We start from the raw sequence: 43,596 nt of genomic DNA, 5'->3' as shown, positions 1-43,596 counted from the left end.
AGTGAGGTGTCCATATCCTCACTTTACAACGGGTTATATGCGGATTCCAGCGCGTTCCGTTCGTTTCGGGTGCTTCCAGTCGATGCCTTCGAGAAGCATGGACAACTGAGCCGGAGTAAGGTGAACCTTTCCATCGCGGGTGACCGGCCAGACGAAGCGGCCCCGCTCCAGGCGTTTGGTGAAGAGGCACAGTCCGTCACTGTCAGCCCACAGCACTTTTATCTGGTCACTCCGGCGTCCGCGGAAGATGAACAGATGCCCGGAGAACGGGTCATCCTTCAGGACGTTCTGAACTTTTGAGGCCAGGCCGTTAAAGCCATTTCGCATATCGGTGATACCGGCAACCAGCCAGATACGCGAACCGGCAGGGAGAGATATCATCAGTGGCTGCTCCCTTTCATTTCGCGGATAAGTGTCTGTAATAACGCCGGTGTCAGTTCACCTTTCAGCCTGAGAGTTCCGGCCGGCAGAACCAGCTCGCAGCACAGACTGTCTGGCAGTGTATTTATCTGTTCAGGTATCTGCACTGGTGCCGGGATTTTATTATCCGGCTCCGGAGTTAACGTCACGGGAAGTAGCGATGTTTCATGTTCGCCGGGCGGTTGCAGGCCACCGTTACGCCAGAGATGCCGCCAGTTAAAGAGCAGGTTATCGTTAATTCCATTCTCTCGAGCTATTTGTGCGACACAGGCACCGGGTAAAAGAGTTTGCTGAACCAGTCTCCATTTAAACTCCGGTGAAAATCGGTTCCGGCGGGGTTTCTCTGCTTTCACAGGCTGAGTCACGGTCGGGGCTGAAGGGTATCGCCCCGGGAAAAGAGCCCGGGCCAGTTGCCCGCAGGAATATTCACCGGAAAGAGGCCAGTCAGTGAATACCTGGTGAAATCGCCTCACCAGAGAAAAAATGGCGGTTTTGCTGACACCAGTCTGCGCAGAAATGCGCGGGTACGACAGTGACTCGTCAAATCTCAGCTGTAGCACACGCAGGATCAATTCTGGATTATCTGCCAGTACCGCTTTTCGTGCATTCATCTTAAATGTCCTTTTACTGCGAAAATGGACATTAGTATCGGAAACAGGAAAGGGAGGCGAAAGACGGTTTAAATGATGCGCTTACTTTTGAACTGCTTTGCGGCGACACGATTTGTGATCACCGAGTGAGTGGGGGGCCAGTGCCGGATGGCGGCTGCGCCTTATCCGGCCTACAGAAGAAGGTTTGTAGGCCCGGTAAGCGCAGCGCGCGGGGATTATCCCTGTCTGCGTGTCTTGGCTGAAATTACGTCGATAAACTCCTGCACCTGCTGTTGCTTACGCGCGGACAGCTTGCACACCCGACGCAGCGACTGCAATAACGCCGGTTCTTCCGGCTCCGGCAGTTTTGCCGTCAGCACGATGCAGCCTGGCATCACTCTGACATCGAATGGGGTTCCGGTGGTAAAACCGGCGACAGCCAGCCACTGGCCTTTCATAATAATTGCCGGCACATGCGTGTAATCCGGATAACGACTCGCATAGCTGACGGTACCGAGACGATTATTTGCCGGGGAGACTTCTGGATCGCACGGATCTGCAATAGAATGGACGATAGTCATAATGGCTATTCCTTGAAAATAGTGATTGTGATTAGCGAGGCGCTCGTGTTCCCGCACGGGCGCCTTGCGATAAAAAACACCTGTAAATCTACCCAGTAAATAAAAATAAAGCCAGCTAAAAATAGACAATAATAAAGACGTAACTGGAAATATAAATGCGGGAATTAAATTGAAGGGAAATATAAATCAGGCCGGATAAGCAAAACGCCATCCGGCCATAAAACTAATACACTGTATTAATGTGGTGCTGCTTAAAATTCTCCGCCTGCGCCAGCACGCCCATATACACATCATCATTCGCCACCGGCGGGAACTTATGTTTATGCAGTAGCAGAATGAGCTCCACCTTCAGTTTCGCTTTAATATCATCGCGCTTGCTCCAGTCGGGGTATTTCGAGGTGTTATCGACCACTGCCTTCATCTCTTTCGCCAGCGCCAGCATCTTGTCTTCTTCGTAGGTGAACTGATATTTATCGCGCATATGCGCCAGAATGTCGTAAAAGGCTTTCTCTTCGATATCAATCCCCATCTCGGCATAGGTGCCCATTTCGGTTTTAATATCGTAGATAATATCGGTCATCTCCTGGCTGAAGGTATCAAACTCTTCGCCGTTGAGGACGTCATCTTCCCGGCGCTCGTTATATTTATCCATAATCGACTGAAAACGACGGGTGAAATTGATCCCCTGAAGCTGGTTGATCTGTTTAAAGTCGCTGATGGCTTTTTCCAGCAGCTTTTGCAGCAGCTGGATTTTGGTAGCTGGCAGCTTGATCTTATTAATACGCGCCAGATAATCGTCGTCGAAAATATCGATCGACTCCGCTTTTTTGTCGCCAAGGAAAAACAGCTCTTCCACGCCGTCGGCTTTCAGCGCCTCGGCGATCATCTCGCGCACGCGGGCATTCATCTGCGTGACGTCCGGCGCGTCGCCTTTGGTCAGTTTGAAGACGATAGAGCGCACGGCAATATAGAAATGGATATGGTCACGCTCGGCCTGCGACAGCGCCTCGCTGCCGCAGCAAACGTCATACGCCGCTTTCAGACGCTTCACCAGCCCCATAAAGCGGCGTTCCAGCTTCTGGGTGCGCATCACAAATTCTGCCGCGTTGTTCAGGCAGGCTAACTGCGCCTGCGGTTCTCCTGTGAAGTAAGCTCGGCTGTCGAAATCGTGGAACACTTGTGTGAGCAGATCGAGATGGTTTTTCACCTCAATCACCGATTGCTGAATATCTTCAAAGTTGGTGGCATCGATGCGGGAATACATCGCCAGCGCCTGGTTCATCTGGCGCTTAATGCCGATATAGTCGACGACCAGCCCTTTGCTTTTGCCTTCCAGCTTGCGGTTAACGCGGGAGATGGTCTGGATCAGGTTATGTTTTTGCAGCGGCTTATCGATATAAATGGTGTCCAGCTCCGGTACGTCAAAACCGGTCAGCCACATGTCCACCACGATGGCGATTTTGAAGTTCGACTTCGCGTTTTTGAACTGTTTATCCAGCTCTTTGCGGTACTCTTTACTGCCCAGCAGGTCGTACAGTTTGCCGTCGTCATCTTTGCCGCGCGTCATCACCATCTTGACCATTTCGGACGGCGGCAGCTCTTTTTGCTCTTGCTCCGTCAGCTCAACCCCATCCGGGGCCTGTTTCACCTCAAACCATGCCGGACGAAAGTCTTGCAACTGACGATAGAAATCCCAGGCAATCTCACGGCTGGCGCAGACAAACATCGCTTTGCCTTTCACCGTTGAGCCTTCGGCGACACGTTTTTCATAGTGTTTCGCAAAGTCTTCCGCCAGTGCTTTCAGGCGGTCTTCATCGCCAAGAATAGCGTTCATGGTGGCGCTGGCTTTTTTACTCTCGTCGATTTGCCACTCGTTGGTGCCAGCGTCAGCGCACTCTGCGTAGTACTTTTCCACCTCTTCCAGCTTGCGGGCATCGAGGATGACCTTTGCCGCGCGGCCTTCGTAGACAATGCGCACGGTGATCTCATCCTGCACGGATTCGGTCATGGTGTAGCTGTCGACGATATTGCCAAAGACCTCCATCGTGGCGTCGATAGGGGTGCCGGTAAAACCAACGTAAGTGGCCTGCGGAAGCGAGTCGTGCAGATATTTGGCGAAGCCGAAGGTTTTGCGCACCTTGCCGCTCTCTTTATCGACGATCACTTTCTGATCGAGGTTGACCTGGCTGCGGTGCGCTTCGTCGGAAATACAGATGATATTGCTGCGCCCGGAGAGCAGTTCGGTGTCTTCGGTAAATTTATGGATGGTGGTCAGGAAGACGCCGCCGCTGTTGCGACCGGCCAGTTTCTCCCGCAGATCCTCACGGCTGGTGACGGGCACGACGGTCTCGTCGCCGATATAGTTTTTGGCATTGCACATCTGCGCCGAGAGCTGATCGTCCAGATCGGTGCGGTCGGTGATCAGCACGATCGTCGGGCTGGCGAATTCGACGCTTTTCATCAGCAGGCGGGTTAAGAACTGCATGGTGTAGCTCTTGCCGCAGCCGGTCGCGCCAAAATAGGTGCCGCCCTTGCCGTCGCCGAAAGGTTTACGCGCCCGTTCGATGCTGTAGTACAGCTTGCGCGCCGCATAGTACTGCGGGTAGCGGCAGCAGATTTTCACTTCATGTTTGGCTTTATCCGGGAAGCAGATAAAGTTTTTGATCACGTCCAGCAGGCGGACCGGATGAAACAGCCCCTGAATCATCGAGTGCAGGGAAGGGATGCCGTCCTGCTCGCGGTTTTCGTTGCCGGTGACTTTGCGCCAGGAGTAGAAATACTCATACGGCGCAAACAGGTTGCCCATGCGGTTATTGACGCCGTCGCTGATAATGCACAGCGCGTTATAGACAAAAAGCTGTGGAATATCGCGGCGATAGCGGGTGCAGAGCTGTTTATACGCATCGCCAATATTGGCTTCCTGCTCGCGCACCGCGCTTTTAAATTCGAAGACCACTAACGGCAGGCCGTTGATATACAGAATGGCATCCGGAATGCGCGGCTGGTTTTCTTTGCCGGTGATGGTCAGCTGATTGACGATTTTTACCCGGTTCAGCGGCTGGGTAAGATGATAACTTGCCGGCGTTTCCGCGGCCTGTTGCAGCGGAACTTCTTCGGTATCGAACAGTTCACGCAGCGCGGCGGGCAGATGCCGGGTATCGAGTAGTTCGATATAGAGATCTTTCTGCTGGCGATCGTCGCGTTTAAACAGGAAACCGTTGGCCAGCCAGGCGCAGAAGGTTTTATTGCTTTCATAGAGATCGGAAGCGGGCAGGGTGGTGAACTGTTTGATCAGCCGTTGGATCTCTTCTTCGGTGATGCCGTCGGCCTGATAGCGTGCGGCGAGGTAGTGGCGAAGATCGTCTTCGATAATCACCTGATCGAGGCTGGAACGCGGCACATTATCGCCGATCAGGTGCTGATAGCCCTGATCCTGTAACAGTTCAATTATCGCCTGTTCTAACTTCGCTTCACTGAATGAGAGATGCATATCTCGCTCCGGCCCTGGCTGATTTCTGGTAAGAGTTCCTGTAACAGAGAAAACCTTAACAGAAAGCCCCTGATTTTTCAGGGGCAAAATGCGTTATGCGGGTTCGGTTTGAGCTACTAAATCTGGCAGATCCTCCAGGGAGAGCTCGCCGGAGATGAGTTTGGGGAGCAGGGTGTCGCGGAGGGCGGTTAATGCGTTTATTTGTTCTGTATTGCTCACTACTTTTCCAAAGTGTTGGTGAGCTAATCGTGTAAATTCATCTACTATATTTTTAGACGGGATAACTAAACTAATAGTTTTAAAGGCGCCTTTGCTAATTTCTGCAAATGTCGTTCCTCCTGCCATACCTTTGATATCATCCATAATATTTTCAAGCCAGTAGATAATATATTCTGGTGATAAATTTTTAGATGAAGGAATAGCTATATACCCTTGGTTTATAGCCATAGGCGTTTTAGCAAGTGCTAAATATCCTATTGGTGCTCGCGATGACATCAAAACTGTATCAGTCGGTAATAAACCAGATGATATTTTTTTCAAACCTAACTCTGTAATTTTTTTGCTGGTATCCAATAATACTTTACTATCATTACCTGTTAAGTCTTTAGGTGATGTCCAATGAATAGTGCCGTTTTCCCAAAAATCTGCATTTGAAGTACTTGGTGTTGAGCCACCTTTAACAACTAATTCGTCGCCAGCAGTGGATATTTTCCAACCTTTTGGCACCCAACCCAACTCTGTTTCTTCAAATTCCGCCGGGAACAGAGCACGAATATCCGCCGGAAGTGGTTTGAAATCTGCACTATTGCGTACTTTTTGACGCAGTTCGGCGCGGGATTGCATCGCTTCCGGGATTGAGTTTCCCGCGTCCAGCGCGTTATCAATCACCGGGTCGAAATCTACAAACCAGGATTTGAACAGGGTTTGGGATATTTGTTCTAGGGTTTTATTAATAGCGTTACTATTAATTATTCGATCGTTAATTTCATCCAGTATCTTTGCCATTTCACATTGCAAATGATATTCAGGATAGGGAATTAATATTGACTGAATAACTGCAGGGCTTAGGTTTGGTTGTCCGCTTCCCGAAGCATTGTTAAACAATATGTTTTGATACTGCTTAGTTGTTAAAATATAATATAAATAGCTAATATTGAGTTTTTTTTCATCGGCAATGAATTTACCTACACGTTGATTTAGATAGGGGACTTTATCTCCATCAAAGGATAAGCGACCAACTCTCCCAACACTGCCTTGCCCGGTCATTGCGATTAGTACATCACCATTATTTAATCTGAATTTATTTAGACCTTCAACTGTTTTGGAAGTAACGCATTGACTATCTTCAAGAGTAACAAACCCGTCTTGAATATTTTTAATCTTAATAACAGGATATCCAATATCTGTAAAATCTTTACTCTTAAATGCATAACCGGATATGAAAGTACATCCATCAGAAACCGGGGCTAGAGGAAATTTAGTTTTTCCTAATGGGGAATTATAAACCATAACCCAGCGCCTCCAGGTTCTGGCGAATGGCTTTATCCAGTTCTTCCGCCTGCTTCATTTGTTCAAATAACGTCTTCGACAATTCACGCATTTTGGTTTCAAACGCCACGCCGTCGTCTTCCTGCTCGGTGGCACCGACATAACGGCCCGGCGTCAGCACAGAGTCGTTTGCCTTGATCTCTGCAATGGTCGCGACTTTGCAGAACCCGGCCCGATCGTCGTACTGCGCCAGCTTGCTGTCGCCGCGCTTCACGCGTTCAGCCAGCTCTTCCGGCGTGCTGCGCCATGCATGGTAGGTGTCGGCGATGGTGGCGATATCGTCTGCCGTCAGCTCTAAAGTGGTGCGATCTATCTTAGTGCCGAGGTTACGCGCGTCGATAAACAGCGTTTCGCCCTGACGGTTGCGATAGCCTTTGGCCGGATCGGCTGCCTTCGATTTGGTCATAAACCACAGGCACACCGGGATCTGGGTGGTGTAGAACAACTGGCCGGGCAGGGCAATCATGCAGTCGATTAGATCGTTTTCGATCATCTGCGCGCGGATCTCGCCTTCGCCGCTGGTGTTGGAGCTCATTGAGCCGTTCGCCAGCACAAAACCAGCGGTACCGTTTGCCGACAGCTTGGAGAGCATATGCAAAATCCAGCCGTAGTTGGCGTTGCCGGTTGGCGGCGTGCGGTAGCCGGCAAAGCGCGGGTCTTTGGTCAGCTCGGCGTCGTTACGCCAGTCTTTCAGGTTAAACGGCGGGTTGGCCAGGATATAGTCGGCTTTCAGGTCCGGGTGCTGATCGCTGAAAAAGGTATCCGCCGGGCGCTCGCCGAGGTTGGCGGAGAGGCCGCGAATGGCGAGGTTCATCTTCGCCAGCTTGTAGGTGGTGGCCGTCAGTTCCTGGCCGTACAGGGCGATATCGCGGCTTTTCCCCTGATGGCTTTCAACAAACTTCACCGACTGGACAAACATCCCCGCCGAGCCGCAGCACGGGTCATAAATTTTGCCCTGAAACGGTTCGAGCATTTCGGTCAGCAGCGTCACCACGCATTTTGGCGTATAGAACTCACCACCGCCTTTACCTTCGGTGGCGGCAAACTTGCCGAGGAAGTATTCGTACACGCGACCGACCAGGTCTTCTTTCGACAGCGCTTCCACGTCAGTTTCATGGGCCAGCGTTTCGATGTTGTCGATGGTATCGATCAGAGACGCCAGCTTCTTGGTTTCCAGATTCTGACGGCTGAAGTAGTTGTCCGGCAGCGCGCCTTTTAGCGTCGGGTTGCGCTTCTCAATGGTTGAGAGCGCGGTATCAATGCGTACGGCAATATCATCCTGCTTGGCGTGCTGCTTGATGAACGACCAGCGCGCCTCTTCCGGCAGATAGAAGATGTTGTCCTGCTGATAGAAGACTTCCATTTCGAGGAAATCACCCTGGCCCTCGTCTTTCATCTTCTGACGGCGGGCTTCAAACTTATCGCTGATAAATTTGAGGAACACGAGGCTCAACACCACGTGTTTGTACTCGGAGGATTCAACGCTGCCGCGAAGCTGGTTCGCGGTATCCCATAATGTGTCTTCAAAGCCTTTCTTTGCTTTGGCTTTTTTCGTTGGTGCTTTGGCCATGATGAACTCAATCAGGAAAAATTTGGGGGCTATTGTAGCGATAAAAGCGGCGAAATTCGCCCCCCTCACTCAATCTCCAGCTCATCAAACAGCGGTAAATCCACATTCTGCAACGCTTAACACGGATCGCTTTTTCGTGCCGGTGGCGCTTTTCCTGGCCTGGTTTGTCCGGCATCGGTGATGCGATAGCTCATGCCTTTACGGTTAACCATCCTCTGCCGGATGGCGGCTGCGCCTTATCCGGCCTACTAAAGTTCATCCTATCAACAGCAAATGTGATGTTATTTCCAACAATTTCGCTATAATCATAAGATAATTGTAGATACATTTTTGTATATACAATTAGGGATGAAATACATGCCAATAGAGTTTGAATGGGATGCAAACAAGGCACAAAGCAACCTGAGGAATCATTATGAACATGGTTAAGCATAAACGCGGCAGCATATCTGCGCTGAGTGCTCAGCATAAGGCTGAACTGAAAGCGCTGGCGAATAAACCGGACGATGATATCGATTACAGTGACATTCCCGTGACCGAAGATAAGCAGTGGTCAGAGGCCACACGCGGTAAGTTTTTCCGTCCGTTAAAAACGCAGGCCTCGGTGCGTATTGATGCCGATGTGATGGAGTGGCTGAAACGTCCAGGAAAAGGATATCAGACGCGCCTTAATGCCATTTTGCGCGAAGCGATGCTGCGCGAGCAAAATAAGAAATAGTCAGAATATACTGGGGCAGTGAATGCCGGATAGCGGCGGCGCCTTATCCGGCCTACGAAAAATCTACTTCTTCAACCCCGCAAACGCGGCTCTGATCTCGTCTTCCGGCAGATTAATACCGATAAACACCAGTTGGCTGTACGGTTGTTCGTCGCCCCACGGGCGGTCCCAGTCGGCGCTGTACAGGCGCTGGACGCCCTGGAACAGCAGGCGGTTTGGCTCGCCTTCAATCCACAGCATACCTTTGTAGCGCAGCAGCTTCTCAGCGGATTCCAGCAGCAGGTTTTCCATCACTCGGGACACGTCGCTGATGTTCACCGGGTAATCCAGCTCGACGACGATCGAGGAGATATCGTTTTGCTTGTCGGCGATAAAGTGGAAGCGCGGTTTGGCGCTGACCACGTTCTCTTCCAGCATGAAACCGTTGGTGTCGAACAGCAGAGAGAGGTCGATATCGCCATGCGTGACGGTATACACCGGGGCGCGGGCGTTGATGCGCGCCAGGCGCTCACGCAGTTTTTCGCTTTCGCCTGCCACATCGGTTTTGGTCAGCAGGATGCGGTCGGCGTAGCCCACCTGAGACTGGGCAATGGTGAACTGGTTCATCTGCTCGTCGGCATGCACCGCGTCAACCAGCGCAATCACGCCGTCCAGCAGGTAGCGTTCGCAAATTACTTCATGGGAGAAAAAGGTCTGAATAATCGGACCGGGATCGGCCATGCCGGTGCATTCGATCACCAGACGGTCGAAATTGATGGTGCCTTTGTCGAGGTTGTCGAGCAGATCGAGCAACGCGTCTTCCAGTTCGCTCGAACGGGTGCAGCAGATGCAGCCGTTGGTCAGGGTTTTGATCTGTGTTGCGCGATCGCCAATCAGCTGATCGTCCACCGAGACTTCGCCGAATTCGTTTTCGATAACGGCAATCTTGTAACCGTGCTGCTCGTTAAGAATATGGCGCAGCAGGGTAGTTTTACCCGCGCCAAGAAAACCGGTGAGTAGGGTAACTGCAATCGGGGTCATTCACTTCTCCTTCTAACAGCAACTGCTTCCGCCGCTACCGTAGCGGGCTTCCTGGCGCTCGCGGAAGAATTCTTCGTAGGTCATGTACGGCTTATCGGGATGGTTGGTCTTCATGTGCTCGACGTAGTTGTCGTAGTCCGGAATGCCAATCAGCATCTTCGCCGCCTGACCGAGATACTTTTTTGCCTGACCTAAAGTACCAAACATAAAACGCCCCGGATATATGTTGAGCTCGTAGATGCAGGCTATTTCACTTGCCATTTTGACCGCGGGCAGTGCTCGCAATCCTCACGTACAGCGTGTACGCTCCGGTTGCTGCGCGCTGTCCGCGGCCAAACTGACTGCGCCAATTACGCCTGCGGCACTAAGTGATGTAGGCCGGGAGCGCAGCGCGCCACCCGGCTTCAGGTTAGTGATGTGAAGAGGTCTTCACGCCGCCTTCCGGCACCGGTACATACGGTGTCTCTTTATCAGAGCGACCGTTGATGGTGCGGGCTTTCTGCCAGGTACGGAACCCGTAGAAAATGATGCTGTACACCACCACCAGGAACAGAATACTTAAGCCCGCGTTGGTGTAGTTGTTGATGACGATATGGTTCATGTTGGCAATCTGCTGAGCGGTCAGTTCGCCGCCGTTAGCAATCTTCTCTTTGTACTGATTCGCCATGAAGAAGAAGCCTTCCATCTGCGGGTTGGTGCTGAACAGTTTCAGACCCAGCGCCCAGGTGGTGCAGATCAGCAGCCATACTGCCGGAACCACGGTAACCCAGATGTATTTGGTGCGTTGCATTTTAACCAGCACCACGGTGCCGAGAACCAGGGCCACGGCAGCCAGCATCTGGTTAGAGATACCGAACAGCGGCCACAGGCTCTTCACGCCGCCCAGCGGGTCAACCACGCCTTGATACAGCAGGTAACCCCACAGGCCTACGCAGCCTGCAGTACCAATGATACCCGCAACCAGAGAGTCGGTTTTCTTCAGGAACGGAACGAAGTTACCCAGTAAATCCTGCAGCATAAAGCGGCCAGAACGGGTACCCGCATCCAGTGCAGTCAGGATGAACAGCGCTTCGAACAGAATACCGAAGTGGTACCAGAAGCCCATATCAGCCATCGGCAGCACTTTGTGGAACACGTGGGCGATACCTACGGCCAGCGTCGGTGCGCCACCTGCGCGGTTCAGAACGGACGGCTCGCCGATGTCTTTCGCGGTTTGCAGGATCTGCTCAGGCGAAATCACAAAGCCCCAGGAGCTGACGGTTGCCGCTGCGTGTGCGGTAACGTCTTTCAACTGCGCCATAATCAGCGGGGCGTTCTCACCGCTCATTTCATGCAGGTTCGGCATGGTGATGCCAAGGCCAGCAGGCGGGGTGTTCATTGCGAAGTACAGACCCGGTTCGATGATGGACGCAGCAACCAGCGCCATAATCGCCACGAAGGATTCCATCAGCATCGCGCCGTAACCAATGAAACGCGCGTCGGTTTCACAGGCCAGCAGCTTCGGTGTAGTACCGGAAGCGATCAGCGCGTGGAAGCCAGATACCGCACCACACGCGATGGTGATGAACAGGAACGGGAACAGAGCGCCTTTCCACAGCGGGCCAGTACCATCAACGTACTGGGTCATCGCCGGCATTTTCAGTTCCGGGTTGAGAATAACAATCCCCACCGCCAGACCGACGATAACGCCGATTTTCAGGAAGGTAGCCAGATAGTCGCGCGGGGCAAGGATCAGCCATACCGGCAGCAGCGCAGAGATAAACGCGTAACCGATCAGGGTGAAGGTAATGGTGGTGTCTTTAAAGGTCAGCGCCGGGCCCCAGTACGGGTCGTGCGCAATCACGCCGCCGAAGTAGATGGAGGCAACCAGCAACACAATACCAATCACCGACACTTCGCCCACGCGTCCTGGGCGCAGGAATCGCATGTAGATCCCCATGAACAGCGCGATAGGTACGGTTGAGCAGACGGTGAACACACCCCACGGGCTTTCAGCCAGTGCTTTCACCACGATCAACGCCAGTACCGCGAGGATGATGATCATGATTAAGAAGCAGCCGAACAGCGCAATGGTTCCCGGCACCGGGCCCATCTCTTCTTTGATCATCTCACCCAGAGATGCGCCGTTACGGCGAGAAGAGATAAACAGCACCATGAAGTCCTGTACCGCACCGGCCAACACTACGCCCGCCAGCAGCCACAGCGTACCAGGCAGGTAGCCCATCTGCGCGGCCAGTACCGGCCCAACCAGCGGACCTGCACCTGCGATAGCGGCAAAGTGGTGACCAAACAAGACGTTACGGTTGGTTGGAACGTAGTTCAGACCATCATTGTTGATGACCGCCGGCGTGGCGCGCGTCGGGTCAAGTTTCATCACCTTTTGGGCGATGTACAAACTGTAGTAACGATAAGCCACCAGATAAACAGAAACTGAGGCGACCACGATCCACAGGGCACTGATGTGCTCACCCCGACGTAATGCCACTACCGAGAGGCAGAATGCACCGATGATTCCGAGAATCACCCAGGGTATGTGCTTGAATATCTTTTTCGTATCCATAGTAAAACCTGGTATCTAATTAATAATTGGCCGAAGCCGCGTGGGTTTGATCTTGTGTTTGAGGAGGTTATTTGACTGCTATGTTGGGGGGATCTTGCCAGAGAATTACGCGCGTAAAGTAAGGTAAATAAGTGAGCGGTTGTATGTCAGCTTAAGCGGTCCCAAGTGTCAGTGAGCGGTTTTAATATGGGGGGTAGACCGGTAATTATGTGATTAAAATCACATAATTACCGGTATGAGGTTCACGCGACTGGAGTGGACGCCTGTATTTGAGTGGCTATAAGGTAGAGGTAGTAGGCGAAAATGGCGATAACCACGGTATAAAAGGTACATCGTTCAGTTTTGCCAACCGCGTTTTTACTCATGTGGCTCAGGAAGTCAAATAGGGCCCATATCACGATCAACATCGCAGAAAAATATAGGCCGACTCCCGCCATGCGAAATTCGCTATAGGGAAGCATTGCCAGCGTAAGCCCGAAAAGTGTACCAAACGTGGCTGCGGTAATGGATTTTCCCAATTCATTGAATTTAAATAAAAATCTTTCATAGATAAAAGCAGATTTTTCTTTTTTTGAATCGAATACACCACATAGCCTGAGTAAAATTACAGTAAATAACGCATCTATAATGAGCAGAAACATGATGCTTTTAGGTGCGATGCTCTCCATTAAGATGCCTGAAATCTCCGGGATAAGGAGCTTTGGCACTATGGGGGTCATTAATCCTAAAATGCCTCCCAGCAGTAAGAAGGGAGCAGCATTAGATAATAAATCGAAAAATTTCTTTTTCACAGAGGGACTTCCTTGTTTTAGAGGCGGGTGACAGGACTTCCATTGGTAATCGAAGTGCGTATAAATGAAAAGCCCTCTGAAAAGGTGGGGAAGCCACTACGGCAACTTTTGCGTGGTATGTGCCGAGTGTGTTTGCTGCTTTTTTCAGCGAGAGATATTGCCAGAACACCGGCTTTTCGAACGATATCCATAAAGTTTTCCCTTTCCAGGCCGAAAATTCTGACATCTGTCTAGCGGAAAGAGAAAACATGTTAAAACGTATGAAGATTGTTACCAGCTTACTGCTGGTATTGGCGCTATTTGGCCTTTTACAGCTCGCCTCGGGCGGCTTGTTTTTTAACTCACTTAAGAATGACAAAGAGAACTTTACCGTTCTGCAAACCATTCGCCAGCAACAGTCTGCGCTGAACGCCACCTGGGTTGAGCTGCTGCAAACGCGTAATACCCTGAACCGGGCGGGCATTCGCTACATGATGGATCAGAGCAATATCGGCAGCGGCGCGACCGTTGCCGAACTGATGCAGGTAGCCAGCACGGCGCTGAAGCTGACGGAAAAAAACTGGGCGATTTACGAGTCGCTCCCGCGCGATCCGCGCCAAAGCGAAGCCGCTTTCCAGGAGATCAACCGCACCTATGACATCTATCACGGTGCGCTGGCGGAGCTGATCCAGTTACTGGGTGACGGGAAGATCAACGCGTTCTTTGATCAACCGACGCAGAGCTATCAGGATGGTTTTGAGAAGCAGTATATGAGTTACATGCAGCAGAACGATCGCCTGTATGACATCGCGGTGGAAGATAACAATAGTTCTTACAGCCAGGCGATGTGGGTGCTGATCTGCGTGCTGATTACCGTACTGGCGGCGATTATTGCGGTGTGGTTTGGTATCAAACTGACCCTTATCTCCCCAATGAACCGTCTGATTGACAGCATTCGTCATATCGCCAGCGGCGATCTGGTGAAGCGCATTGAAGTGGAAGGTTCCAACGAGATTGGGCAACTGGCGGAAAGCCTGCGTCACATGCAGGGTGAGCTGATGAATACCGTGGGTGACGTGCGTAACGGCGCCAACGCGATTTACAGCGGGGCCAGCGAGATTGCGATGGGCAATAACGATCTCTCCTCCCGTACCGAACAGCAGGCGGCCTCTCTGGAAGAAACCGCAGCCAGCATGGAACAGCTGACGGCAACCGTGAAGCAGAACGCCGAAAACGCGCGTCAGGCCAGCCATCTGGCGCTGAGTGCTTCGGAAACCGCGCAGAAAGGCGGCAAAGTGGTGGATAACGTCGTGCAAACTATGCGTGACATCGCTTCCAGTTCGCAGAAAATCGCCGACATTATTAGCGTCATCGACGGCATTGCTTTCCAAACTAACATTCTGGCGCTCAACGCCGCGGTAGAAGCCGCGCGTGCGGGTGAACAGGGGCGTGGTTTTGCGGTGGTTGCGGGTGAAGTTCGTAATCTGGCCCAGCGTAGTGCGCAGGCCGCGCGCGAGATCAAGAGCCTGATTGAAGACTCGGTCAGCCGCGTAGATGTCGGTTCAACGCTGGTTGAAAGCGCCGGTGAAACCATGGATGAGATTGTCAATGCAGTGACCCGCGTGACCGATATTATGGGTGAAATCGCCTCCGCTTCTGACGAGCAGAGCCGCGGGATCGACCAGGTCGGTCTGGCTGTTGCCGAGATGGATCGTGTCACGCAGCAGAACGCCTCGTTGGTGGAAGAATCCGCCGCCGCCGCCGCCGCGCTGGAAGAACAGGCCAGCCGTCTGACTCAGGCCGTTGCCGTGTTCCGTATTCAGCATGACCAGCAACGCGCACGTGACGTTGCCGCGGCTAAGCCGGTGTCAACGGTCCAGCCGCGTAAAGCTGCGGTAACGGATGCCGGGGATAACTGGGAAACGTTCTAAGTAAGCATCAGGCGCATGGCGCAGCGTGATTCATACGCCAGGCCATGCGCCGCTTCCTCTTCTCTTTTCTGGCGCAGTAATACAGGAAGCGTCTCATCAGCCAGTAGCTCAAAACCCAGTCGCGCGTACAATGGCGCATTCCACGGCACATCGCGGAAGGTGGTCAGCGTGAGCGACGTATAACCTTTCGCACGCGCCTGCCCGGCAACATAGCTAAGCAATCTGCGGCCAATGCCTTTTCCCTGCCACGCCTGATGCAGCGACAGTTCCGCAATAAACAGCGATGAATCCAGTGCTTCGGCGACTAAAAAACCGACCGGATGCTCATCGGCCTGCGCCAGCCAGCTCAAGCCAGCGGCAGCAAATGCGCGATGCCGGGCAGCCGGCATAATCTGGTCGTCAGCAATCCACGCCAGTTCCGGGATGTGTAAAAAACGTTGCCCCGCCGATCGTTCGATCGCGGGAAGCGCAGCGGTGTCTGCCAGCGTGGTGGAACGTAAGATGATGTTCATTTGTCGAGCATAACATGCCCGATAAGCGCGGTGTTATCGGGCATCGTGAGGATTAATCTTTACGCGGATCGCTGATGGGCTGGCGCACCAGGAAGATGTAGGCGAGAGCGCCCACCATGGTGACGCAGCCGCAGATGATCAGCGCCAGACGGAAAGAGTTGGTGGTATCAACAATAAATCCGGTGACGATCGGTGCGAATGACGCGCAGATGAAACTGGCGAAGTTCTGGATACTGCCCACGGAGGCGGTCATGCGTGAAGCCACCGCCACGTGGATCAGACCCCAGCAGGATGTTCCGGCGAAGTGGATACAGAACAGCGCCATGCCGATCAGTAACACCGCAGCCATTGACGTTGTGGCCTGTGGTACGACGAAGGTGAAGGCCGCAGAACAGAACATCCCGGCGATAATACAAATCTTACGGCTCTTAATCGGCGCCATACCGCCTTTCACCAGCCAGTCGGTGACAAAACCATTAATCAGCATGCCGGCTGCACCAAACAGGAACGGGATCGCCGCCATTAATCCGGTGCTTTTTAAATCCAGATTGTAGGAGGTTTGCAGGTAGCCCGGCAGCCAGGCCAGATATAACCATGCGGTGTAGTTGATGCCGCTAAAGCCCAGCATCATGCCCCACATCGTGCGATTGCGAAACAGGCTGCGCCATTCGGCAAAGCTCAGGGGATCGCGGCGGGCATTGACGCTACCGGCGTTCAGGTACGCCTGTTCGGTGGCGCTCAGTGCAATCTGCTCGCGGTTGCGATACAGCATGTACCAGCCGATGGCGAGGAAAATGCCCAGCACGCCGATGGTAATAAACATCCAGCGCCAGCCCATCACCAGCATCATGGCAGCCAGAATCGGCGGGCTAATGGCTACACCGATGGTGGAAGCGGCGTTGAATAATCCCATCGGGCGGCCGCGCTCTTTGATGTTAAACCAGTCGTTGATGACCTTTACGCCGCACGGGTTCATTGGCGCTTCGCCGATCCCCATCCCGATACGCACCAGCACAAACTGAGTGAAGCTGTGTACCATGCCGGACATCGCCTGAAACAGCGACCAGAAGAACATCCCCAGTCCGAGCATAATGCGCGGACCTTTGCGATCCAGAAGTGGGCCGCAGGGGAGCTGGGCAATACCGTAAGCGAGCGAAAATACCGACAGCAGCACGCCGATTTGCGTGGCGCTCAACCCCAGCTCTTCACGAATCGTTAAGTTAGCAACCGACAGAGAACTGCGGTCGAGATAATTAATTACCGCAGCAAAAAATAATAAAATCATTGCCGTGGTCTGAATGCGTTTTATTCGGCTACTGCGTTGCACCATGCCTTCAGACGGAACATTTATATCCGCAGATGACGACGTGCCAAACGAAGAACTCGGGTCGAGGGTAATATTATTTTTTTCCACGCCGGACTCCTGAACCTCAATAATTTATTATTCACACAGCCGGGCTGTGCAGTATTGAAAAAATACCAGTGATGAAAAAATTTACTCATCACTGCTCACAAAAGTTTTTAATGCAGTCGACTTAGCGTGAGCATAGGCAAGAGGTATTTTTCCGGCGTTTTTATTTTTATAAAATCGTGCTCCCGGTAATAGTTTGCTGTTTTTTATCGGTACTTAATGTGCGGCGCGATGACTTTGGTTGATGGAACGAATCATCGATTGTTTAGCTGAATTCAAATGGTTACATAGCGCCAGCGTGGCATCCAGGTCGCTGCGGCAAATCAGCGCGCTGAGGATGGTCATATGCTCATCGATGGCAATGATGTTGCGTTGTTTGAGGTCGCTCTCATCCCACTGATAGTGGAAGTGGAAAATCACGGAGATGATTTCAAGTGATTGATTAAAAAATATATTGTCGGCAGCGGAGAGCAGTAAAGCATGAAACTCACGGTCTAACTGCGAGAACATACGAAAGCTGCTGCCGATGCTGTCGCGCAGGATCCGGTGGCGCTCAAGCAGCGTTTTCGCCTGCAGCCAGCGTGGGTCATCGTCGGGCAGATTGAGAAAATGCTGCAGGGAATGGGTTTCCAGCATTTCTCTGAGTTCAAACAGTTGTTCCGCATAGGCCTGATCGAACTGCTTCATGCTCCACTGACCGCGTTTTTCGTTTTTAATCAGGTTGTAACGTTCGAATTTTAAAAGATATTCCCGTACCACTACCGGGCTTACCCCCGCGGCTCTGGCAAGCTGCAGTTCGGAAAAACTCTCGCCCGCGCGCAGCTGGCGCTGGTTGATCATAGTGAAAAAAGCCTGCTCAAAAATCCGGTTTTGCTCGGTCATGGAGGCGGTGGTGCAGGCAAAACCGTCATCATGGTCAGGTTTACGCACGATGACATAGTGGCTACCGACCTGGGTTAGCACCCCGCACTCGCCTAGGTGGCTCAGCATATGGCGCACGGTAGTGCGGCTGATGTTGTACATCTCCGCCAGCGCACTTTGCGAAGGAAGTGGGGAAGGGATATGACCCCGCGCCATATCATCGATTATCTGGTTAATCACATTGTGGCGTAAGTTTTGTGAACGGCTCATGGCTTCTCCTTTTTGCCTATTAAAACCCGATTTAAAACATTTTTATGCGCTGGAATTCACAGATTGTGTTTCTGTTTTCTCCGGCTTTTTTATTTTCGTTGATATCTGAGGCAACAGAAAAACAGGAGAGCAGAATCATGTCTACGATGAATACGTTGATTTGCCAGGAACCTAAAAAATTAGTCTGGAAAGAGCGCGAAATACCTATTCCGGGTGAGGGTGAGGCATTAATTAAAATTAAGTCGGTAGGAATTTGTGGTACCGATATTCATGCCTGGGGCGGCAATCAGCCTTTTTTCAGCTACCCACGTGTATTAGGTCATGAAATATGTGGGGAAATTGTCGGGCTGGGAAAAAATATACAGAATCTGAAAAATGGGCAGCAGGTGGCGGTTATTCCTTACGTGGCCTGCCAGCAGTGTCCGGCATGCCTGAGCGGGCGTACCAACTGCTGCGAGAAGATTTCAGTGATCGGCGTGCATCAGGATGGCGGTTTCAGTGAATATCTGTCCGTTCCGGTGACCAACTTACTGGACGCGCAGGGGATTGACCCGCAGGCGGCGGCGCTGATTGAGCCTTACGCCATCAGCGCGCATGCGGTACGTCGGGCGGCGGTGGCGCCAGGTGAGCAGGTGCTGGTGGTTGGCGCCGGTCCGATTGGTCTGGGCGCTGCGGCGATTGCCAAAGCCGATGGCGCACAGGTGGTGGTCGCCGATACCAGTCCGGCACGCAGAGAGCATGTGGTTTCCCGCCTGGGGCTCCCGGTTATCGATCCGTCCGCTGACGATTTTGATGTGCAGCTGCGTGATCAGTTTGGCGGTTCGCTGGCGCAAAAGGTGATTGATGCCACGGGGAATCAGCATGCGATGAACAATACGGTGAATTTGATTCGCCATGGCGGCAGCATCGTTTTTGTTGGGTTGTTCAAAGGTGATTTGCAGTTCTCTGACCCTGAATTCCACAAGAAAGAAACCACCATGATGGGCAGTCGCAACGCCACACCGGAAGATTTCGCCAAAGTCGGCCGCCTGATGTCGGAAGGCAAATTGACCGCCGACATGATGCTCACGCACCGTTACGCCTTTGCCACACTGGCAGAAATCTACGAGCGGGATGTGATCAACAACCGTGAACTGATTAAAGGCGTGATTACGTTCTGAGAGGGAAAACAGGATGAATACATTGAATCGACGTGATTTTGCGGGGGCCAGCTACCCAACGCGCGTGATCCAGTTTGGAGAAGGTAACTTTCTGCGGGCGTTTGTCGACTGGCAACTGGATATTCTCAACGAATACACCGATTTGAACGCGGGCGTGACCATTGTTAGGCCAATTAATACCGATTTCCCGCCGTCGCTGAATACCCAGGACGGGCTGTATACCACGCTTATTCGCGGGCTAAACGAGCAGGGTGAGACGGTGAGCGAGGCGCGGCTTATCCGGTCGGTGAATAACGAAATCAATCCGTATGAGGACTTCGCGGCGTATCTGGCGCTGGCGCACAATGCGGATATCCGCTTTGTCTTTTCGAATACCACCGAAGCCGGAATAAGCTATCACCCGGCAGACCGCGTGGATGATGCGCCGCCGGTGAGCTTTCCGGCCAAACTGACGCGCCTGCTGCTCGAGCGCTTTAATCAGTTTTCCGGGGCGGCGGATAAGGGCTGGGTAATTATCCCGTGCGAGCTTATCGACTATAACGGTGAGGCGCTCAAATCCCTGGTGCTGCGGTATGCGCAGGAGTGGCATCTTCCTCCGGCGTTTGCCGACTGGGTGGAGACGGCAAACACGTTCTGTTCCACGCTGGTCGACCGCATTGTCACCGGCTACCCGCGAGAAGAAGCCGCCGCGCTGGAAGCTGCGCTTGGCTATCACGATGCGTTTCTCGATACCGCGGAGCATTTTTACCTGTTTGTGATCCAGGGGCCGCAGTGGCTGGCAGAGGAGCTGAAGCTGGCGCAGTGTCCGCTGAATATCCGTGTAGTGAGCGATATCAAACCGTACAAAGAGCGCAAGGTCGCCATTCTCAATGGCGCGCATACGGCGCTGGTACCTGTAGCATGGCTGTGCGGGCTGGAGACCGTCGGCGAGGCGATGCAGGATGCCGATGTCCGCCGTTTTGTTGAACAGGCGATTAGCGAGGAAATTATACCGGTATTGGATCTTCCGGCGGATGAACTGCGTGAGTTTGCCAGCGCGGTGAACGGGCGTTTTCGAAACCCCTACATTCGTCACCAGTTGCTTTCCATTGCGCTTAATGGGATGACCAAATTCCGCACCCGAATTTTGCCGCAACTGCTGGCGGGTGAGAAAAATGGGCGTTGGCCCGTGCGGTTAACGTTTGCCCTTGCTGCGCTGTTGGCGTTTTATCGCGCAGAGCGTAACGGGGAACGCTATCCGATCCAGGATGACGAGCAGTGGGTCAGTCTGTATGCCAGCCTGTGGCCACGAGTTGGCAGTGATTTAACGCTGCGTGAACTGGTCGATGCCGTGCTCGGAGATGCGGCGCACTGGGGAGATGATTTGACGTTGTTGCCTGGGCTTGCCGGGCAGGTAACGGCCAACCTGGAGATGATTCTGGCGCAGGGGATGCGCCAGGCAGTGAAAAGTCTGGAATAAGGTTGCCATGCAGCGCCCGGTGTAGTGTTGGGCGCTGTTTTTTTTACCCCTGAGCAGCCACTACTTTGATTTCAACCATCCCGATCCCCAGCTTTCGCGGCGAGTGGCCGAGAATATTGCCCTCGTTGGTGGCAACCGGATCGGGCGGGACAATCACCAGCGTATCGGCATCCGCTGGGTTTTCAAAATGTAAGGTGGTGGTGGTGACATCGTGGCCTAACACCAGCGTCTGTTCCTCGTTGCCAACACGCACGGGAATAGGGCGATTAGCGTTGTCGCCGAAAGCTTTCGCGGTGATGACCAGATCGAATTTCTTCGGCAGCGGGGCCTTGTATTCGATAGTTACCTCTTTGCTGAGCTGCGCATTGGACCAGCGCCCCCAGGATTCGGGTCGTGATATACCGCTAAACTGTTTCACCTCTTCCGGTGCGCCCGCCACGTTGAAGACGAAACTATCGGCTTTGTAACGGATGTCGTTATCGACAATTTTCAGCGTATCGACGTTACCTTTGTAGCGCTCTATGTCGATCACCGTGTCTTTAAATACGGTTTTACTTTTCCATTTGGCTTTGTCGACATGCTGCACAATTTGCTGCCCACCTAACTGACCCTGTGAAACGCACCAGTCGGTAGAGAGCGCCAGCTCCGGCGCCCACAGCTGCGCCATTTTGTAGCAGCGATCGACCCAGACAAAGTTATCGCGCGGGGCAAAATCAGCCAGTTGGAAGCGCAGCGGGGCAGAGTATTCGCTTTCCGGTAGCGGCTCGACGCGTTTGTCCGATACCCGCAAAAGCAGCGGCAGGCGGAAATGGCTGCCGGAGAAAGAGATCATGTTTTTGTCCTGGTCGACGGTGAACTCTTTCATCTCTTTCGGGAAATTCCACAGGCGAATGATATCGGGTTTCCACGCCAGCATTTTTTCTTTGATGTTCATGAACACTTCCGATACGGATTCGCTCGACAGGCTGCTGCGGCCAAGGCCGATAAAGTTATCGCCGCCGAGAATATCCAGTACCGTTGCCCCGTTATCCATGGTGTTACGCTTTACCGCCAGCGTATCCTGCTGCGGCTGGTCGCCGCGCAGCACGAAGAACAGGTTGTTGCGATCCTGTTTGTTCAGGTACTTCCATGCAGTGTTGTTCATCGCCAGATGATCAGAAGACACTACGATCACGGTGTCTTTAAACCACGGAGAGGCTTTAATTTTATTGATAAATTCAGCGATATTTTCCTGACTGCAGCTGACCGCGCTGAACGACTGGTTGGCCTTCCCGTCGATGTCATAACGTTTACGGTTACAGCTACGTGAGATAAATCCATCCGGATGATGGGTATCCACAGTCAGGGTAAACAGTGAAAAGCGCTGGCCCGAGCGCGAAAGTTCTTCGAATTTTTTCCACGCTTCGTCCAGCACGGTGTCGTCGTAGAAACCCCAGTCGTTACGATAGGCCGGATCCGCCACCACGCTTTTTAACTCTTCCGCGCCGTACAGATGGTCAAAGCCGTGAGATTTCAGGAACACGTCTTTGCCGGCAAAACGCAGGTTGGCACCCTGCACGAAGTAATTCTGATAGCCGGAGTTTTTCAGGATATCGCCCAGACAGATATTGTTGGGGAAGAAGCTGGAGACCGACGCCGAGGCGTTGCCTTCAAACGGCGCAAACAGCGGAATACCGCACTGGGAGGCGACCATCCCGGCGATAGTGTAATCGGTACCCGGCAGCTGCATGGTATTGCTGAAATCCAGACCTTCGTTTTGCAACGCGCCGAGTTCCGGGGTCAGATCCGGGAAGGCATCGTTGTTAAAATAGGTGCGCTCAAGACTTTCGCCGTAGATATAAACCAGGTTCAGCTTCGGATTGGGAATGGTTTTCGACGGCTCTTTATAATACGTCGCGAAATCCGGATCGCCATCGCGCGATTGCGACTTAACCAGCTCGGTTATCTGGTGAAACGCCGGGCTGGCGTCAACGGAAGCCAGTGCCAGCAGCAGGGCCAGCAGACTGTAACCCACATGATGCGGGTGATGGCGACGGCGGCGCAGGATCCAGCCGAGCGCGACAAAAACGGTCGTCAGCACCAGCGCGAGGCCGACGCCCGGCAAAATATATTTTCCAATCCCCGCGCCGGTCAGGCTGTTGGTCAACGTGTACAGAACCGCGTCATTGATCCCGTCACCGGTGAAATAGTCACTGGCGTACAGCGTGATATTCAGGACAATAAAAATCCCCAGCACCGTTAACGTGGCAGCAAACCACCAGGTGTTGCGACCCGCTTTCCAGGCGTAAATCAGCACTGAAGCGAGAAACAGAGTAATGGAGATTAATTCTGACAACGGTCGATCCTCAGTAAACCAGGCACATGCCTTGCAGGCTAATCATTCGGGGAAAGCACAATGTAATAGCGATGTAACATTGCTGCAATTGTAGTGACATTAAATTACGTTGTTATTCAGAATTGGTTTAGATATGCGTATTTTTTGCGGGGAAAAACTAGTTATTTGATACGTGAATGTTTTGGCGTAAGGAATGATGCCGCGCAGGCTGTACGCGGCAATTCAGGCATCAGGAAATGAAGTTCATCCCCTGTTTTAACACCAGATCGCAGGCTTTGGTTTTTACCTGCTTCGCCAGAGAGCTGTTACCGATGGTATTCAGGTCCAACTGTTGACCATCTTTGGCGTTGAGCAGACCCTGAATACCGTCCATATAGTTGGTGTCTTGTTTTTGCTCAGGCGCGCTGAGGCCCAGTTTATCCAGCACCTGGTTTTTGACGTTTTGCGTGTCGGTGACCGAGGCCAGTTTCTGTTTCGCGCAATATTCCAGGATCCCGGCGGCATTATTCATGCTGCTGGAGGTCAGCGACTGATTGCTGCCATTCAGCAGGCTGGTCAGGGAAGAGAGCGACGAGCTGCTCTGCGAGCCTGAACTTTGTTTGCTCAGTTCGCTGGCCGCGCTGGAGAGCGAATCCTGCCAGGAGGCGGCAAAAACGCTGGTGGAGATAAGCGTGCTGGCGGCAAGCGCACAGCACAGCAGACGTTGGTGTGTTTTCATCATGATAAGCAACTCGTGTTATGCCTTTCAGCGCAGTATAGCGCTGGCTGTCTTAAGAGTGGTCCTAATACGTTAATACTCTTTACCGGTTACGCGACTACGGTAGCTTTCCCAGTTAAAGATGACCCACAGGCTGTTGCCAAGGCGCATACGGTCCATTACGCGCTCACCCAGCAGTTTGTTCATTTCATCCATATTACTGTTAGTCAACATACCGGTCGGGCGTTTTGAAGACGAGCGGCGATCGACGATCTGGTTGATGATCACTTTTTCGTAGCGGGATTCAGTTTGCATGCCGATCTCATCGATCACCAACAGATCCACGTTGCTCAGATCGTTAAGCAACTGTTCTTCGCTGGTTTCACGATTACTGAAGGTTTCTTTCATCGCCGACATAATATCGGCGACGGTAATGATCAGTACCGACTTGCCGCGCAGCAGCAGTTCGTTGCAGATGGCAGCGGCCAGATGGTTTTTGCCCGTGCCGGGCTTGCCGGAGAAAATAAAGCTGGCGATGTTGCCGTCAAACTCTTCAACGTACTGGCGGGCTTTGCTCAACGCATTCATCTGACCTTCGCACTCCACCCGATAGTTATCGAACGAACAGTTCTGATGCAGCGGACGGATACCGGAACGGTTGAAAGTGCGCTGCATTTTCATGGCCCGGTTTTCACGGGCCAGCGCGGCGGCGCGAATTTCACCTTGCTCTTTTTGCCATGCCAGCAGTTCTTCGCCCGTTTTAAATGCGGGCTCGACATTAGGCGGCATCATTTTTTGCAGACGTTTCATCAGGTCGCCAACGTTTTTCATCGTTATCCTCTAAAACCCGGTGGAATATGGCTGTCAGGCTCGCTGACATTGTTCACATCGCGCTTCGGCATTCCGCCATTACTGGCCCGGCCAATCTGGATGCTGCGCGCCAGTTTTTGCTGCCACTGAATATGGTGAAAGACTTTGCCTTCGGCCTGCCAGTACGCGACGAATGAGGCCAGTTCCTCGGCGGTGACGGGTTCTCTTAGCGCCACGCCCCACAGGGCAGCCTGGCGCTGAAAGTCGGCATCGGGCTGCCAGTCAGCGTACATCGCAAATTTCCCCATTGGCACCGCAACGGGGACGGCCTGCGGCTCTTCATAAAATTGTGCATCCAGCGTCACATCGCTTCCCGGGCGTGACAGCCTCTCTTCAAGCGCCAACAACTCAGCCAGTCGTGCAGGCGTCACCGCGTAAAACGCTGGCGCGTTATTGGCAAATACGGCTACGGCGCCGCCCGTTGATTTGGCCAGCACTGCGTGGTGATCGTGTAGTAAGGCGTCAATGCTAGTGACGTCCGGCGTCAAAATTTTGCAGGGCATAATGTTTCTCAATACTGAACAACAACCGAGAAGGGAACTGCTTTTATAGTAACACAGAGAAGAGAGAGAGCAGCAGATGAGGGGGAGATTCCCCCTCTGTGGCGTGCTTAAACGCGCGGGCGTTTGCGATACAGCCATAATCCCGGTACGGACAGGCCGATGGAGAGCGCGCCGACAATCGATGAGGCTTTCAGGAAATTGGTTAACAAGGTGATCATCAACGCTTCGCTGTAGCCAAAATGGCCGATTTTTACCGCCGAGATCATCGCGGTGTAGGCGGAGATCCCTGGAAACATGGGGATCACCGCCGCGACGGTGAAGACTTTTGGATGCGCCAGATACCAACGTGACCACTGGATCCCAATGCAGCCGACCAGTAGCGAGGCCATAAAGGTCGACCATTCAATATTAAGTCCTGCGCTCATCATCACCATGCGTGAACCATGTCCGAGTGCGCCGAGTAACGCGCACCAGGGTAGCGCCCGATGCGGTACGTTAAAGACCATAGCAAAGCCAAGCGCCGGGATCGCCGCCAGGATCATGTCTTGCATCAGCGCCAAAATGAAATCGATCACGCCCATCCGCGTAGCCCCCATAAGGTCATCGACATGACCACGCCAATGCAGGTTGCCAGTGTCAGTAGGCTGGCAATAGCCCAGCGGGCGAGTCCAGTATTAATGTGTCCTTTAAACATATCCGCGACGGAGTTGATCAACGGAAACCCCGGAACCAGTAGCAGCACGCTGGCGGCCATGGCGATGTTTGGGGTGTGGTTAAACGTCGGCAACGTCAGTAGCAGACCTGAAATCGTTGTCGCCACAAAAGCCGTGATGCAGAAGTTAATTTGTGGGTGTAAATGCCGGGACGCCAGAATCTGGCGGATATACATCGCCACCATACTGGCGAAAAAGGTGATCACCGCGCCATCCCATCCGCCGTTATTGAGTTTACAAAAGCAGGCGCAGGATAAACCGACCATCAAGGCGACCAACCATCTTGGATAGCGCAGCGGCTTAATTTGGCTAAAGCGCTTCTCTACGCCTTTAACATCCAGCAGTTTGTGTTCCGCCAAAATTACGATGTGCTGCACTTCCGTGACGACGTGCATGTTAATCCCGCGATCCTGATTTTTTCGCGTTGATGTCAGACACTGCCCGTCTTGAATGGTAGTCAGGACGATAGCGTTAGAAGAGATGGCGCTTTCTACACTGTCCATGCCAAGTGCCAGTCCAAGGCGGGTGGATAGCTCGTCAACCAGCGCGCTTTCTGCCCCATGCTGAAGTAAAAAAAGACCGCATTGAATACACAACCGTGTAACTGTTCGCTGTGACGACTGCTCTGTTTGCATGGCTCGCTCTGGCTGAAAAGGATCTCATGGAGTGATGAATGTTTACTTTTATCATGAAGCATGAGCTTGTTGGCTCTGCTAAGATCAATTTTTGTGTTGAAAAAAGACGCAGGCCGCGTGCCTGAGCCATTTGAACATCTCATCAGCTTATCAATAAAGAAGTCTCTCACCGAAATGTAACGTTATTCATCCAGATAGCAAATACATAAGCCAAGCTAACGATCTATTGTAGTACTTTTAATTGTACAGATAATATTTTTATAGGTAATTGTGTAATAATGGTTCGATAGATTGACGCTATTTGGATTATAGCGCCAAAGTGTCTGTTTAATTAAATCATAAAGCCAAGGATAAACAATTCACCCCGTTTATTGTTCGGAGTATTTTCCTGTGGATTAATTTTATTAATTCATCAAGGAATTTTGAATAAGTGCGATTACGGACTGGTGAGTGGTGGAGGGGATATGTTGCCAGGACGCTGCAAAAACGCAATTATTATTAGTAAATTACCTATTATACAAACTGGGTTAAAAGGTGTAATGCAGGCACAGTTTGCCGATTACGAGCTGACCTACTGCCGCTCCGTCGAAGAACTGACTTTGCTGCAGCTGCGTTGTGCCAATCTGGTTATTGCTGATTTAACCGGAGACTGTAATCATCCTCGTTCAGTCTGCGAACAATATTATTCTTTATTATCCCAATACCGTGATATCCACTGGGTATTTCTTGTATCTCGTCATTTTTATCCTCTGGCCATTGAACTGCTAATGTGCCCTGTTAGTTCGCTGTTATCTGACGCCGAACCGATTGAAAGTTTAGTAAATGTCATCCACGCGGGGAATACCCGTGCGGAGAGAATCAGCAAGGCGTTGCTCTCTCCGCCAGCTATACCGCAATTAATGGATAACAACGTGCGGTCAATTGTTCTCACCCTTTCTGAAAGGAAAGTGTTGCGGCTCTTAGGGAAAGGATGGGGAATTAACCAGATTGCGACGTTGCTAAAGAAAAGCAATAAAACAATCAGCGCTCAAAAGAACAGTGCTATGCGTCGTTTGTCGATTCATAGTAACGCAGAAATGTACGCCTGGATAAACAGTTCTCAAGGATCGCGAGAACTGAATTTACCTTCAGTCTATGGAGAAACCACGGAATGGAAAGCAGAAACATCAAAAGAAACGTCGCGCTGGTAGAGAAGTGCGCAATGAGTAGTGTCGGTATTAAGAGTTTGTTTAATACCATGTCGGATGACCAATACAAACTTCATATCTTTTCGAGCCAACCTGCATTTAGTCAGGCAATGTTAAAAACGTCGTTTTCGGCGGTTATTTTTTCCCTCTCTGCAATCAGAACTGACCGCAGGGCCGGTTTAGCTTATATGATGGAACTGGCGGAAAAATTTCCGCGTATTCGCCGGGTGGTAATTGTTGATGATGACGTAGAGGCGCGATTAATCGGCTCTTTGTCGCCCTTGCCGTTAGATGGGGTTGTGAGCAAATCGTCTTCGTTAACGGTGCTGCAGGATGCGCTATTCACGGCATTGAATGCTCCCTGTCGGGGATCCGAAGGTGCAAAAAACCATTGGTATATCAATCAAAGCCGTATGCTCAGTCCAACAGAACGAGAAATACTGCGCTTTATGTCGAATGGTTATTCAATGCCGCAGATTGCCGTTCAGTTGGAACGAAATATTAAAACCATCCGGGCACATAAATTTAATGTGATGTCCAAACTGGGTGTGAGCTCAGATGCCGGACTGCTCGATGCTGCAGATATTCTGTTGTATCTGCGCGCAGGTGAGTCTGCACCATTTCTACAGACGGCTTCTTAACTCGTTACGTGCTGGGGTGAACAACCGGCACGGGCCGTATAACTTTACTGACAGACATCCACCCAGGTGGCTGAAGTTAGTTGAGCCATTCTTTCAGGCGTGATGCGAACCGCGCTGTGGATGGCCCCTGCAGCGGGCAGCACTTCTGCATAGTGTTTCAGGGAGACATCGCAGTATACCGAAATCGGCGTTTCCAGCCCGAAAGGACATACGCCGCCAACGGGATGACCTGTCGCATTCACTACTTCATCGCTACTCAGCATACGGGCTTTGGCGCCAAAGGTACTTTTAAGCTTTTTGTTATCCAGACGGGCATCACCTTTGGCGACTACCAGAATAATGTCGTTCTTCACCTTTAGTGAAAGTGTTTTCGCAATCTGGCCTGGTTCGACGTTATGGGCTTTTGCTGCCAGCTCAACGGTGGCTGTGCTCTGATCTAATTCGATAATCTCAATATCTGGCGCATGTTGCGCTAAAAATTGGCGTACTGATTGCAAACTCATTCTTCTCTCCAAATAGCCTACAGGCAGCTCCGTACAGCAAAAAACCGCATGGCGTAATTTGTCATAGGGTAAACCTCGCTGTAAATATTTAAATGTAACAATACGGCAACATTGGTAGTTTTTCGATCGTCTTCACAATCAAAGAAACCGGTTACAGTAACCGGTTGCAGAATGCTGAAATGGCGATTAATACTGATGTTGTCACTTCCTCTGTATCACATAATAAGAGCCATCTATGAAACTTAACTCAAAAAGCGGTAAGGCTGGTTTTTCTCCTGGCACGGTTGCGAATAGTAGGAATGGGTTTTACGTGGTGGTGTTGAAACCAGCACGGTTGCAGGGGTTAGCACAACGGGAGAACGGCTATGTCTACTAACCATGCGGTATTTAATGCGATTTTCCGCTTTGTTGAAAATTACGTCAGCCCCGTCGCGGGGCGTATTTCTTCACAGCGTCATGTCATGGCAATTCGTGACGGTTTTATCTCGGCGATGCCTTTTATGATTGTAGGCTCGTTTCTGTTGGTTTTCGCCTACCCGCCTTTTTCTCCGGATACCACCTGGGGATTTGCCCGTGCATGGCTGGATTTGGCTAAACAGTTTGAAGGGCAGATACTTACACCGTTTGATATGACGATGGGGATTATGTCGGTCTACATATGTGCTGCTATTGCTTATAACCTGGGCAAGCACTATGTGAAGTCACATCAGTTAGATCCGTTTATGTGCGCGATGTTGTCGATCATGGCATTTCTGTTGATTGCTGCGCCAAAAACTAAAGGCACGATGCCAGTTGATAGCCTGGGCGGTACGGGGATTTTCACCGCCATCCTGGTGGCTATTTACTGCGTTGAAATGATGCGTTTTCTGAAGGCGCATAACATCGGCATTCGTTTGCCCGATCAAGTGCCGCCGATGATCAAAAACTCCTTCGATCTGCTGATCCCGGTGCTGGTGGTGGTGCTGACGCTATACCCGCTGAGCCTGGTCATACAGTCACAGTTTGACATGTTGATCCCGCAGGCCATCATGGCCATCTTTAAACCACTGGTATCCGCCGCCGATTCTCTGCCGGCGATACTGCTGGCAGTACTGATCGGCCATCTGCTGTGGTTTGCCGGTATTCACGGCGCCGCGATTGTGTCGGGAATGCTGCAAATGTTCTGGCTCACCAATCTCGGGATGAACCAGTCGGCGCTGGCTCAGGGTACACCTTTACCACATATCTTTATGGAAGCGTTCTGGACGTTCTTTATCGTGGTTGGCGGTTCCGGCGCGACGATGGGGCTGGTAATTTGCTATCTGCGCAGTCGTTCGGCCCATCTACGCTCGATTGGGCGGTTGAGTGTGGTCCCCAGCATTTTTAATATTAATGAACCGGTGATTTTCGGTACGCCGATTGTCATGAATCCGGTGTTCTTTATTCCCTTCCTTCTGGCCCCAATGGTGAACGCCGTGCTGGCCTGGGCGGCGATGAAACTGGATTTAATTGGGCGGGTGATTTCAGTGGTTCCCTGGACCGCACCGGCACCCGTTGGCGCGGCATGGGCGTTAGGTTGGGATTATCGTGCGGCGCTCCTGGTTGTCCTGCTGGCGCTGGTGTCGGCTGTTATCTACTTCCCGTTCTTTAAGGTTTACGAAAAGCAGCTATTAGCGCAAGAAAATGAAGAAGCACAGCGTATAGAAGAGGAAAATCAGCAGGTTGCATAAAGTGTAGGTGGGGGGCTACGGCTCCTCGCTTACTTCAGCGTGCAGTCGCCGCATTGCTGAACATCGGGCAGACGATAGCGCTGGCAGCAGGTTCTGCGTACTAACAGTCCCTCGCGTAGAACAACGGTACGCCATAAAGGGTTATCCTGGCCGCAGGGGAGTTGTTTCTCAAAAAAGCAGGTCTGACGCAGCGTGTTCAGCAATTCTTCACCTAACAACGGCTTCATTTCCGTTAAGTACCAGTGAATTAAGTACCCCGTGTTGCTCCAGATAAGCTTCGCGTTGATCTCGCCTGTCGCTTCCAGTGCCTGCACAACCGGCGTTAGCGCTGAGAGAATCAGCGTTTCCATACGCTGTTGGGGAGACTGAGCCGTGGCCTGATGATCCTGATGCACGTCGATCCAGAAACAGGCTGCACGACCCGATTCGTGAAACTCTACGTGCATATGTTCTGGCGAGACGTCGATAGCCTCTTTTTGCGTCAGCAGGGCCACCATCAGTGGAGGCATCATCAGACCGATATACCACTGCGCCCAGAGAGAAATCAGCGGCTTATTTTCGCGGGGCAGCATGGGCTGATTGCGATAAATATGGTCTGAATAAACCGCGAGCAATGAACTTAGCGTCGTTGGTTGCGTCCATTCATGCAGCGTCATTGCTCCTGGCACTGGCGTTTCGTCCAGACGAATGAAATCCAGCAGGTGTTCTCGGGTTTTGGCTATCGTTGCGCGGACGGCAACAGCCAGCGAGGGCATCTTTGCAGGGAGATGACTACGCCAGATGACATCTTCAACGATCGGAGCGGAACGATAAGCCATGTTGATATAAGGATGTTAATCTAAATGATAATGATTTCTAATCCTATAATTGACACTGAACGATGGCAAGATCTTTGTCGCCATCCGGAGCGGTATCGCACAGATCGCTCAGGCAGAAGGGCAGTTTACCCTTAGCTCATCGCTGACCAGCGTGCTGTTGCGTCCAAGGTGCTTGGCTTCATAAAGCGCTTTATCCGCTTGAGCAATCGCGGCTTCAATATCCTGCTCAACCAGAGGCGCAATGCCGATACTGATAGTTACGTTGGTTGCCACGCTCTCATTAAACATGTGGGGAATTTTAAGGTCGTACACTTTCTGGCGAATGCGCTCGGCGGCAGCCTGAGCCTGTTGGGGATCGACCGCGGTCAGCAAAACCATAAACTCTTCGCCGCCAAAGCGCGCCACCACGTCCCGGGAACGCACGGAGTCACGAATCGCGGCCGAGACGCGGATTAGCGCCTGATCGCCCATCATATGACCGTAATGGTCGTTATAGGCTTTGAAATGGTCGATATCCAGCAGCAGGACGTAGTGCTTCGAGTTGCTCAGGGCCAATAGTGTATCGAGTCTGTGTTGCAGCCCCCGGCGATTGTACAAACCGGTTAGCGGGTCGAGCATGCTGAGACCGTTCAGGGTTTCCCGTTCTTCCAGTAGTTTGTGCATCAGTTGCTGGGCGAAGCCGTCGTAGCGCTTTTGTATCACATGCTGGATGGCGATCCCGGCCATGGGCAACGCCATAAAATAGAAAATTCGCAAACCATGCTCGCTGCCGTTCAGCCATAAACAGACGGCGACGGAAGGCAATGAGTGAAGCGTAAACGCGATGATATTATTGGCAAAAGCGATAGATCCAATAAACAAAACGCTAAGAAGCGCGATTAACAGAAAATAATAATCATTATGGCCTAGCGCGTTATATTTCAGGAAAATATGTAATGCCCAAAGCAAGCCAAAAACGATTGAAATAAAAGGAAGATTAATTCTTTTATCCGCATATTTGCCATGCCATGCCAGTAACAATGTACTCATCACAAGTATCAGCAAAGCCGGTGCTGACAAAGCTTTGACGGCAAACAGGGGGAAAAAAAGCGTAAACAGCGCGGAGACTGCATTGAGTAACAGGAACAGTCGTAAAGAAAGTTGGTATTTTTTGGTGCGCAGAGTTCGCCAGGATTGTACTGTCATAGGTAAATATTGTTAGTTATCTGCAATGTACGAAGGTGAGTTGGTAAATAAAACAAATAACGAACGGGGTTTCATTCGCAGAGGTTTTTATTGTTTTTAGTTGAAAAGCTAACCGGCGAGCAATTTATCACCTTAAATTATTGATGTCATCAATCGTTAAGTAAAACTCATATAATTGATAGTGCCACATAGCTGACAAATGAGAAAATTTATCATATGATATTGGTTATCATTATCGGTGTGATAGGTGGTACCATGTTGCAACGTACGCTGGGCAGTGGTTGGGGTGTTCTGCTGCCGGGAATGCTTATTGCCGGGATGGCATTTAGTGACCTGTCGGTCTACGTATGGAAGGCGATGATTGTATTAGGATTACTACTGACTTCACTCATGTTATACCATGAGCGTTTACGGCACTTTGTTTTATTACCGTCATGCGCAGCACTGATCGGCGGCATTGTTCTGGTAATGATGAACTGGAATCAGGGATGAACAAAACAGGGAAGAAAATTGAGAGGGAAATAAGATAATTGGTGCGAGGGGGGGGACTCGAACCCCCACATCCTAAGGACACTAACACCTGAAGCTAGCGCGTCTACCAATTCCGCCACCTTCGCACAGTCATCTTATTTTTTGATATCGCCTCGTTGGTGCGAGGGGGGGGACTCGAACCCCCACATCCTAAGGACACTAACACCTGAAGCTAGCGCGTCTACCAATTCCGCCACCTTCGCCCAGTGCGAGCAATATCAACGTGGATTATGGTGCGAGGGGGGGGACTTGAACCCCCACGTCCGAAAGGACACTAACACCTGAAGCTAGCGCGTCTACCAATTCCGCCACCTTCGCATACCATCGACACTCAAAAAGTATCGTTACCACGGAGGCGCATTCTAGTTGTTTTCAACTTTTCGTCAATAGTTAATTGTACAGGCTGGGCCGATTGATGCAAAAACGGCCACGTGAATGGCCGTTCGCTGCGAGACAATTACGCTTTTTTCGCCTGACGCGTCATGACGGTGCGATAGACCTTAAAGCGCCCGGTCTGCGCGATAACTTCGTGGAAGCCAAACACTTCATCCAGTACTTTCGGATAAGGCAGGAAGGCGTTGGCTACAATACGCAGTTCGCCACCGCTGTTGAGGTGACGCACCGCGCCTCGAATCAGCGTTTGCGCGGCATCCAGGCTGGTCTGCATGCCGTCGTGGAACGGCGGGTTGGAGATGATCATATCAAAGCGACCCGTCACGTCAGAAAAGACGTTACTGGCGATAACGTCACCTTCAATACCGTTGGCGGCAAGTGTTGTGCGGCTGGCTTCAACAGCGGCTGCGCTAACATCGCACAGGGTTAAGCGCACTTTTGGCGAGTGGCTGGCAAGTGCGACGGAGAGAACACCCGCGCCACAACCGACATCCAAAACTTTGCCTTTAGTGTGCGGCGTCAGCGTAGAGAGCAGCAGTTGGCTGCCAACATCCAGGCCGTCACGGCTGAATACGCCCGGCAGCGTTTTAATGGTCAGATTGTCGGTCTGGTATTCGTCCCAGTATTTTTCAGCATCAAAGACCGGTTGCTTTTCCAGACGACCGTGGTACAGGCCACAGCGACGTGCGCTGTCGACTTTGTTTAGCGGTGCGTATTCGGCCAACATCTGCTCGGCGCTACGCACGCCGCTGCGGTTTTCACCAACAACAAAAATATCGCTGCCCACCGGTAACAGCGACAGAAGGTTCATCAACTGGAACTGAGCCTCAGGTTTATTCTTCGGCCAGTAGTAGATCAGCGTATCGCTATCGCCGACGTCATCGGCTTGAGCGACGAGGCTGAAGCGGACGTTGTCGCCCATCTGGCGGTGAAGCACCTGCCAGTGGTGAAGCTGCTGAGTGTGCGCACGGCTGGCGGCGCTTTCAAAATGAGCAGGCAGGTCATCCTGCAAATCACCGGCAAACAGAATACGGCTTTGTTCGAAATCATCACTGTGGCGCAGCAAGACTTCACTTGCCGGGGTAAAAGCAGACATGGAGTGCTCCTTAAATTGTACAGCGGGGGATTATAGTTGTTTGATGGCACGGATTCGACAAATTTGCTATATTTGCGCCCCTGATTACAGGAGCGTTTCGCTATGACATCCCGACGAGACTGGCAGTTACAGCAACTGGGCATTACGCAGTGGTCGTTGCGTCGTCCTGGCGCACTGCAGGGCGAAATCGCGATTTCCATTCCTGCGCATGTCCGTTTGGTGATGGTTGCTGCACAGTTACCCGCGCTAACCGAACCATTGATGAGCGATATTTTACGCGCATTAACCGTCAGCCCGGATCAGGTTTTACAACTGACGCCTGACCGTGTCGCCATGCTGCCGCAAGGCAGTCGCTGTAATAGCTGGCGGCTGGGAACCGAAGAGCCGCTGCTGCTGGAGGGCGCTCAGGTCGCGAGTCCTGCGTTTAATGAATTACGGGAAAACCCCGCGGCCCGCGCCGCGTTATGGCAACAAATCTGCGCATATGAACACGATTTCTTCCCTCGAACCGACTGATTTACCTACAGCATTTCAGATTGAAAAACGCGCCCACGCTTTTCCGTGGAGTGAAAAAACATTTGCCAGCAACCAGGGCGATCGTTACCTCAATTTTCAGTTGAGGGTTGATGACGTGATGGCGGCCTTTGCGATTACGCAGGTCGTGCTGGATGAAGCTACGCTGTTCAATATTGCCGTCGATCCTGACTTTCAGCGCAGGGGGCTGGGGCGTGAGCTGCTGGAGCATCTGATCGATGAGCTGGAAAAGCGTGGCATTTTGACGCTGTGGCTTGAAGTGCGCGCCTCAAACGCAGCCGCTATCGCGCTGTATGAAAACCTGGGCTTTAACGAGGCGACGATCCGGCGCAATTACTATCCGACGGCCGATGGTCATGAAGACGCCATTATCATGGCATTGCCAATCAGCATGTAAGACAAGGTGTAATGATGAAGAAGTGGGACTGGATTTTCTTTGATGCCGACGAAACGCTGTTTACGTTTGACTCGTTTACCGGCTTACAGCGGATGTTTCTCGACTATAGCATTACCTTTACCGCTGAAGATTTTCAGGACTACCAGGCCGTGAATAAACCGTTGTGGGTGGATTATCAAAACGGCGCGATTACCTCATTACAGCTGCAGCACGCCCGTTTCCAGAGCTGGGCTGAACGCCTGAAGGTTGAACCTGGCCAGCTTAATGACGCATTTATCAATGCGATGGCGGAGATCTGCTCGCCGTTGCCAGGGGCAGTTTCACTGCTTAATGCAATTCGTGATAAAACGAAAATCGGCATTATTACCAACGGCTTCACGGCGTTGCAGCAAATCCGCCTTGAACGGACGGGACTGCGCGATTATTTCGATCTGCTGGTGATTTCTGAGCAGGTTGGCGTGGCGAAACCCGATCCCCGTATTTTTGACCATGCGCTGGAGCAGGCGGGCAATCCTGACCGTTCCCGCGTGCTAATGGTGGGCGACACCGCAGAGTCCGATATCCTTGGCGGCATTAATGCTGGGCTCTCCACCTGCTGGCTCAATACGCATCATCGCGAGCAGCCAGCGGGCATTCAGCCGACCTGGACGGTGACGTCATTAAGCGAACTGGAGCAGCTCCTGTGTAAACACTGATTGCCTCCCCCCCGTTGATGGGTAAAATAGCCGCAATTTTTCGTATTCAACTTGCACGGCCCGTTGCCGTGCTTACCTAAGAAGATTTGACTATGACGTTGTCTCCTTATTTGCAAGAGGTGGCCAAACGCCGCACTTTTGCCATTATTTCTCACCCGGATGCCGGTAAAACGACCATTACTGAAAAGGTTCTGTTATTCGGACAGGCGATTCAGACCGCCGGTACGGTAAAAGGCCGTGGCTCCAGCCAGCATGCGAAGTCTGACTGGATGGAAATGGAAAAGCAGCGTGGGATCTCCATTACCACCTCCGTGATGCAGTTCCCGTATCATGACTGCCTGGTGAACCTGCTGGATACCCCGGGGCACGAAGACTTCTCCGAAGATACCTATCGTACCCTGACGGCGGTGGACTGCTGTCTGATGGTTATTGACGCCGCGAAAGGCGTCGAGGATCGTACCCGCAAGCTGATGGAAGTTACCCGTCTGCGCGATACGCCGATCCTGACCTTTATGAACAAACTCGACCGTGACATCCGTGACCCGATGGAGCTGCTGGATGAAGTCGAGAACGAACTGAAAATCGGCTGCGCGCCGATCACCTGGCCGATTGGCTGCGGGAAGTTGTTCAAGGGTGTCTATCACCTTTATAAAGACGAAACTTATCTGTATCAGACAGGTAAAGGTCACACCATTCAGGAAGTGCGCATTGTTAAAGGTCTGAACAACCCGGAGCTCGATGCTGCCGTGGGTGAAGACCTGGCGCAGCAGCTGCGCGACGAGCTGGAACTGGTGCAGGGTGCGTCCAACGAGTTCGATCATGAGCTGTTCCTCGCGGGCGAAATCACCCCGGTCTTCTTCGGTACCGCGTTGGGTAACTTCGGCGTCGATCATATGCTGGATGGCTTAGTGGAGTGGGCGCCTGCGCCGATGCCGCGTAAAACCGATACCCGCGTCGTTGAAGCCTCTGAAGAGAAGTTCACTGGCTTCGTGTTTAAAATTCAGGCCAACATGGATCCGAAACACCGTGACCGCGTGGCGTTCATGCGCGTGGTGTCCGGCAAGTACGAGAAAGGCATGAAAATGCGCCAGGTGCGCATTGGTAAAGACGTGGTGATCTCCGATGCGCTGACCTTTATGGCCGGTGACCGTTCTCACGTCGAAGAAGCGTATCCGGGCGATATTCTTGGCCTGCACAACCACGGCACAATCCAGATTGGCGATACCTTTACCCAGGGCGAAATGATGAAGTTCACCGGTATTCCGAACTTCGCACCGGAGCTGTTCCGTCGTATTCGCCTCAAGGATCCGTTGAAGCAGAAACAGCTGCTGAAAGGACTGGTTCAGCTTTCAGAAGAAGGCGCCGTGCAGGTATTCCGTCCGATCGCCAATAACGACCTGATCGTGGGAGCTGTCGGTGTGCTGCAGTTCGACGTGGTGGTTTCTCGTCTGAAGAGCGAATACAACGTTGAAGCGATTTATGAATCGGTCAACGTGGCGACTGCGCGTTGGGTAGAGTGTTCTGACGTGAAGAAATTTGAAGAATTTAAGCGTAAAAACGAAATTCAGCTGGCGCTGGATGGCGGCGATAATCTTACTTATATTGCACCAACCATGGTTAACCTGAATCTCACCCAGGAACGTTACCCTGACGTTCAGTTCCGCAAAACGCGCGAACACTAATCGACCTTTCCGGGCACGGTATTCGTCGTGCCCGGCAACTTTTCCTGTCTTTTAAATCCCTTACGGAATGTTCTTAAATCCTCTCATTTTTTCTTTGTTTGTCTGTTTTTTAGCCGATTCGGGCTGCGATCACGAAATCGTGAACTATATTTAACAATGTGATGACATGAATGTCGGTTTTTAATGCTTCTTAAGCTGCCTGTTGCAGCCTCTATAACTGACATTCATCTCACTTACAAAATTTGTCTCTGGTTCAGGCCGTTTAATGCCAGAGCATCGCTTAAGAAAAACATACAGGAATACATCGATGACAATGACAGGACTTAAGATTTCTAAAACGCTGCTGGCCGTGATGCTGACCTCCGCTGTTGCAACGGGTTCTGCTTATGCAGAAAACGCCACGACGGATAAAGCGCAATCCGGCGTCGAAAGTGCGGGGCAGAAAGTCGATAGCTCTATGAACAAAGTCGGTAATTTCATGGATGACAGCACCATCACCGCGAAAGTGAAAGCCGCGCTGGTGGACCACGATAGCATTAAGAGCACCGATATTTCCGTCAAAACAGATCAAAAAGTAGTGACGTTAAGCGGGTTTGTTGAAAGCCAGGCACAGGCCGAAGAGGCGGTGAAAGTGGCGAAAGGCGTTGAGGGTGTGACCTCCGTTAGCGACAAACTGCACGTGCGTGATAGCAAAGACTCTTCCGTAAAAGGCTATGCAGGCGATACGGCAATCACCAGTGAGGTAAAAGCCAAGCTGCTGGCCGATGATATTGTCCCATCCCGCAAAGTGAAAGTTGAAACCACCGATGGTGTGGTACAGCTTTCAGGAACCGTTGAATCGCAGGCTCAAAGCGATCGCGCTGAGAGCATCGCCAAAGCGATTGATGGCGTGAAAAGCGTTAAAAACGATCTCAAAACTCACTAATTAGACTTAATTCGTCCTCCTGGCGTTTGTCGGGAGGCGTATTGTGCACCACACTGAAAATATCGCCGATGGGCAGCCTGAGTGCTCATATCAAGCGGTGACATTAACTATGGTAAAGGAGAAGCATATGTTTCGATGGGGCATCATATTTCTGGTTATCGCGTTAATTGCCGCTGCACTGGGTTTTGGTGGACTGGCGGGGACCGCTGCAGGCGCAGCGAAAATTGTATTTGTAGTGGGGATCATTCTGTTTTTGGTCAGCCTGTTTACCGGTCGTAAACGACCCTAGCATGTAACTGCAAAGAAAAACCGTAAAGATAACTTGCTACTCAGCCAGTCCACCGGACTGGCTTTTACGGTTTTAGCGCCAGGCAATTTGCGTTACTTTGTTGTTCTATTACAAAAACAACAGGAAGGCAGAGGTGGGGCAGAGAATACCCGTCACGCTCGGCAATATTGCGCCGTTATCGTTACGTCCGTTTCAACCAGGCAGTATGGCGCTGGTGTGTGAGGGCGGCGGACAAAGAGGCATCTTCACCGCTGGCGTGCTGGATGAGTTCATGCGCGCCCAGTTTAATCCTTTTGATCTCTTCTACGGAACGTCTGCGGGCGCGCAAAACCTATCAGCCTATCTCTGTAACCAGCCTGGTTACGGGCGAAAAGTCATCATGCGTTACACCACCCGACGTGAGTTTTTTGACCCGGTACGCTTTGTGCGAGGGGGAAACTTAATCGACCTCGACTGGCTGGTAGATTCGACCTCGTCCCAAATGCCGCTGGCAATGGATAACGCCGAGCGCCTGTTTGCCGCAGGAAAATCGTTTTATATGTGCGCCTGTCGGGGTGATGACTACACACCGGGCTATTTTTCACCGAACCGGCAAAACTGGCTCGATCTTATTCGTGCCTCCAGTGCGATTCCCGGTTTCTACCGCACAGGGGTTGCGCTGGATGGGGTTAATTACCTGGATGGGGGCGTCAGCGACGCCATTCCCGTGCAGGAAGCGGCGAAGCAGGGGGCAAAAACGCTGGTGGTTATTCGTACCGTACCTTCGCAAATGTACTACACCCCGCAGTGGTTCAAGCGTATGGAACGTTGGCTGGGCGAAAGCAGCCTACAACCGCTGTTGAATCTGGTGCAGCACCATGAAGCCACCTATCACGCGATTCAGAGCTTTATTGAGAAACCGCCGGGCAAACTGCGTATCTTTGAGATCTACCCGCCCAAACCGCTCCATAGTATGGCACTGGGAAGTCGTATTCCGGCGCTGCGAGAAGACTATAAAACCGGACGTCTGTGCGGTCGTTACTTCCTGGCTACCGTCGGCAAACTGCTGGGGAAAAACGTGCCGCTGCCTCGTCAGACGCCGAAGATTTTGGTGCCGGGACCGGTGGTGGTTCCTCCCGCGCCGGTGGCCAACGACGCCCACGCACCCGTGGTGACCAATGCGCCTCAGGCTAATGACACCACGTTTGATAATGAGGATTTGGCGTGAGTTTTCGCTTTATCGATACGCATTGTCACTTTGATTTTCCGCCGTTTACTGGCGACGAGTCCGCCAGCCTGCAGCGCGCCTGTGAAGCCGGTGTGGACAGTATTATTGTCCCGGCCACCCAGGCGGCGAATTTTTCCCGCGTGCTGGCGTTGGCGGATAATCACCCCCCGTTGTTTGCCGCGCTGGGCCTGCATCCCATTGTGATTGAACACCACAGCGACGACTGCCTGGACCAACTGCAGCAGGCGCTGGATAAGCGTCCGCAAAAGCTGGTGGCAGTAGGTGAGATTGGATTGGATCTGTATCGGGACGATCCGCAATTTGACAAGCAAGAGTGGATTCTGGAGGCGCAGCTTAAGCTGGCGAAGCGTTACGAACTGCCAGTGATCCTGCATTCACGGCGCACGCATGACAAGCTGGCGATGCACCTGAAATACCATGCTTTACCGCGAACCGGCGTGGTGCATGGATTTTCCGGGAGTTTTCAGCAGGCTGAACGCTTTGTACAACTGGGCTACAAAATTGGCGTGGGTGGCACCATTACCTATCCACGCGCCAGCAAAACCCGCGAGGTAATGGCGCGATTGCCGCTGGAGTCACTGCTGCTGGAAACCGACGCGCCAGATATGCCGCTCAGCGGGTTTCAGGGACAGCCCAATCGCCCGGAGCAGGTAGTCAGAGTGTTTGACGTCTTATGCGAGCTGCGCCCGGAACCTGCGGACGTGATTGCTGACGCGCTGTATCGCAATACGACGACGTTGTTTGATTTTTGATTTCCGGATGTGACGCTTTTGCATCGCATCCGGCATTTCACAGATACAAAGCCGGGAAAATCAAATTTTCCACCCCGCGCTCGCGCAATTTTTGCGCGAGGATCTCCACATCCTCCGGCGTGGCGCTCGGCCAGTCTTTTGCTTCGCCGTATACCCCGTGCGCATGAAAGGCATTCAGTCGCACCGGCACGTCACCTGAACGTGTGATAAACGCCGCCAGCGCATCGATATGCTGGAGATAATCCACCTGACCAGGAATAATCAGCAGGCGCAGTTCCGCAAGTTTCCCTTGCCCGGACAGAAAGGTAATGCTTTGTTTAATCAGCGTGTTATCGCGACCAGTCAACTGACGATGACATGCGCTATCCCAGGCTTTTAAATCGAGCATCACGCCGTCGCACACCGGTAGCAATCTTTGCCAGCCGGTTTCGCTCAGCATGCCGTTGCTGTCTACCATGCAGGTCAGGTGTTGCAACTGCGGATCGGTTTTGATCGCGCTAAACAGCGCCACAATAAACGGTAGCTGGGTCGTCGCTTCGCCGCCGCTGACCGTAATTCCCTCAATAAACAGTGCTGCCTTGCGAATAGACTGCAGCACCTCATCAATGCTCATGGTCTGCGCCATCGGCGTAGCCTGCTGTGGGCACATGTGCAGGCAGGTGTCACACTGCTGGCATACGTCGGACTGCCACCACACTTTTCCTGCACTCAGGCTGAGTGCCTCATGCGGGCAATGCAGGACACACTCCCCGCAGTCATTGCAGCGTCCCATCGTCCACGGATTGTGGCAATTTTTACAGCGCAGATTGCACCCCTGCAGAAACAGAGCCAGGCGACTGCCCGGCCCGTCGACGCAGGAGAAAGGGATAATCTTACTTACCGAAGCGCATCTGCTGTTCATGGCTAATCACGCGAGGTTGTCGTTCCAGAATGCGCGTATTGCGCGCGGCTTCTTCGCCCAGCCAGGTTGTGTTGGTGCGAGAACCTGCGGCGCGATATTTTTCCAGATCCGACAGGCGCACCATATAACCGGTGACGCGAACCAGATCGTTACCGCTCACGTTAGCGGTAAATTCACGCATCCCGGCTTTAAACGCGCCGAGGCATAATTGCACCAGCGCCTGGGGATTACGCTTGATGGTTTCATCCAGCGTGAGAATGTCGCTGATACCGGCGTGATAATACGCGTGATGCGGCGCAACGGTCTGCAGGTGAGTGATTGGGTCCGGTTCATCGCCGTAGGGCAGACGTGCGCCCGGCGTGGTGCCGATGTCAGAACTGATCCCCGACTGTGCATGCAGCATCGCGCGCTGATTCCAGCCATATTTCACTGGCGTGCTTTCTACAAATTCCGCCAGTTGGGCGCTAATGCGATAGCCAAGCTGATTGGCAAACTCATCTTTCCCGTAACGCGCGCATTGCCCTGCTTTTTCACACAGCAGATTTACCGCCTCCGCCAGGCCATACATACCGAACATAGGCACAAAACGTTTGGGATCAATCAACCCTTCCTGCACCAGGAAGCTATTCTCAAAGAAATGTGATTTTTCATAGAGGAATTCACATCGTGCATCAATGATGGCGATTTGCTGCTGGCAGTAGTGCGGTAGGGTGCACGTAAAGAAGTCATCGACAGAGGTGCTGCGCTCTGCGATGGCTTTCAGATTGAGCCTGACCAGCGTACTTCCGCCGCCAGCCAGCGGCAGTGAGTTGTAACAACTGACGACGCCGTAGTGGCTTTTTGTGAAAATTTTATCATTTTCAGGGCCGTTGGAAATGTGTGGTTTACTGCATTCACAGATATTTTTCGCCACGTTAAGCAGCAGATCGTCAGGGGTGATTTGCGGATCATAAATAAAAGTAAGATTAGGTGAAACCTGCTTTAACTCTGCATCTGCGCGTAAAATTGCGCGTGTAATCGGCGTGTCGGCTGGACCAATGTTGGCATGCATAAAAGCATCTGGCAGGGTGCGGTCGAGATAACGCCAAAAACGTTTTATTCGAATATCGATCTCATCTTGTGTTAGAATTCTAACATATGGTTGCAGTAGAGCATCGAGCTGACCGAGATAGACCGGCGTCGACGTTACTGACGGAACGTGATGGTACAGGATGGTGAGTAAGGATAACGCGTCATCAAGATCCTTTGCTCCTTCCAGCTCCAGCCATGATGAACCGTTGGCCAGAAAACGCGCGTAGTCGGGTAAAACATAACGCGGTTTGAACGGGGCATGGCCTTCGTACATATCGCAGATCACCCCGTCATCCAGCGCCTGGCGTGCTTCAGCAGGCAGTTGCGGGTAAGGCAGTGCGTTTTCAGCCTCCAGCGCCAGAAAGTGGCGTTTCTGCTCAGGGCTGAGCACCGGACTGGTCACGATTTGTTGGCAACGCTGTTGCAGCGCGAGTT

The 43,596-nt window shown here is 52.1% G+C and carries 41 protein-coding genes and 3 tRNA genes; 16 read left to right on the top strand and 28 right to left on the bottom strand.

All coding sequences use genetic code 11. The annotated features are described in order from the left end of the window. Positions 1-33: 33 nt before the first annotated feature. The 6 genes from tnpB to OGY15_RS22405 all read right to left on the bottom strand — a co-directional run bounded on the left by tnpB (position 34) and on the right by OGY15_RS22405 (position 8,199). Positions 34-381, bottom strand: coding sequence for an IS66 family insertion sequence element accessory protein TnpB (gene tnpB, locus OGY15_RS22430; protein WP_099548426.1), 348 nt, complete (start codon positions 379-381; stop codon positions 34-36). Then, a complete protein-coding gene (tnpA, locus tag OGY15_RS22425; RefSeq protein WP_000993956.1) occupies positions 381-1,031 on the bottom strand; it encodes an IS66-like element accessory protein TnpA in 651 nt (216 codons plus the stop codon). Before tnpA ends, tnpB begins: the two co-directional genes overlap by 1 nt. Before the next feature lie 215 nt (positions 1,032-1,246). Then, positions 1,247-1,591, bottom strand: a complete 345-nt coding sequence (symE, locus tag OGY15_RS22420) for an endoribonuclease SymE (RefSeq protein WP_210904397.1) — start codon at positions 1,589-1,591, stop codon at positions 1,247-1,249. A gap of 223 nt (positions 1,592-1,814) precedes the next feature. Beyond that, positions 1,815-5,081 carry a type I restriction endonuclease subunit R gene (locus tag OGY15_RS22415; protein ID WP_286541169.1) on the bottom strand — a complete coding sequence of 1,089 codons (3,267 nt, stop codon included), beginning with the start codon at positions 5,079-5,081 and terminating at the stop codon, positions 1,815-1,817. Positions 5,082-5,174: 93 nt separating this feature from the next. Then, positions 5,175-6,590 (bottom strand): restriction endonuclease subunit S, encoded by a 1,416-nt coding sequence (locus tag OGY15_RS22410; protein ID WP_210904399.1) that lies wholly within the window; start codon positions 6,588-6,590, stop codon positions 5,175-5,177. After that, positions 6,580-8,199: a type I restriction-modification system subunit M gene (locus OGY15_RS22405; protein ID WP_210904400.1), complete on the bottom strand. Its 1,620-nt coding sequence runs from the start codon at positions 8,197-8,199 to the stop codon at positions 6,580-6,582. The genes OGY15_RS22410 and OGY15_RS22405 overlap by 11 nt, the downstream gene beginning before the upstream one ends. 415 nt (positions 8,200-8,614) lie before the next feature. Between OGY15_RS22405 and OGY15_RS22400 the strand changes: the two genes are divergently transcribed. Further along, on the top strand, positions 8,615-8,917 hold the full coding sequence (locus OGY15_RS22400) for a BrnA antitoxin family protein (protein ID WP_210904401.1): 303 nt from the start codon (positions 8,615-8,617) through the stop codon (positions 8,915-8,917). A gap of 63 nt (positions 8,918-8,980) precedes the next feature. Here the strand turns inward: OGY15_RS22400 and yjiA are convergent, their stop codons facing one another. From yjiA to OGY15_RS22380, 4 genes are all read right to left on the bottom strand, one after another. Then, entirely contained in the window at positions 8,981-9,937 is a 957-nt protein-coding gene (gene yjiA, locus OGY15_RS22395) for a GTPase (RefSeq protein WP_003837219.1), read from the bottom strand. Between the two features lie 12 nt (positions 9,938-9,949). Beyond that, positions 9,950-10,144, bottom strand: coding sequence for a YbdD/YjiX family protein (locus OGY15_RS22390; protein ID WP_003830038.1), 195 nt, complete (start codon positions 10,142-10,144; stop codon positions 9,950-9,952). 202 nt (positions 10,145-10,346) lie between these two features. Further along, on the bottom strand, positions 10,347-12,497 hold the full coding sequence (btsT, locus tag OGY15_RS22385; RefSeq protein ID WP_003845609.1) for a pyruvate/proton symporter BtsT: 2,151 nt from the start codon (positions 12,495-12,497) through the stop codon (positions 10,347-10,349). A gap of 242 nt (positions 12,498-12,739) precedes the next feature. Continuing rightward, on the bottom strand, positions 12,740-13,288 hold the full coding sequence (locus tag OGY15_RS22380; RefSeq protein ID WP_003845610.1) for a hypothetical protein: 549 nt from the start codon (positions 13,286-13,288) through the stop codon (positions 12,740-12,742). Positions 13,289-13,536: 248 nt separating this feature from the next. Between OGY15_RS22380 and tsr the strand changes: the two genes are divergently transcribed. Beyond that, positions 13,537-15,198, top strand: coding sequence for a methyl-accepting chemotaxis protein (tsr, locus tag OGY15_RS22375; RefSeq protein ID WP_048227144.1), 1,662 nt, complete (start codon positions 13,537-13,539; stop codon positions 15,196-15,198). Here the strand turns inward: tsr and OGY15_RS22370 are convergent. The 3 genes from OGY15_RS22370 to OGY15_RS22360 all read right to left on the bottom strand — a co-directional run bounded on the left by OGY15_RS22370 (position 15,195) and on the right by OGY15_RS22360 (position 18,252). Next, positions 15,195-15,710 (bottom strand): GNAT family N-acetyltransferase, encoded by a 516-nt coding sequence (locus tag OGY15_RS22370; RefSeq protein WP_171862075.1) that lies wholly within the window; start codon positions 15,708-15,710, stop codon positions 15,195-15,197. The two genes, tsr and OGY15_RS22370, sit on opposite strands and share 4 nt — an antisense overlap. Before the next feature lie 52 nt (positions 15,711-15,762). After that, positions 15,763-17,124 (bottom strand): MFS transporter, encoded by a 1,362-nt coding sequence (locus OGY15_RS22365; RefSeq protein WP_151216654.1) that lies wholly within the window; start codon positions 17,122-17,124, stop codon positions 15,763-15,765. A 213-nt stretch (positions 17,125-17,337) separates the two neighbouring features. After that, the gene (locus tag OGY15_RS22360; RefSeq protein WP_086550806.1) at positions 17,338-18,252 is read right to left on the bottom strand and encodes a GntR family transcriptional regulator; all 915 of its coding nucleotides are present in this window, start codon (positions 18,250-18,252) and stop codon (positions 17,338-17,340) included. 137 nt (positions 18,253-18,389) lie between these two features. Between OGY15_RS22360 and OGY15_RS22355 the strand changes: the two genes are divergently transcribed. Next, the gene (locus tag OGY15_RS22355; protein ID WP_151224518.1) at positions 18,390-19,412 is read left to right on the top strand and encodes a zinc-binding alcohol dehydrogenase family protein; all 1,023 of its coding nucleotides are present in this window, start codon (positions 18,390-18,392) and stop codon (positions 19,410-19,412) included. Between the two features lie 13 nt (positions 19,413-19,425). After that, positions 19,426-20,871, top strand: coding sequence for a tagaturonate reductase (locus tag OGY15_RS22350; protein ID WP_286541162.1), 1,446 nt, complete (start codon positions 19,426-19,428; stop codon positions 20,869-20,871). A gap of 43 nt (positions 20,872-20,914) precedes the next feature. Here the strand turns inward: OGY15_RS22350 and opgB are convergent, their stop codons facing one another. The 6 genes from opgB to OGY15_RS22320 all read right to left on the bottom strand — a co-directional run bounded on the left by opgB (position 20,915) and on the right by OGY15_RS22320 (position 26,624). Next, on the bottom strand, positions 20,915-23,206 hold the full coding sequence (opgB, locus tag OGY15_RS22345; RefSeq protein ID WP_151224520.1) for a phosphatidylglycerol--membrane-oligosaccharide glycerophosphotransferase: 2,292 nt from the start codon (positions 23,204-23,206) through the stop codon (positions 20,915-20,917). 229 nt (positions 23,207-23,435) lie between these two features. Further along, positions 23,436-23,927 (bottom strand): YjjA family protein, encoded by a 492-nt coding sequence (locus OGY15_RS22340; protein WP_151216658.1) that lies wholly within the window; start codon positions 23,925-23,927, stop codon positions 23,436-23,438. A gap of 69 nt (positions 23,928-23,996) precedes the next feature. After that, entirely contained in the window at positions 23,997-24,734 is a 738-nt protein-coding gene (dnaC, locus tag OGY15_RS22335) for a replicative helicase loader DnaC (RefSeq protein ID WP_061067183.1), read from the bottom strand. 2 nt (positions 24,735-24,736) lie between these two features. Next, complete coding sequence (gene dnaT / locus OGY15_RS22330) at positions 24,737-25,276, bottom strand: primosomal protein DnaT (protein WP_151216660.1); 540 nt, start codon at positions 25,274-25,276, stop codon at positions 24,737-24,739. A gap of 107 nt (positions 25,277-25,383) precedes the next feature. Next, positions 25,384-25,857, bottom strand: coding sequence for a threonine/serine exporter (locus tag OGY15_RS22325; RefSeq protein WP_151216661.1), 474 nt, complete (start codon positions 25,855-25,857; stop codon positions 25,384-25,386). Then, positions 25,848-26,624, bottom strand: coding sequence for a threonine/serine exporter family protein (locus OGY15_RS22320; RefSeq protein ID WP_187253686.1), 777 nt, complete (start codon positions 26,622-26,624; stop codon positions 25,848-25,850). Before OGY15_RS22320 ends, OGY15_RS22325 begins: the two co-directional genes overlap by 10 nt. Before the next feature lie 464 nt (positions 26,625-27,088). Here OGY15_RS22320 and OGY15_RS22315 point away from each other — a divergent pair, with 464 nt between their 5' ends. Beyond that, positions 27,089-27,814, top strand: coding sequence for a response regulator transcription factor (locus OGY15_RS22315; protein ID WP_151216662.1), 726 nt, complete (start codon positions 27,089-27,091; stop codon positions 27,812-27,814). Continuing rightward, positions 27,775-28,452, top strand: coding sequence for a DNA-binding transcriptional activator BglJ (gene bglJ, locus OGY15_RS22310; protein WP_151216663.1), 678 nt, complete (start codon positions 27,775-27,777; stop codon positions 28,450-28,452). Before OGY15_RS22315 ends, bglJ begins: the two co-directional genes overlap by 40 nt. Before the next feature lie 44 nt (positions 28,453-28,496). Here bglJ and OGY15_RS22305 read toward each other — a convergent pair whose 3' ends face one another. Next, positions 28,497-28,955, bottom strand: a complete 459-nt coding sequence (locus OGY15_RS22305) for a YbaK/EbsC family protein (protein ID WP_151216664.1) — start codon at positions 28,953-28,955, stop codon at positions 28,497-28,499. Between the two features lie 365 nt (positions 28,956-29,320). Between OGY15_RS22305 and OGY15_RS22300 the strand changes: the two genes are divergently transcribed. Then, positions 29,321-30,664: a PTS sugar transporter subunit IIC gene (locus OGY15_RS22300; protein ID WP_151216665.1), complete on the top strand. Its 1,344-nt coding sequence runs from the start codon at positions 29,321-29,323 to the stop codon at positions 30,662-30,664. 29 nt (positions 30,665-30,693) lie between these two features. Here the strand turns inward: OGY15_RS22300 and fhuF are convergent, their stop codons facing one another. Both fhuF and OGY15_RS22290 read right to left on the bottom strand, forming a co-directional pair. Continuing rightward, on the bottom strand, positions 30,694-31,482 hold the full coding sequence (gene fhuF / locus OGY15_RS22295; protein WP_151216666.1) for a siderophore-iron reductase FhuF: 789 nt from the start codon (positions 31,480-31,482) through the stop codon (positions 30,694-30,696). Between the two features lie 108 nt (positions 31,483-31,590). Continuing rightward, positions 31,591-32,667, bottom strand: a complete 1,077-nt coding sequence (locus OGY15_RS22290) for a GGDEF domain-containing protein (protein WP_151216667.1) — start codon at positions 32,665-32,667, stop codon at positions 31,591-31,593. Positions 32,668-32,883: 216 nt separating this feature from the next. On the opposite strand from OGY15_RS22290, the gene OGY15_RS22285 reads away from it, so the two are divergent. Next, positions 32,884-33,159, top strand: coding sequence for a DUF1435 domain-containing protein (locus OGY15_RS22285; RefSeq protein WP_286541154.1), 276 nt, complete (start codon positions 32,884-32,886; stop codon positions 33,157-33,159). Positions 33,160-33,198: 39 nt separating this feature from the next. Here OGY15_RS22285 and OGY15_RS22280 read toward each other — a convergent pair. From OGY15_RS22280 to rsmC, 4 genes are all read right to left on the bottom strand, one after another. Beyond that, positions 33,199-33,284: transfer RNA gene (locus tag OGY15_RS22280), tRNA-Leu, on the bottom strand. A gap of 31 nt (positions 33,285-33,315) precedes the next feature. Then, positions 33,316-33,401, bottom strand: a tRNA-Leu gene (locus OGY15_RS22275). A gap of 28 nt (positions 33,402-33,429) precedes the next feature. Continuing rightward, positions 33,430-33,516, bottom strand: a tRNA-Leu gene (locus OGY15_RS22270). Between the two features lie 139 nt (positions 33,517-33,655). Continuing rightward, on the bottom strand, positions 33,656-34,687 hold the full coding sequence (gene rsmC, locus OGY15_RS22265) for a 16S rRNA (guanine(1207)-N(2))-methyltransferase RsmC (RefSeq protein WP_151224523.1): 1,032 nt from the start codon (positions 34,685-34,687) through the stop codon (positions 33,656-33,658). 102 nt (positions 34,688-34,789) lie between these two features. On the opposite strand from rsmC, the gene holD reads away from it, so the two are divergent. The 8 genes from holD (at position 34,790) to OGY15_RS22225 (ending at position 41,189) form a co-directional block, all read left to right on the top strand. Continuing rightward, a complete protein-coding gene (gene holD, locus OGY15_RS22260) occupies positions 34,790-35,203 on the top strand; it encodes a DNA polymerase III subunit psi (protein WP_005123886.1) in 414 nt (137 codons plus the stop codon). Next, positions 35,172-35,618: a ribosomal protein S18-alanine N-acetyltransferase gene (rimI, locus tag OGY15_RS22255; RefSeq protein WP_151216670.1), complete on the top strand. Its 447-nt coding sequence runs from the start codon at positions 35,172-35,174 to the stop codon at positions 35,616-35,618. The genes holD and rimI overlap by 32 nt, the downstream gene beginning before the upstream one ends. 14 nt (positions 35,619-35,632) lie before the next feature. After that, a complete protein-coding gene (gene yjjG / locus OGY15_RS22250; protein WP_061067189.1) occupies positions 35,633-36,313 on the top strand; it encodes a pyrimidine 5'-nucleotidase in 681 nt (226 codons plus the stop codon). A 92-nt stretch (positions 36,314-36,405) separates the two neighbouring features. Next, positions 36,406-37,995 (top strand): peptide chain release factor 3, encoded by a 1,590-nt coding sequence (gene prfC, locus OGY15_RS22245; protein WP_016151601.1) that lies wholly within the window; start codon positions 36,406-36,408, stop codon positions 37,993-37,995. A 307-nt stretch (positions 37,996-38,302) separates the two neighbouring features. Then, entirely contained in the window at positions 38,303-38,920 is a 618-nt protein-coding gene (gene osmY, locus OGY15_RS22240; protein WP_151216671.1) for a molecular chaperone OsmY, read from the top strand. A 127-nt stretch (positions 38,921-39,047) separates the two neighbouring features. Beyond that, a complete protein-coding gene (locus OGY15_RS22235; protein WP_003019081.1) occupies positions 39,048-39,209 on the top strand; it encodes a DUF1328 domain-containing protein in 162 nt (53 codons plus the stop codon). Positions 39,210-39,342: 133 nt separating this feature from the next. Beyond that, positions 39,343-40,416, top strand: coding sequence for a patatin-like phospholipase family protein (locus OGY15_RS22230; protein ID WP_187259132.1), 1,074 nt, complete (start codon positions 39,343-39,345; stop codon positions 40,414-40,416). After that, the gene (locus OGY15_RS22225) at positions 40,413-41,189 is read left to right on the top strand and encodes a metal-dependent hydrolase (RefSeq protein WP_151216673.1); all 777 of its coding nucleotides are present in this window, start codon (positions 40,413-40,415) and stop codon (positions 41,187-41,189) included. The genes OGY15_RS22230 and OGY15_RS22225 overlap by 4 nt, the downstream gene beginning before the upstream one ends. A gap of 37 nt (positions 41,190-41,226) precedes the next feature. Here the strand turns inward: OGY15_RS22225 and OGY15_RS22220 are convergent, their stop codons facing one another. Further along, positions 41,227-42,090 carry a YjjW family glycine radical enzyme activase gene (locus OGY15_RS22220; protein ID WP_286540379.1) on the bottom strand — a complete coding sequence of 288 codons (864 nt, stop codon included), beginning with the start codon at positions 42,088-42,090 and terminating at the stop codon, positions 41,227-41,229. Further along, complete coding sequence (locus tag OGY15_RS22215) at positions 42,062-43,588, bottom strand: YjjI family glycine radical enzyme (protein WP_286541173.1); 1,527 nt, start codon at positions 43,586-43,588, stop codon at positions 42,062-42,064. Before OGY15_RS22215 ends, OGY15_RS22220 begins: the two co-directional genes overlap by 29 nt. Between the last annotated feature and the right edge of the window lie 8 nt (positions 43,589-43,596).

Origin of the sequence: Citrobacter sp. Cu231 (assembly GCF_030332265.1) — a bacterium.
Lineage (GTDB): Bacteria > Pseudomonadota > Gammaproteobacteria > Enterobacterales > Enterobacteriaceae > Citrobacter > Citrobacter meridianamericanus.
This window is presented reverse-complemented; position numbering and strand designations above follow the sequence as displayed.

Bases quoted from the DNA above. Each gene is read 5' to 3' on its own strand.
- OGY15_RS22235 (WP_003019081.1), top strand. From the start codon at position 39,048: ATGTTTCGATGGGGCATCATATTTCTGGTTATCGCGTTAATTGCCGCT.
- OGY15_RS22220 (WP_286540379.1), bottom strand. From the start codon at position 42,090: ATGAACAGCAGATGCGCTTCGGTAAGTAAGATTATCCCTTTCTCCTGC.
- btsT (WP_003845609.1), bottom strand. From the start codon at position 12,497: ATGGATACGAAAAAGATATTCAAGCACATACCCTGGGTGATTCTCGGA.
- OGY15_RS22300 (WP_151216665.1), top strand. From the start codon at position 29,321: ATGTCTACTAACCATGCGGTATTTAATGCGATTTTCCGCTTTGTTGAA.
- OGY15_RS22410 (WP_210904399.1), bottom strand. From the start codon at position 6,590: ATGGTTTATAATTCCCCATTAGGAAAAACTAAATTTCCTCTAGCCCCG.
- OGY15_RS22350 (WP_286541162.1), top strand. From the start codon at position 19,426: ATGAATACATTGAATCGACGTGATTTTGCGGGGGCCAGCTACCCAACG.
- osmY (WP_151216671.1), top strand. From the start codon at position 38,303: ATGACAATGACAGGACTTAAGATTTCTAAAACGCTGCTGGCCGTGATG.
- OGY15_RS22415 (WP_286541169.1), bottom strand. From the start codon at position 5,081: ATGCATCTCTCATTCAGTGAAGCGAAGTTAGAACAGGCGATAATTGAA.
- bglJ (WP_151216663.1), top strand. From the start codon at position 27,775: ATGGAAAGCAGAAACATCAAAAGAAACGTCGCGCTGGTAGAGAAGTGC.
- tnpB (WP_099548426.1), bottom strand. From the start codon at position 381: ATGATATCTCTCCCTGCCGGTTCGCGTATCTGGCTGGTTGCCGGTATC.
- OGY15_RS22400 (WP_210904401.1), top strand. From the start codon at position 8,615: ATGAACATGGTTAAGCATAAACGCGGCAGCATATCTGCGCTGAGTGCT.
- dnaT (WP_151216660.1), bottom strand. From the start codon at position 25,276: ATGCCCTGCAAAATTTTGACGCCGGACGTCACTAGCATTGACGCCTTA.
- symE (WP_210904397.1), bottom strand. From the start codon at position 1,591: ATGACTATCGTCCATTCTATTGCAGATCCGTGCGATCCAGAAGTCTCC.
- OGY15_RS22325 (WP_151216661.1), bottom strand. From the start codon at position 25,857: ATGGGCGTGATCGATTTCATTTTGGCGCTGATGCAAGACATGATCCTG.
- prfC (WP_016151601.1), top strand. From the start codon at position 36,406: ATGACGTTGTCTCCTTATTTGCAAGAGGTGGCCAAACGCCGCACTTTT.
- OGY15_RS22360 (WP_086550806.1), bottom strand. From the start codon at position 18,252: ATGAGCCGTTCACAAAACTTACGCCACAATGTGATTAACCAGATAATC.
- OGY15_RS22320 (WP_187253686.1), bottom strand. From the start codon at position 26,624: ATGCAAACAGAGCAGTCGTCACAGCGAACAGTTACACGGTTGTGTATT.
- holD (WP_005123886.1), top strand. From the start codon at position 34,790: ATGACATCCCGACGAGACTGGCAGTTACAGCAACTGGGCATTACGCAG.
- OGY15_RS22285 (WP_286541154.1), top strand. From the start codon at position 32,884: ATGATATTGGTTATCATTATCGGTGTGATAGGTGGTACCATGTTGCAA.
- yjjG (WP_061067189.1), top strand. From the start codon at position 35,633: ATGAAGAAGTGGGACTGGATTTTCTTTGATGCCGACGAAACGCTGTTT.
- fhuF (WP_151216666.1), bottom strand. From the start codon at position 31,482: ATGGCTTATCGTTCCGCTCCGATCGTTGAAGATGTCATCTGGCGTAGT.
- OGY15_RS22315 (WP_151216662.1), top strand. From the start codon at position 27,089: ATGTTGCCAGGACGCTGCAAAAACGCAATTATTATTAGTAAATTACCT.
- OGY15_RS22390 (WP_003830038.1), bottom strand. From the start codon at position 10,144: ATGTTTGGTACTTTAGGTCAGGCAAAAAAGTATCTCGGTCAGGCGGCG.
- dnaC (WP_061067183.1), bottom strand. From the start codon at position 24,734: ATGAAAAACGTTGGCGACCTGATGAAACGTCTGCAAAAAATGATGCCG.
- OGY15_RS22290 (WP_151216667.1), bottom strand. From the start codon at position 32,667: ATGACAGTACAATCCTGGCGAACTCTGCGCACCAAAAAATACCAACTT.
- tnpA (WP_000993956.1), bottom strand. From the start codon at position 1,031: ATGAATGCACGAAAAGCGGTACTGGCAGATAATCCAGAATTGATCCTG.
- OGY15_RS22405 (WP_210904400.1), bottom strand. From the start codon at position 8,199: ATGGCCAAAGCACCAACGAAAAAAGCCAAAGCAAAGAAAGGCTTTGAA.
- rsmC (WP_151224523.1), bottom strand. From the start codon at position 34,687: ATGTCTGCTTTTACCCCGGCAAGTGAAGTCTTGCTGCGCCACAGTGAT.
- rimI (WP_151216670.1), top strand. From the start codon at position 35,172: ATGAACACGATTTCTTCCCTCGAACCGACTGATTTACCTACAGCATTT.
- OGY15_RS22355 (WP_151224518.1), top strand. From the start codon at position 18,390: ATGTCTACGATGAATACGTTGATTTGCCAGGAACCTAAAAAATTAGTC.
- OGY15_RS22340 (WP_151216658.1), bottom strand. From the start codon at position 23,927: ATGATGAAAACACACCAACGTCTGCTGTGCTGTGCGCTTGCCGCCAGC.
- tsr (WP_048227144.1), top strand. From the start codon at position 13,537: ATGTTAAAACGTATGAAGATTGTTACCAGCTTACTGCTGGTATTGGCG.
- OGY15_RS22305 (WP_151216664.1), bottom strand. From the start codon at position 28,955: ATGAGTTTGCAATCAGTACGCCAATTTTTAGCGCAACATGCGCCAGAT.
- OGY15_RS22370 (WP_171862075.1), bottom strand. From the start codon at position 15,710: ATGAACATCATCTTACGTTCCACCACGCTGGCAGACACCGCTGCGCTT.
- yjiA (WP_003837219.1), bottom strand. From the start codon at position 9,937: ATGACCCCGATTGCAGTTACCCTACTCACCGGTTTTCTTGGCGCGGGT.